A 52,974-nucleotide genomic window follows, 5' to 3' on the forward strand; every position below is an offset into this window, starting at 1 on the left:
GGACGACATCGGCCGAGATCGTCTCGGCCGCGCCGCCGGCGGCTGGCTCAACCGTCAGCGTCGCACTGTCGCCCTCGACGGTGACGCCCGTCACCTTGGTCGACAGCTTGAACTCGATGCCCTGCTTGCGGAAGATCTTATTGGCTTCCTTGCGGACATCGCCGTCGAAGCCCGGCAGGATCTGGTCGAGATACTCGACCACCGTCACCTTCGCGCCGAGCCGCCGCCACACCGACCCCAGTTCGAGCCCGATCACGCCGCCGCCGATCACGACGAGATGCGCGGGCACCATGGGAAGTTCGAGCGCACCGGTTGAATCGACCACGACTTTCTGGTCGATCGTCACGCCCGGCAACGGCGTCACCGACGATCCGGTCGCGATCACCACGTCCTTGGCGGTGACGGTCTGCTCGCCGACCTGGACGGTATGCGCATCGACGAACGCGCCGCGACCCTTCAGCCACGTCACCTTGTTCTTCTTGAACAGATATTCGATGCCGCCGGTGAGCTGCTTGACCGCATCGACCCGCTGCGCGTGCATCGTCGGCAGGTCAAGTTCGGGCGTCACCTTGATGCCGAGCTTGGCCATCGCGCCGTTCGCGGCGGCGTCGAAATATTCCGACGCATGCAGCATCGCCTTGGAGGGGATGCAGCCGACGTTGAGGCAGGTGCCGCCCAGCGTCTCGCGGCTCTCGACACACGCAGTGCGCAGACCCAGCTGCGCCGCGCGGATCGCCGCGACATAGCCGCCGGGGCCGGACCCGATCACCAGAACGTCATAGTCGAATTCAGCCATTTAACTTCTCCGTCGCCCCGGCGAAGGCCGGGGCCGGCCAATGGTGTTGCGCCACATCGCGCAGCGGCTCCGGCCCCAAAAGACATTTTGGCACCGGAGCGACGTCTATATAGTTACAGGTCGATCAGAATGCGCGTCGGGTCCTCGATCGCGTTCTTCAGCGCGACCAGGAAGGTCACCGCCTCGCGGCCGTCGATCAAGCGGTGATCGTAGCTGAGCGCGAGATACATCATCGGCCGCACGACGACCTGACCGTCGCGCACCACCGGACGTTCCTCGATGCGGTGCAGCCCGAGCACCGCCGCCTGCGGCGGGTTGATGATCGGGGTCGACATCAGCGAGCCGAACACGCCGCCGTTCGAGATGGTGAAGGTGCCGCCCTTCATCTCGTCCATCTTGAGCGTGCCGTCCTTCGCGCGCTTGCCGAAGTCGCCGATCGTCTTCTCGATCTGCGCGACCGACATCTGATCGGCATCGCGGATCACCGGCACGACGAGGCCGCCCGGACCCGACACCGCCACCGAGATGTCGGCGTAATCGTGATAGACGATCTCGTCGCCCTCGATCGACGCGTTGACGCTGGGGATGTCCTTCAGCGCCATCGTCGCGGCCTTGGTGAAGAAGCCCATGAAGCCCAGCCGGACGCCATGCTTCTTCTCGAACAGATCCTTGTACTTGGCGCGCGCCTCGATCACCGCCGTCATATCGACGTCGTTGAAGGTGGTGAGCATCGCCGCGGTGTTCTGCGCGTCCTTGAGGCGTTTGGCGATCGTCTGGCGCAGCCGCGTCATGCGGACGCGCTCTTCCTTGCGGCCGGTCGCGGCGGCGACCGAGGGCGCGACCGGCAGCGGCTCGGCGGCGGCAGGCGCGGCGGCCGGCTTGGCGGCGAGCACGTCGTCCTTGGTCAGGCGGCCATCCTTGCCCGTGCCCTTGAGGTTCGACGGATCGATCCCGGTCTCGAGCACGGCGCGGCGCACCGACGGCGAGAGCGCGGCGGGCGTGTCGCTCGGCTGCGCAGGCGCCTGCTGGCCGGCGGTCGCGGGTGCGGCGGCCGGCGCGGCGGCGGGCTTGGCGGCGGCGCCGTCACCCGCCTCGATCGTCGCGATCATCGCGCCGACCTCGACGGTATCGCCGACCTTGACCGCCCATTCCCCCATCACCCCGGCGACCGGCGCGGGCACTTCGACCGAGACCTTGTCGGTCTCGAGGCTGGCGATCGGCTCATCGGCCTTGACCGCCTCGCCCGGCTTCTTGAGCCATTCGCCCAGCGTCGCTTCGGTGATCGATTCGCCCAGAACGGGGACTTTGACTTCGGTTGCCATCGCTATCTTCCTCGTTCCCGGCTGCGGCCGGGGTCAGTTCGCGCACTGGGTCGCGTGCGCACATTCACCCATCGGCGGCCGCCCCGGCGAAGGGGCGGCCGGCCGCGTCAGTTCTTTCGCGCGCGGCGGATTTCACCGCGCACATTGTGGCCGAGCGCCTCGGCGACGAGCGCACCCTGCTCGACGAGATGGCGTTTCATCAGCCCGGTCGCGGGCGATGCCGCCGCCGCGCGACCGGCGTAGCGCGCCCGCTTGACCGGGCTGTCCGCCGCACCGAGACATGCCTCGATGAACGGCTCGACGAAGAACCACGCGCCGTTGTTCTTCGGCTCTTCCTGCGCCCACACCACCGTCTCGAGGTTGGGCATGGTCTTGAGCCGCGCGGTCAGCGCCTCGCTCGGGAACGGATAGAGCTGCTCGACCCGGACGATCGCGGTGTTCTTGTCCTCGGCGGCGTCACGCGCCTCGATCAGATCATAGGCGACCTTGCCGGTGCAGAGCACCAGCCGCGTCACATCGGCATCCGCCGGCGCCGAAGGATCGGAGAGCAGCCGCTTGAAGTGGCTGTCGCCGAGGAAGTCAGCCGTTTTCGACACCGCGAGCTTGTGGCGCAGCAGCGATTTGGGCGTGAACACGACCAGCGGCTTGCGGAACGGACGGTGCATCTGCCGGCGCAGCAGGTGGTAATAGTTCGCCGGCGTGGTGCAGTTCGCGATCTGGATATTGTCCTGGGCACAAAGCTGAAGGAAGCGCTCCATCCGCGCCGAGCTATGCTCCGGCCCCTGCCCTTCGTAGCCGTGCGGCAGCAGCATCACCAGGCCGTTGGCGCGAAGCCACTTGCTCTCGCCCGAAGCGATGAACTGGTCGATCATGATCTGCGCGCCATTGGCGAAATCGCCGAACTGCGCTTCCCAGATCACCAAAGTCTTCGGGTCGGCGAGCGCATAGCCATATTCGAAACCGAGCACGCCATATTCGCTCAAGGGGCTGTCGAGCACCTCGAAACGGCCGTGCGGGATGGTTTCGAGCGGGCGATATTTGTGCTCGTCGGTCTGGTCGGTCCACACCGCGTGCCGCTGGCTGAACGTGCCGCGCCCCGAGTCCTGCCCCGACAGACGCACGCCATAGCCCTCGGACAGCAACGAACCGAAGGCGAGCGCCTCGCCGGTCGCCCAGTCGAAATTCGCGCCGCTCTTGAACATCTCGCGCTTGGCGTCGAGCACGCGCGCGAGCGTCTTGTGGATCGTGATGTTCTCGGGGACCGTGGTGAGGGTGCGCCCGATCGAGTCGAACAATTTCTGTTCGATGCCGGTCTCGACGCTACGCCGCGCGGTCTCGGCATCGGCCGGCGCGTGCAGCCCGGACCAGCGTCCGGCGAACCAGTCCGCCTTGTTGGGCTTGTATGAGGCACCCGCCTCGAACTCGCCTTCGAGCAAGGTGGTGAATTCGCTGACCGTATTGTCGATCCAGGCGCGATCGACCACCTTCTGCGCGATCAGCTTCTCGCCGTAGATTTCGCTGACCGGCGGATGCTGGCGGATCTTGGCGTACATCAGCGGCTGGGTGAAGCCCGGCTCGTCGCCCTCGTTGTGGCCGAAGCGGCGGTAGCACCACATGTCGATCACCACGTCGCGGTGGAAGCGCTGGCGGAACTCTATCGCCATCTTGGTCGCGAAGGTCACCGCCTCGGGGTCGTCGCCGTTGACGTGGAAGATCGGCGCCTGCACGCCCTTCGCCACATCCGACGGATAGGGCGATGACCGCGCGAACTGCGGCGAGGTGGTGAAACCGACCTGGTTGTTGATGATGAAGTGGACGCAGCCGCCGGTGTTGTAGCCGCGAATCCCCGAGAAGCCGAGGCACTCCCAGACGATGCCCTGCCCCGCGAAGGCGGCGTCGCCGTGGATCAACACCGGCAGCGAGGCGGTGTGCGTCTCGAGATCGTTGGAGATCGTCTGAATCGCGCGCGTTTTACCCAGGACGACGGGATCTTCCGCCTCGAGGTGCGACGGGTTGGCGACCAGCGACATATGCACGCTGATCCCGTCGAACTCGCGGTCGGTCGAGGTGCCGAGATGGTATTTCACGTCGCCCGAACCGGCGACATCGTCGGGATTGTCCGAACCGCCGCCGAATTCGTGGAAGATCACGCGGAACGGCTTGGCCATCACGTTCGACAGCACGTTCAACCGGCCGCGATGCGCCATGCCGAACACGATCTCGCGCACGCCAAGCGCGCCGCCATATTTGATGACGCTTTCCAGCGCCGGGATCATGCTCTCGCCGCCGTCGAGGCCGAAGCGCTTTGTGCCGACGTACTTCTTGCCGCAGAAGCGCTCCCACTGCTCGGCTTCGATCACCTTGTTGAGGATCGCCTTCTTGCCGATCTCGGTGAATTCGATCGCCTTGTCCTGGCCCTCCATCCGCTCCTGGAGGAAGCGGCGCTCCTCGACATCGGCGATGTGCATATATTCAAGGCCGACATTGCCGCAGTAATTGGCGCGCAGCGTCGCGACGATGTCGCGGACGGTCGCCCATTCCATGCCGAGCGTACCGCCCATATAGACCTTGCGGTCAAGATCGGCGCCCGAGAAGCCGTGATACTCCGGCGTGAGGTCGGCGGGCAGTTCGCGCGAGGACAGGCCGAGCGGATCGAGCGTCGCGGCGAGGTGACCGCGCACGCGGTAGGTGCGGACCAGCAGCATCGCGCGGATCGAATCGGCGGCGGCGCGGACGATGTCGGCTTGCGAAGCGGGTGCGGCGGCCGGCGCGGCGGCGGGCTTGGCGCCACCCTTGGCGGGCTTGGGAGCCGCTTCCATCTGCGTCGGGTCGAGCGCCGCGGTGAGATCGTCGGTGCTGGTGAGCGGCCAGTTCGCACGCTCCCAGCTCGGGTTCTGCGCGATGCCGTCGAGACCGTCGAACAGGCCACGCCATGCCGGCTCGACGCTTTCGGGGGAGGTCTTGTAGCGCGTGTAGAGCGTCTCGATGAACGCCGGGCTCACCCCGGCTGCGATATCACCGAAATCCTGGCCTTCGTAGCCCATAGTCTTCGTCCTTCTTCCCCTCTCCCCTTGTGGGAGAGGGAGGGGCCCAAGCGAAGCTTGGGAGGGTGAGGGGGAACGGACGTACCGCCTATCCCCCTCATCCGGCCCTTCGGGCCACCTTCTCCCACAAGGGGAGAAGGGTTTAGGGTTAGCCCTTCAGCACCGCGACCAAAGTCTCGCCGAGCAGCGAGGGGCTGTCCGCCACCTTGATGCCGGCGGCTTCCATCGCCGCGATCTTGTCCTCGGCGCCGCCCTGGCCGCCCGAGACGATCGCACCGGCATGGCCCATGCGACGCCCGGGAGGCGCGGTGCGGCCCGCGATGAAGCCAGCCATCGGCTTCTTGCGGCCACGCTTGGCCTCGTCGCGCAGGAACTGCGCGGCTTCCTCTTCGGCCGAGCCGCCGATCTCGCCGATCATGATGATCGACTGCGTGGCGTCGTCGGCGAGGAACAGTTCGAGCACGTCGATGAAGTTCGTGCCGTTGACCGGATCGCCACCGATGCCGACCGCCGTGGTCTGGCCGAGACCCGCGTTGGTGGTCTGAAACACCGCCTCATAGGTAAGCGTGCCCGAGCGCGAAACAACGCCCACCGAGCCCTTGGAGAAGATGTTGCCCGGCATGATGCCGATCTTGCACTCGCCCGGCGTCAGCACGCCCGGGCAGTTCGGGCCGATCAGCCGCGACTTGGAGCCCGACAGCGCGCGCTTGACCTTGACCATGTCGAGCACCGGAATGCCTTCGGTGATCGCGACGATCAGCGGGATCTCGGCGTCGATCGCTTCGAGGATCGAGTCGGCCGCGAAGGGCGGCGGCACGTAGATCACCGACGCGTCGGCGCCGGTCTTGGTCTTGGCCTCGAGCACGGTGTCGAACACCGGCAGGTCGAGATGGGTGGTGCCGCCCTTGCCCGGCGTCACGCCGCCGACCATCTGCGTGCCATAGGCGAGCGCGGTCTGCGTGTGGAAGCTGCCGGTCTCACCGGTCATGCCCTGCGTGATGACCTTGGTATTCTTGTCGACGAGAATGCTCATGCGGCACTTTTCCCTGAAACGAGGACACGGCGCGGAGAGCTTCCGCGCCGCCGGAGGTCAATCAATTGAGCGAGGGGTCGATCGCCTTGCAGGCGACCAGCAGTTCCTTGACCGCATCGACCGAAACGTCGAGGTTGGCCTTGGCCTCGTCCGACAGCGCGATCTCGACGACCTGCTCGACGCCGCCCGCGCCGATCACGCAGGGCACGCCGACATAGAGGTTGTCGACGCCGTACTGGCCGGTCAGATGCACCGCCGCCGGCAGCACGCGCTTCTGATCGTAGAGGTAGCTCTCGGCCATCGCGATCGCGCTGGTCGCGGGCGCGTAGAAAGCCGAGCCGGTCTTGAGCAGCGCGACGATCTCGCCGCCGCCGCCGCGCGTGCGCTTGACGATCGCGTCGATCTTCTCCTGCGTCGAACGGCCCATCTTGATGAGATCGGGGATCGGGATGCCCGACACGGTCGAATATTCGATCACCGGCACCATCGTGTCGCCGTGGCCGCCGAGCACGAAGCTGGTGACGTCCTTGATCGAGACCTGGAACTCTTCGGCGAGGAACGCCGAGAAGCGCGACGAGTCGAGCACGCCGGCCATGCCGACCACCTTCTCGTGCGGCAGGCCGGAGAATTCGCGCAGCGCCCACACCATCGCGTCGAGCGGATTGGTGATGCAGATCACGAAGGCGTCCGGCGCATTGGCCTTGATGCCCTCGCCGACCGACTTCATCACCTTGAGGTTGATGCCGAGCAGATCGTCGCGGCTCATGCCCGGCTTGCGGGCGACGCCGGCGGTGACGATGATAACGTCCGCGCCCGCGATATCGGCATAATCGTTGGTGCCGATGATCTTGGCGTCGAAGCCTTCGACCGGCGCGCACTGGGTGAGATCGAGCGCCTTGCCCTGCGGAACGCCCTCGACCACGTCGAACAGGACGATATCACCAAGGGACTTCAGCGCGGCGAGATGGGCGAGCGTGCCGCCGATATTGCCTGCGCCGATGAGCGCGATCTTCTTGCGGGCCATTGTCATCCTTTCCGGATCGTTACGGGCCGCGCGCGCGGCCTTATGCCATCTGACGCGGCGCGGCTTAGGCCGGATTGCGCGCGAGGGCAACCGCTAAAGGATTCCCCGCGTAGCTTATTATTGCAATTCATTCGTAGGTGCATTAACAGAGTCGCCCTCAAGGACGTAGCGGCGCTCGCCGCTGCTCGGACTGACCCACACCACCATCACCCTGCCCGACGCGTCATCGATGAACCGCTCCGGCGTTTCGCGCCAGTCGCCATCCGCCGGCCGCTCGCGCGCCGCGCCATAGCGCGCGCGTTCGAACACCACCCCCGCCAGCACCGCCCCGGTCCAGATCACCGCCGGCCATTGCGTGGGCGCGAACGCGGCCACGACCAGCGCCACGGTGAACGCCACCATCGCCGCCACCGTCACGAACACGCGCAGCATCACTCGGGCGCCGGATCGAGGATGACGGCGGTGCCATACGCGACCACCTCGTTCATCGACTGCGCGATCTCGCCCGAGTCGAACCGCATCATCACGATGGCGTTGGCGCCCATCACCGTCGCGTTCTGCACCATCCGGTCGATCGCGTGACGGCGCGTATCTTCGATCAGCCGGGTATATTCGGGGATTTCCCCGCCGACGATCGAGCGCAGGCTCGCGGTGATGTTCCCGCCCAGTCCGCGACTGCGCACGACGACCCCGAACACAGGGCCGAGCGTTGCACGGACGGCATGGCCGGGGACGTTTTCGGTGGTGGCGACGAGCATGGCGATCCTCCTTCACGACGGCGTCATACGTTAGCCACGCCGATCGATCGCCGCACGCAAATTGACAGGCTGGACAATGTTTCCCAAATGTTCCGGACACTCAGGGACAGGAGTCGGCATGTCGAAGCGACGTCCGCCGTGGACGTCTTGTTCACGATCAACTGCCGACCAGAAAGTCTGAAGCTCCCAAACGCATGTAAAGGGATTAGCCGTGGCAAACGATGAGACGCAAAGCCTGCTCACTCAGATCGGCCACCTCCTCGCGGAAGACACCGAATATCCCTTGGACGGAACGCTGCTCTACGCCCAACTGGACCATAACATGGTGGCACCCTCGATCTTCAAGGATCGGGGCAACCACATCCTGTACCGTCGCCCCGACCTGGATCGTATCGGCGATGCGCTGCTGGATTTATGGGAAACACAAACATCCGAGCCACGATGGGCGGAGATCGAATACGTGATCCGCGGCGACACCTTCAACGCGACCTACACCTATCCAGACGAAATTCCGCCCGTCGGCCCCGACGAGGGCAGTCTGGACCGACGCGCCCGTATCGTGGCTCGGCATTTCGGCGACAAGCCGATCGTCTACCCACCTTGGGATGATGACGACGGCGTGCCGCAATACACGCCTTGAAGCATCGATCGTGATCGACTGCGGCGGGCGACCACAGCCGCCCGGCGCGCCTCAACTTCCCGCCGAGCCATGCCCCTGCGCGAGATAGTCGTCCGACTGCATCTCCTCGAGCCGGCTCACCGTGCGCTCGAACTCGAAGCGGCCGTCGCCTTTCTCGTATAGCCGATCCGGCTCGGCATCCGCCGCCGCGAGCAACTTGACCTTATGCTCGTACAAAGCGTCGATCAGCGCGACGAAGCGCGCCGCCTCGTTGCGGTTCTCCGGCCCCAGCTTGGGGATGCCGACGAGGATCACGGTATGATAGCGCCGCGCCACCGCAAGGTAATCCGCCGCGCCGCGCGCCTCGCCGCACAGCCGCTTGAACGAGAACACCGCGACGCCCTTGATGCTCTTGGGCACATGCAGCGTGCGCCCGCCCTCGACCGGTATGTCCTCGGCGGGCACGTGCGCGCGGTCCTCGACCGGAAAGTCGGTGAGGCGGAAGAAATCGCCCGACAGCAACGCGGTTGCCTTCGGGCCATTGGGCACCAGCCAGGTGTCGATCTTGCCGAGCCGGTCGCGCCGGTAATCCACCGGTCCGTTGAGCGTCAGCACGTCCATCCGCTGCTCGATCAGATCGATGAAGGGCAGGAAATGCTCGCGGTTGAGCCCGTTCTTGTAGAGGTCGCTCGGGCGCCGGTTGGAGGTGGTCACCACCGTCACGCCTTCGGCCAGCAATTGCGTGAACAGCCGCGACAGGATCATCGCGTCGGGGCTGTTGGTCACCATGATCTCGTCGAAGGCGAGCACGCGCGTCTCCTCGGCGATCGCGCGCGCGGCGGGCACGATCGGATCGCCGACTTCCTTCGCGCGCTCGGCGGCGATGCGACGATGCACTTCGAGCATGAATTCGGAAAAATGCACGCGGCGCTTGCGGCGGATCGCGAGGCTGTCGAAGAACAGGTCCATCAGCATCGACTTGCCGCGCCCGACCCCGCCCCAGATATAGAGGCCGCGCACCGGATCGGGCTTGCGCCCGAGCATCTTCCACAGCGTCGAACCGCGCTTGGGCACCGCCTCGAGCTCGGTCGCGAGCGAGTCGAGTCGCGCCGCCACCGCCGCCTGTTCGGCATCGACGCGCAACTCGCCCGAGGCAACGAGCGCGGTGTACCGCGCAAGAACGCCACTCATGCCGCGCGCCTTACAGGATGCGCTCGGCTTCCATCTTCTTGATCTCGGCGATCGCCTTGGCCGGGTTCAGCCCCTTGGGGCAGACGTTCGCGCAGTTCATGATCGTGTGGCAGCGATACAGGCGGAACGGATCTTCGAGCTGGTCGAGCCGTTCGCCGGTCATCTCGTCGCGGCTGTCGGCGAGCCAGCGATAGGCCTGCAACAGGATCGCCGGGCCGAGGAACTTGTCCGAATTCCACCAATAGCTCGGGCATGAGGTCGAGCAGCACGCGCACAGGATGCATTCGTAGAGCCCGTCGAGCTTCTCGCGGTCCTCGGGGCTCTGCAGCCGCTCCTTGCCGGGATTGGGCGTGACGGTCTGCAGCCAAGGCTTGATCGACGAATATTGCGCGTAGAAATGGGTGAAATCGGGAACGAGATCCTTGATGACGTCCATGTGCGGCAGCGGCGTGATGCGGATGTCGCCCTTGATGTCCTCGATCGCGGTGGTGCAGGCGAGGCCGTTCTTGCCGTCGAGGTTCATCGCGCACGATCCGCAGATGCCCTCGCGGCACGAGCGGCGGAAGGTCAACGACGAATCCTGTTCGGACTTCATCTTGATCAGCGCGTCGAGCACCATCGGGCCGCAGGTGTCGAGATCGATCTCGAACGTGTCGTAGCGCGGGTTCTCGCCGGTGTCGGGATCGTAGCGGTAGATCTTGAAGGTCTTGACGCGCTTCGCCTCCGCCGACGCCTTGTGGACCTTGCCGGTCGCCTTGGGCTTGCTGTTCGCGGGAAGGAAGAATTCGGCCATTGTGATCGGTGTCCCGTGGCTGGTGAGCGACGACGCGCTGGTCTTGCAATGCCGTTACACAAGCAAGCGCCGCCTCGCAAACATTCCGTCGCGCCCCGCTACGCCGACGCAACGCGAGACGTAAAATATTATACCGATTGGTAGATAATCTTGATCGAAATAGCAAACGCATGAAATTGCTTGCTCTTTCCATAAACGACCGTGTGGGGGCCGCCAAGATGCGGCTTGATCCGCAGCCGCGCCCTGCCATCTTTCGCCGCAGCACGGAAAAGACCCGCCATCCGGAGGGTCCGCACAGGGAGGTTCTCATGAGCACCAGATTCGAAGGCAAGAAGGCGATCGTCACCGGCGGCTCGCGCGGCATCGGCGCCGCCATCGCCAAGCGCCTCGCCGCGGAAGGCGCCGACGTCGCGATCACCTATGGCGGCAACCAGGAAGCGGCGAACGTCACCGTCGCCGCGATCACCGCCGCCGGGCGGCGCGGCCATGCCATCCAGGCGAACGCGGGCGATGCCGCCGCGCAGGCGGCCGCGATCGGGCAGGCAATCGACGCGCTCGGCGGGCTCGACATCCTCGTCCACAATGCCGGCGTGTTCGAGATGGCGCCGGTCGATCAAGCCGACAACGCCGCGTTCGATCGCATCTTCGCGGTCAATGTCAGCGGCGTGCAGGCCGGCACCGCCGCCGCCGTGCCGCGCATCAGCGATGGCGGGCGGATCATCATCATCGGCAGCATCAACGCGCATCATGCGATCGCACCCGGTCTGGCGCCCTATGGCGCGTCCAAGGCGGCGGTCGCGGGGCTGGCGCGCGGCTGGGCGCGCGACCTCGCCAGCCGGCGGATTCTCGTCAACGTGGTCCAGCCCGGCCCGGTCGATACCGACATGAACCCCGCCGATGGCGCGATGGCCGCGCAGTTCACCCAGATGATCCCACTCGGCCGCTATGGTCGCGCCGAGGAGATCGCGTCGGTCACCGCCTTCCTCGCCAGCGACGAGGCATCGTTCATCACCGGCGCGACGCTTGACGTCGACGGCGGCGTCTCGGCCTGACGAAACCGGGGGCATGCCGTGCGGGCATGCCCCACTGCGCTCAGGCGCTCGGACCCCAATCTATCGCCCGCGTGAGATACATCACGCTGGCGAGCCCGGCGAACAGCAGCAGCGATCCAATCAGCAGCGCATAGGCTTCGAGGCCGATCAACACATAGAGCACGCCGTACAGGGCGGCGAGCAAGGCGGCGATGAACCCGGCGCGCGTCCGGCTTCCCAGCACGGCGGCGGAATAGGTGGCCAGCAGCCCGATGATCGCCGTCGCCGCGACGACATAGGCGACGGCGAAGCCGGTCACCTCGGCGAATGCCAGCAGCATCACGAAAAACAGCACGAGACCCGCACCGATCAGGCCAAGCTCGATCGGCGACACGCGCGCGCCACCGATCAGATCGAACATCAGGAAGGCCGTGAAGGTGAAGCCGATGAACAGAAAGCCGTATTTCACCGCGCGGTTGACCTGATCGTACACGTTGACCGGCGTGACCAGATCGACTCGCGCCTGCATCACCGGCGCCGCATCCCCGGCCTGATCGGCGTCGGTCGCCACCGATGCCCGTCCGAGCGCGAGGTTGCCGACCCGCCAGGTCGCGGCGAAGCCCTTGGCGGACACGCGCGACTCGCCCGGCAACAAATCACCCTGGAAACTGGGGCTGGGCCACGACGAGCGGACCTTCCAGGCGGTATCGCCGCCCTGCGGGGCGAGCGCGATGCCGCCATTGCCGCGCACCTGATAGGCATACGCGACGCGCAGCGCTTGCGTACCGAGCGCGCTCGCGTCGACCGCGGCGAAAAAGCCCGAACCACCGGTTTCGCGCGGCCCCTTGCCCGGCTCCAGAGTCAACCGCTGCCCCTCGACCGTAACGGTGGGCGGCACACCGACCAGCCCGCCCGAATCGCGCACACCGAAACGCAGTTCGGCATGGTCGAGCGCAAGCGCCGCCCGCGCCACGCCGTAGCGGCCAAGATCGGCGGGCAGGCTGAAGCGCGCGCTGCCGCGATTGCGCGCCTCGTACACCACCATCTCGTAGATCGAACGTCGCCGCACCTGCGGGACGAGCGTCGAGTCGATCGCCTCGGCCGCCGGCGCCAGCAACAATGTGCGCCGGACACTGGCGGTCCTCGTCACGCGCTTGCCGCCTTCGTTCACCGTCTCCTGCGTCTGCGCGACATAGGGGATGGCGAGCACCGGGCCGGCGATCACCTGCGCGCCGCCCCACCCCTCGGCGATCGAATCGCGCGCGGTGCGGGACTGCGCCTGGCGGTCGTAGACGAGCAGATACACGGCGAAGAGTGGCACCGCGAGCATCGCCGCGATCAGCATCGCGAGCAACAGCGTGTTCGCCGGCGTGCGTGCCGGCTGGGCATCATCGTGCATGACAGATCTCCTGACAGGGGAGAGCCCGCGCTACGGTGCGTCTGGCGCCCCGTCCAAAGGGCTTCCCGTCCTCCGCGCATGCAGAGCCGGTGCAGACGCGCGCCACGGGCACGACCGAGGCCTCGGTTCCAGTGCTGGCCATGCCAGCTCACCATATTGCGTCGCAGCGCTTGCATCGGGGCGTGTGCCGACTAATACGGCGCGCATAGCCCGAAGAGGATCCGCCCTTGGCCAGCCAACGCCCCGCCGCCCGCCCGTTAAGCCCGCACCTCAGCATCTGGAGGTGGGGGCCGCACATGACGGTCTCGATTCTCCACCGCGTGACCGGCAGCGGCATGGCGACGGTCGGCACCCTGCTGCTCGTGTGGTGGCTCGCGGCGATCGCCGGCGGCCCGCAGAGCTATGCGGTGTTCCACATGGTCTTCGCCGAATTCGGCAAGGGCGTGCTCGGCTACATCTTCGGGATCGGGCTGACCCTGTCGTTCTTCCAGCACATGGCGAGCGGCATCCGCCACTTCATCCTCGATACCGGCGCGGGCTATGAACTGAACAGCGCCAAGCGCGCCGCCAACGCGACGTTCATCTTCTCGGTGCTCGCGACGATCGCGTTCTGGGCCTTTTTGTTGGGAGCGAAATGATGCGTGGCGGTACGGAACTCGGCCGCGTCCGCGGTCTCGGCAGCGCCAAGGCGGGCGCGCACCACTGGCTGACGCACCGGATCACGGCGGCCTCGAACCTGTTCCTGATGCTGTGGTTCGTCATCGCGGTCGCGCGGCTGCCGGGCTATGATTATGCGACCGTCCGCCCGTGGCTCGCCTCGGCCTGGGTCGCGGTGCCGATGATCCTGCTGATCGTCTCGGTGTTCTGGCATTTCCGGCTGGGGCTCCAGGTCGTGATCGAGGATTACGTCCACGCCGAGACTCGCGTCGCGCTGATGTTCGCGCTCAACTTCTTCGTGGTCGCGACGTCCGCGATCGCGATCTTCTCGATCCTCAAAGTGGCGTTCACCGCCGCCGCCGGAGTGCCCGCCTGATGTCTGACGCCTATAAGATCATCGACCACACCTACGACACCGTCGTGGTCGGCGCGGGCGGTTCGGGCCTGCGCGCGACGATGGGCAGCGCCGAAGCGGGCCTCCGCACCGCCTGCATCACCAAGGTGTTCCCGACGCGCAGCCATACGGTCGCCGCGCAGGGTGGCATCGCCGCGAGCCTGGGCAACAACACGCCCGACCATTGGACGTGGCATATGTACGATACCGTCAAGGGCTCCGACTGGCTCGGCGACCAGGACGCGATCGAGTACATGGTCCGCGAGGCGCCCGCCGCCGTTTATGAGCTCGAACATGCCGGCGTGCCGTTCAGCCGCAACGAGGACGGCACGATCTACCAACGCCCGTTCGGCGGACACATGCAGAACATGGGCGAAGGCCCGCCCGTGCAGCGCACCTGCGCCGCCGCCGACCGTACCGGCCACGCGATGCTCCACGCGCTCTACCAGCAGAGCCTCAAGTACGACGCCGATTTCTACATCGAATATTTCGCGCTCGATCTCATCATGGAGAAAGGTGCCGACGGCGTGCCGGTCTGCCGCGGCGTGATCGCGCTCTGCATGGAAACCGGCGCGATCCACCGCTTCCGCGCTCAGGCGGTGGTGCTCGCGACCGGCGGCTATGGCCGCTGCTATTTCTCCGCCACCTCCGCGCACACTTGCACCGGCGACGGCGGCGGCATGGTGCTGCGCGCCGGCCTGCCCTTGCAGGACCTCGAGTTCGTCCAGTTCCACCCGACCGGCATCTACGGCGCGGGCGTGCTCATCACCGAGGGCGCGCGCGGCGAAGGCGGCTATCTCACCAACTCCGAGGGCGAGCGTTTCATGGAACGCTACGCCCCCTCCGCCAAGGATCTCGCCTCGCGCGACGTCGTCTCGCGCTCGATGGCGCTGGAGATGCGCGAAGGCCGCGGCGTCGGCGAGCATAAGGACCATATCTTCCTGCACCTCGATCATATCGATCCCAAGGTGCTGGCCGAGCGGCTCCCCGGTATCACCGAGAGCGGGAAGATCTTCGCCGGCGTCGATCTCGCGCGCCAGCCGCTCCCCGTCACGCCGACGGTGCATTACAACATGGGCGGTATCCCGTGTAACTATCACGGTCAGGTCGTCACCAAGGTCGGCGACGATCCCGAGGTGGCGGTGCCCGGCCTGTTCGCGGTCGGCGAGGCGGCGTGCGTCTCGGTCCACGGCGCCAATCGGCTCGGGTCAAACTCGCTGATCGATCTCGTCGTGTTCGGCCGCGCGACCGGGCTGCACCTCAAGGAGACGCTCAAGCCCAACGCCACGCAGGCGCCGCTGCCGAAGGATTCGGCCGACCTCGCGCTCGCGCGGATCGATCGCTATCGCAACGCCAACGGCGGCTCGACGACGGCGGAAATCCGGCTCGACATGCAGCGCACCATGCAGAAGCACGCTGCGGTGTTCCGTGACAGCGCGCTGCTCAGCGAAGGCGTCGCCAAGATGCAGCAGGTCAACAAGCGCCTTCAGGACGTCCGCGTCACCGACCGCTCGCTGATCTGGAACACCGATCTGGTCGAGACGCTCGAACTCGACAACCTGATGAGCCAGGCGGTCGCCACGATCACCAGCGCCGAAGCCCGCAAGGAATCGCGCGGCGCGCACGCGCACGAGGATTTCCCCGAGCGCGACGATGCCAACTGGATGAAGCACACGATCAGTTGGTTCGACGGCTGGGGCGGCTCGGGCGGCAACGTCACGCTCGATTACCGCCCGGTCCACGATTACACGCTGACCGACGACGCCGAGTATATCAAGCCGAAGAAGCGCGTGTACTAAGGCGGCAGGCGGTGGAAACGCTCCGCTATCCCTATCGCCCCAAGACCTGGGTGATGGCGCTGGCGGGGCTATTTTTCGCCGTTTGTGCGGTGGTGTTGGGCTATACGGCGCGCGACAATGATCGCGGGCTGCTCATCGACGGGATCGTGTCGCTCAACGCGGGCCAAGCGTCGATCGTCTACTGGGTACTGTGCGCGCTCAGCATCGGCTTCGTCGCCGCCGGCCTGTTCGGTGTCGTTACCTCGCTGCGCGAGCCGCGCGAGGTGATGGTCGATCGCACCGGCGTCACCCTACCAGCGGGCCGCTGGTCGAGCGACACCGTGACGATCCCGTTCGCGAGCATCACCGATCTGCGCATCCAACAGGTTCATTCGCACAAATTTCTCATCATCCGCCACCGCGCGGGCAAACATTCGGTCATGCGCTCGATGATGCCGAGCAGCGCCGATTTCGAAGCGTTCGTGGAAGCCGTCATGGCCGGTCGCGCGCGCAGCCGCTGATCGCACCGCCCTAAGGGAGACCGATGATGCCGAACGCCGCCGAACCCGATTACGATCACCTGCTCCGCGCCAACCTCGAACGCGTGTTCAACGAGCGCGACGGTGAAGCGCGCGCGGCGGCGCTGGCCGAGCTGTTCGTCGAAGAGCCGGTGATGTACGAACCCGACGCGATCGTCGAAGGCCGCGCCGCGATCTCCGCCGTGGCGGGCGCGCTGCTCGAGCGGTTCGGGCCGGACTTCGTCTTCACGCCGGATGCCCCGGCGGTCGGGCATCACGGCCTCGGCACGCTGCGCTGGCACGCCGGCCCGAAGGACGGCCCGATCGCGGTGACGGGCGCGGATGTCGCGGAGTTTGTGGACGGCCGCATCGCACGGCTCTGGGTGCTGCTCAACCCGCCCGCCGCCTGATCACGCATGGTGCGAACGCGGCTCAGCGTCTGTCGGAAGAAGACGCGCTTCGGCTCGGAACGCGAAGCGCTGCAGGTCGCAGTGCGCGCCACCATCGCGCTACGCTGCTATCGCTGCGACCGGTGTTTTCAGTTCCATCTTACCAGCCGCACCAAGGGCAAACGGGCGGTGGCCGAAAATCGAGAATGAAGCGGCTGGCGTCCACGCGATCCGCCCAATCAAACCTCGAACATTTCGCGCAGAATCGTCAGCACCGCAGCAAGTGTTGGCGCGTCGATCTGCCCGAGCCGCTTTACCAGTCGCGCTTTATCAGGCGTAAGCATTTGGTCGGGCAGCAACAGCCCATCCTTTCCTTTGAAACGCACTGCGACACGGAAGGGGGCGACCCGGCTACCCGTCGTCATCGGCACCACTGTCGCAGTGCGAAGATGCGCGTTCATCTCGTCGGGCGAGACGATCAGGCACGGTCGCGTCTTCTGGATCTCGCTGCCGACGGTGGGATCGAGCGCCGCCAGCCAGACCTCGCCCCGTTTCACCGCCGAACTCACCATGTCAGGTCGGCGTCGCCCTCATTGCCGAAGCCATGCCAATCGCCATGATTCTCGTTGGCGATGCTGGCCGCGCCTTCCGCCCAGCCAGCCCGCTTAGCGGTTACGACCGGGGTTGCGATCAACCTGCCGTTCTCGACGCGCAAGTCCATCTCCGCACCGTTCGCGACGCCGATCTCGGCGAGCAAAGCGCGCGGTACGATCAGTCCGGTCGAATTTCCGATCTTTCTCAGCAATGCGCGCATGGCATCTCCCGGCGCCTAGATAGCGCAGCGGGAGTGTTGCCACAAGGTTATAACTTATTTGGCCATCGCCGCCGACGGATCGATCGGCACCACCGGGAGCAGCACCGAACTCGCACCGGTCGCGCCGTGCTCGATCGTCACGGTCGCGGCGCGGTAGTCGCCTGGCTCGGCAAGGAAGATGTTGGGTACGAACGTCTGCGGGTTGCGATCGTAGAGCGGGAACAGAGACGATTGGACCTGCACCATGATCTTGTGGCCGGGCAGGAACTCATGGTTCACGGCCGGCAGGCGGAACTTGTATTCCTGCACCTTGCCCGCCGGAATCGCGGTGGGCTTGGCGAAGCTGTCGCGGTAGCGGCCGCGGAAGATGTCGAGGCTGATCGGCAGTTGATAGCCGCCCATCTTGGGATCGCTCGCATTCTCGTCGGGGAACACGTCGATGATCTTCACCACGAAATCGCCGTCGGTGCCGGTCGTCTTGGCGAAGATGTCCGCCCACGGCACGCCCGACACGCGCACCGTCTGCGTCAGCGCGGGCGTCGTATAGGTCATCACGTCGGTGCGCCCATCGACCGAGCGCTGGTCGGAGACCAGCCAGTCGCCCCAGCGCCCGTCCTTGAAGTTGACCGGGCGCGGCAGGTGCGGCACCGGATTGGCCGGGTCCGACACATAGGAATCGCCGCCGCTCGCGGCCTTTTCGAAGCCCAGCCGCTTACCGGTCTGCAGATACAGCGGTGTGAGCGGGGTCGCGCAATCCTTGTCGCAGGATAGCGGCCAGCGCGAGAAACGGTCCCAATGGTTCTCAGCCGTGTTGTAGATTGCCGCCGGCGGCAGCGTCACCGCGGGTCCGTCCTTCAGATACTGGTTGAAGAACGGCAGCACCATGTCCTCGCGGTACTGCTGCGCGGTGTCGCCATTCCACTGGAAAGCGCCGAGGCTGCGCCCCTCGCGGTTGATCTGGCTGTGCCGCCACGGCCCCATCACGATGTAATTGCTGGCGCCCTTGCCGGCCTTGACGAGCGATTCGTAGCTGTGGATCGCACCCCACATATCCTCCTGATCCCACAGGCCCTGCTCCCACAGCGTCGGCACGTCCGACGGGCTCTGCGCGAGCAATGCGTCGAGCGCCTGGCCCTGCCAGAAGGCGTCATAGGCGGGATGCGCGACCATCCGTTGCCACGCCGGCAACTGGTCGTACCCCGACATCTTCGCCCAATCGCCCGCTGAGACATTGCGGAAATTCTCGTAATCGTCGTAGCCGCCGGAACGCGGCACCTTGCCCTCACCCTTGTAGCCGGTCTGCGAGCCGATCCAGCCGATGTTGGCGAGCCGGAACGCACCGTAATGGAACCAGTCGTCGCCCATCCAGCCGTCGATCATCGGGCTCTGCGGCGCGGCGACCTTGAGCGCAGGGTGCGGGTGGAGCAGCGCCATCACCACGGTGAAGCCCTCGTAGGACGAGCCGATCATGCCGACCTTGCCGTTCGATTGGGGCAGGTTCGCCTTGTTCACCAGCCAGTCGATCGTGTCATAGGCGTCGGTGGTGTGATCGACCTTGGTCGGGTTGAGCGCGCCGATCACCGGCCGCGTCACGACATACTGGCCTTCCGACCCGTATTTACCACGGATGTCCTGATAGACGCGGATATAGCCCGCCTTGACGAACATCTCGTCGGCGAGCGGCAGCGTCGAGAGTTCGCTCGGGCTGTCCATCCGGTTGGCGCGGCCCTTGGCGTTGTACGGGGTGCGGGTCAGCACGATCGGCGCGTTGGTGAGGCCCTTGGCATAGACGATGACGGTATAGAGCTTGGTGCCGTCGCGCATCGGGATCATCACCTCGCGCTTGACGTAATCGCGCGCCGCCTCGGGCTGGGTGAACTTGGCCGGAATGTCGCCGCCAGGGGCCGGCGGGCTCTTATCGCCGACCTGCGCGGCGGCGGGGCTGAGCGCGAGGGCGGTGGCAGCGAGCAGGAAGAGCTTGGCGCGCATAGATGAAGCAACCCTTTTTGTTTCGAATGTAACGGCGTAGAGCGCCGGGCCGCCATGTTTCAAGCGCGATCGCATTGACGGCGCGCGCGCCGCGCGCGACGATCACGCACACCCGATGGGATTTCCCGAATGCCCCTGCGTCCGTTCCGCGCGTTGCTGCTCTCGGCCCTGCTGCTCTCGGTCGCCGCCTCGGCGCAGCCGCCACGGCCCGCCAAGCCGCGCCCCCCGGCGGCCGCGCAGGAGGAGGACGACGCCTTCGCCGACTATGCGGCGGAGGGCTTCCAGCTCGAACATGGCCGCGAACCTGGTTGGCAGCTCGCCGAGCATCGCCGGCTCGACCGTGCGCTGACCGCGCTGCAGCCGCAGCGCACGGGCGTGGTCGACGCCTATGTGCTGGTGGCGGGGCTCGATAGCGATCCCGTCTTCGGGCGCGAGGCGCGCGAGGCCGCGCGCGTGCTCGCCCGGCGCTACGATGCCGCCGGGCGCACGATCGTCCTCGCCGGTCCCGACGGGCGCGGCGCGGACACGCTCGCGCGCGGCTCGCCCGACAATATCGCGGCGGCGCTCGCCCATATCGCCGAGACCATCGACAAGAGCGAGGACGTGCTGGTGCTCTACACCACCAGCCACGGCGCGCCCTATGGCATCGTCTATCAGGACGGCGACGCCGGGGTCGGCGCGGTCGCGCCCGCGCGGCTGGCAGCGATGCTCGCCACGCTCGGGTTGAAGCGCCGGCTGGTGATCGTCAGCGCCTGCTATTCCGGCGTATTCGTCCCCGCACTCGCCACGGCCGACGGCGTGGTGATGACCGCCGCGAGCGCGGACCGCTCCTCGTTCGGCTGCGAGGCGGACAGCGACTGGACCTTCTTCGGCGACGCGCTCATCAACCACGCGCTTCGCAAGAACCAGCCCTTCGCCGCCGCCGCGAAGGATGCGACGACGCTGATCGCGCGGTGGGAGGCGCAAGGCAAGCTGCGCGCCTCCAACCCCAGGCTCGCGATCGGCGCGCGCGCGCCGCGCTGGCTCGGCCCGCTCGAACGCCGCCTGCCCAGGCCGGCGAGCGCCCCGGTCGGTCGCCCCGCCACCAGCCTGTTCGCGCGCAAACCCGCCTGAACGCGCGCACGGGTCGGGAACTCTCGCGCGCCTCGGCGGTTTGCGCGCGCATGTCCATCACCCGCTATCCTTTGCTCGCCCGCCCGCACATCCGCCTGTCCGGCACGGTCGATCAGGTCATGTATGCGACCTTCCGCCAGATGCTGGACGCCTGTCCGAGCGAGGGGACGATCGTCATCGCGATGACCACGCTCGGCGGCGATCCCGAGGTCGCGCGCACGATGGCCGACGATATTCGGCTGCTCACCGAGCAGGACGGGCGCGAGATTCTGTTTCTCGGCAAGGTCGCGGTCTATTCGGCCGGCGCGACCTTCATGTCGGCCTTCCCGGTCGAGCGCCGCTTCCTCACCCGCCACACGCGGCTGATGATCCACGAGCGGCTGATCCAGAAGCAGCTCAACATCAACGGCCCGCTCAGGATGTGCGTCGCCTCGATCAAGGCCGCGCTCCACGAGATCGAACATTCGATCCTGATCGAAGAGGAAGGCTTCCGCGATCTCGTGCGCGGCAGCAGCGTCGATTTCGACACGCTGCGCGAAAAGGCGCCCGCCAACTGGTATATCGAGGCGGAGGAGGCGCGCGATCTCGGGCTGGTGCTCGACGTGGTTTGAGGGCTTGTTTGACGCGCTCGCGCGCGTAGCGGGGCCGGCGCGCTTCCGCGCGTTCCGACGAGGTTCCCCTGAGCCGGGCGTTGCTCTAGGAGGCCGCATGACCAACATCCTCCTCACCGGATCGTCGCGCGGGATCGGCGCCGCGATCGTCACCGTGCTCGACCTGCCCGGCGTCGCGCTGATCGGCCAGGCGACCCGCAGCGCCGACGCGAACACCATCGCCGCAGACTTCGCCGATCCCGCCGCGCCGCAGGCACTCTGGCAGGCCGCGCTCGACCGGTTCGATGGCCGGATCGACGTGCTCGTCAACAATGCCGGCGTGTTCGAGGCCAATCCGCTGGAAGGCGACGACTGGGTCTCTGGGTGGGAGCGTACGCTCCGCATCAACCTCACCGCCTCCGCCGAACTGTGCCGCCTCGCGGTGCTGCATTGGCAGGCGCGCGGCGTGGGCGGCCGGATCGTCAACGTCGCGAGCCGTGCCGCCTATCGCGGCGACAGCCCCGCGCACTGGCATTACGCGGCCTCCAAGGCGGGGATGGTCGCGATGACCAAGACGATCGCACGCGGCTATGCGCGCGAGGACATCCTCGCCTTCGCGGTCTGCCCCGGCTTCACGATGACCGGCATGGCCGAGGACTATCTCGCCAGCCGTGGCGGCGACAAACTCCTCGCCGACATCCCGCTCGGCCGCGTCGCCGACCCCGCCGAGGTCGCCACCACGGTCAAATTCCTCGCCCTCGAAGCGCCGCCGTCGATGACCGGCGCAGTGATCGACGTCAACGGGGCGAGCTATGTCCGCTGATCCCACCGAAAGCTGGAAGCTCACCCTCCCCTGCACCCGCGCGGAGGCCGAGGCGATCGACATGGGAGAAGGGCTGGAGGGGTTCGATCCCTCCCCCGTCATCATCACCAGCGAGGAGATCGAAGACGATCCGCTGAGTTGGCGGCTCGATGCCTATTTCAGCGGCAAGCCCGATGCAGCGGTCGTCGCGGCGGTGCGCGCGCTCGCGCCGAGTTCCGCCGATGTGACGGCCGAGACCGAACGCGTCCCCGACGAGGACTGGATCACGCTCAGCCAGGCGGGGATCGAGCCGGTTCACGCCGCGCGCTTCTACGTCCACACCAGCGCCAATAAGGGCGACGTGCCACCCGGCGCGCACGCCTTCCACATCGAGGCGAGCCGCGCGTTCGGCACCGGCCACCACCAGACCACCACCGGCTGCCTACTCGCGCTCGACGCGATGAAGGTGCAGGGGAAGCGTTTTCGCAACATCCTCGATCTCGGCACCGGCACCGGGCTGCTCGCCTTCGCCGCGCTGCATCTATGGCCGCGTGCCTATGCCACCGCTTCGGACATCGATGCGGCGGCGATCGCGATCACCGAGGAAAATGCCGCGGTGAACGGCATCGCGCTCGGCGAGGGACCGGGCGCGCTCGCGCTGGCGGCGGCACCGGGGCTCGAGCATCCGCTGCTGATCGACCGTGCGCCCTACGACCTGATCGTCGCCAACATCCTCGCCGGCCCGCTGATCGGCCTTGCCCCCACGATCGCGATGGCGCTCGCCGAGGGCGGGACGCTGGTGCTTGCCGGGCTGCTCGACTGGCAGGCCAAGCCGGTGACCCAAGCCTATCGCCGCCAGGGGCTGATGCCCGTCTCGGCCAAGGCGATCGGCGACTGGCCGACGCTCACCTTGCGCAAACGCACCCGCTACGGCGCCGCGCGTGTGACCCGGCTGGGGCCGGGCGGCGCCAACGATGCGCCCGGTTTCGGAAGCTGGTGAGGGGCTGACGCGCGAGGATCGCCCGCAGACGCGATCGCCGCGCCGGCCAGATAAGCGAGAAAGTCCCACGGATCGAACCCGGTCCCCAGCACGACGCGCGCGACGGTGCTTCGGGCAAGGCCAAGCCGCCCGACCAGATCATATGCCTGCCCAAGTTCGGCCGCACAGGCGATTGCGAACGCGGCGAGCACCGCGCCGGTACGCGGCAGCCGAGTGACAGTGCGAAGGGCGAGATAGACCAGCACCACCGCGAGCGCATCGCCGACATGCGGGCGGACGAAGCGGTCATGTACGAAGAGGACGATGGCCGCCTCGATCGTGAGGAACGCGAGTGTTGCGAACGCGTAGGGGAGGCGGAGGGTCATGACGGGGGGCATGGCGCCAAGTGATGCAGCGGTGGTGCAGGCGGTGTGGCGATACGGCATTGCCAGCGGGTAGATAAGCGGAGAGGTTTGTTCGCTCGTGAGTTCACTCCCCCACCTGGGCACGGATGACGAGCTACCCGCGCCCGAATGCCACGGGTAATTGTCGCGCCAGCGGCGATCCGCGACATTCAGCGGTTGCAGGATACCTGCATCCCAAGAATCGCAACGCGGCACGCCGGTCCTTCAGGCCGGCACCTTACCCCGCGCGTAATCCTGCGTCCCCAGCGTCAGCACGGTATCGCCCGGCACGATCTCGCCCACCGCGATATCCGCTTGCCCGCGGATTGCCTCGTACAACGGCGCGAAGTCGGTCTCGACCGTCACGCGCAGCAGCTCGTCGAAGCTCGGGATAACGAAGTAAGTCTGCTGGAAGTCGTCGATCCGATAGGCGCTGCGCATCACCCGCTCGAGATCAAAGCCGATCCGGTTGGGGCTGGCATCCTCCAGCGCGAAGCGGCTCTCGGCGAAGCTCGAAACGATGCCAGCGCCGTAGATGCGCAACCCCTCGGGCTCGGCGACCAGCCCGAACTCGACCGTGTACCAGTAGAGCCGCGCGAGATATTTGAGCGCGTCCATCCCATTGGCGCGCAAGCCCCCCTGTCCGTACGCCACCAAATACTCGGCGAACCGCGGATCGGCGAGCATCGGCACATGCCCGAACACGTCGTGGAAGACGTCGGGTTCCTGGAGGTAATCGAGCTGATCGCGGCGGCGGATGAAATTGCCCGCGACGAAGCGGCGGTTGGCCATATGCTCGAAGAACACGTCGTCGGGCACCAGCCCCGGCACCGCGACGACCTGCCAGCCGGTCAGCTTCATCAGCCGGTCGGACAGTTCCTTGAAATCGGGGATGCCGGGCTTGGAGAGGCGCAGCACGTCGAGTCCGCGCAGATACGCCTCGGACGCGCGGCCGGGCAGCAGCTTGGCCTGCCGCGCGAACAGCGTGTCCCACACCGCATGGTCTTCGGGCGTGTAATGCGCCCAGTTCTGCGGAACGGTCCAGTCGGCGGCGGCGCCCTCGGGGGGCTGGAGGTGCATTTCGTCGGTCACGACGATAGCGTATCACGCGCTTAGGTGGCGGGGAACATGCGTGCGGCGATTCTGGTTGCATTTGCTACGAAGTGGCATCGCGGCGTTGGTGCTGCTCATGCTCGGCTATGCCGCCGCCGGGCTGATCGGCGGCGCGATCCCCACCAACGCGGGCTGGCGCGAGCCTGCGGCGGGGGTACGAATCCAGGTGTCGAGCAACGGCGTCCACACCGGTTTCATCGTGCCCGTCGTGGCTGCGGGCGTGGACTGGCGGGGCATTCTCCGCCCCGAGGATCTCGCCGACCCGCGCTACGCGGAGTATCCGGCAATCGCAATCGGCTGGGGCGAGCGCGCCTTCTACCTCGAAACCCCGAGCTGGGCCGATGTGAAGCCGCTCACCGTCCTCGCTGCGGCGATCGGTTCGGAGCGCACGGTGGCGCACGTCGATCACCTTCCCTGGCCTGCGCCCGACGCCGACAGCCGCGTCGTCACGCTGCGCCCGGAAGAGTATCGCCGCCTCGCCGCCTTCATCCGCGCAAGCTTCGCCCCGCGCGGCTGGCACCGCACCGGCTACGGACGCAACGACGCCTTCTACGCCGCGCGCGGCCGCTACGACGCTCTGCGGACATGCAACACATGGACGGGCGACGCGTTGAGATATGCGGGCGTCCGCATCGGTGCGTGGACGCCGTTTCCGGTGACGGTGATGCAATGGTTCAAGACGTAGCGGCGCTTCCCCCTTCGAAATTCCTCTGGGCCGCCGAACTGCCGCGCGGAGTGTGGGGCCTAGCCGAACTGCTCGGTGCGCGCACCCGGCTCAAGAGCGCGCCGAAGGGTGACGGCCGCCCGGTGATGATTCTGCCCGGCCTCGTCAACACCGACCGTTCGAACCTGCTGCTGCAACGCTTCCTGCGCCGGCTCGGCTACCGCGTCGAAGGCTGGGGGCTCGGCCGCAATCTCGGCACCCGCGCGATCGGCCGCGAAGGCGAGGTGCTGATGCAGCGCATCGCCGCGCTTCACCGCCAAACGGGCGAACCGGTCACGCTGATCGGCATCAGCTTGGGCGGCATCATGGCCCGGATCGCGGCGCACCGCGCGCCGGGTTCGGTGCGCGAGGTCATCACGATCAGTTCCCCCTACGCCGGCTCGGCACGCGCGACCAACGTGTGGCGCTCGTTCGAGTTCTTCACCGGTGATCGCATCGATGACGATCACGTCCGCGCGCAGGCGACCCTCGCCGCGACGCCACTACCGGTCCCCGAAACCGCGATCTGGAGCCGCAGCGACGGCCTCGTCGCCGGCGAGATCTGCCACGCGGGGGAAACCCGCGCGATCGAGGTGCGCAGCAGCCACATCGGCGTGCAATGGCGTGCCGAGGTGATGCTCGCCGTGGCGGGCGTTCTCGCCGGGCGCTGATCGCCGAGGTTACGCCAGTTCGACGCCCTGCCCGGACGCCCACTCCGAGAGCGCGGCGCGCATGTCACGCGGCGGCGCGGCGAGCAGGCTGTCCATCTTCGCGATCAGCGCGGCATGGTCGAGCGAGCGCACCATCGCCTTGACCGGCCCTACCGCCGCCGGCGTGATCGAGAGGCGATCGATACCGAGGCCGATCAGCGCCATCGCCTCAAGCGTGCGCCCCCCCATTTCGCCGCAGACGCCGAGTTGCACCCCCGCCGCGCGGCACGGTTCGACGAGCCGCCGCAAGAAGCGAAGGATCGCCGCGCTGAGCCAATCGTAGCGCTCGGCGAGCTTGGGATTGGCGCGATCGGCGGCGAAGAGGAATTGCGTCAGATCATTGGTGCCGACCGAGAGAAAATCGAGCTTGGGCAGCAGCAGGTCGAGTTGCTCGGCGAGCGCGGGGACTTCGAGCATCGCGCCATAGCGGATCGCCTGCGGCATCATCTTGCCGCGCCGCACCAGCCAAGCGCGCTGCGCCTCGAACAAGGCGCGCGCCTCATCGAACTCCCACGGCTCGGACACCATCGGGAACATCACGTTGAGCGTGCGGCCACCCGCCGCCTCGAGCAGCGCGCGCGCCTGCGCCTTCATCAGCCCCGGCCGTTCGAGCGCCAGCCGCAACGCGCGCCAGCCCATCGCCGGGTTTTCCTCGTCCTCATCCTTGCTGAGATACGGCAGCGCCTTGTCGCCGCCGATATCGACGGTGCGGAAGATCACCGCGCGCTCGCCGGCACTCTCCAGCACATCGCGGTAGAGGCGTTGCTGGCGTTCGCGCGCGGGCAATGTCGAGGAGACGAGGAACTGGAACTCGGTGCGGAACAGCCCGATGCCGTCGGCGCCGGTCAGATCGAGCGCCGCGACGTCGTCGCGCAGACCCGCGTTGACCATGACCGTGACGCGGTGGCCGTCCTTGGTGATCGGCAGTTCGTTGCGCAGCGAGGCGAACGCGGCGCGGCGCTTCTGCCGCAATTCCTGCTTGGCCTCGAAGGCCTCTTCCATCGAGCTTGAAGGCCGGGCGAACACATGCCCCGCGGTCACGTCGAGGAGCAGGGCGTCGCCTTCGCTGATCAGGCGCCGCACGCCCTTGACCCGGCCGAGCACCGGCACACCCATGGCGCGGGCGACGATGGTGACGTGCGCGGTGAGCGAGCCTTCCTCCAGCACGACGCCCTTCAGACGGCGGCGGTCATATTCGAGCAGTTCGGCGGGGCCGAGATTGCGCGCGATCAGGATCGTGTCCTGGCGCAAGCCCATTTGCGCGGCGGTGCCGAGTTGACCCGAGACGATGCGGAGCAAGCGGTTCGAAAGATCCTCAAGGTCGTGCATCCGGTCCGCGAGCAACGGATCGTCGATCTGGCGCATGCGCATGCGGGTGCGCTGTTGGACGCGCTCGATCGCGGCCTCGGCGGTCAGGCCGCTGTCGATGGCTTCGTTGATGCGGCGCGCCCAGCCTTCGTCGTAGGCGAACATCTTGTAGGTTTCGAGCACTTCCTCATGTTCGCCGCCGATGCCGAACTCCGCCTCGCGCGCGATCCGCTCGATCTGCTCGCGCATCTTGTCGAAGGCGGCATAGACGCGGTGGCGCTCGGCCTCGACGTCCTCGGCGACGGTGTGTTCGACGACGATGCGCGGCTGATGATAGACCGCGAAGCCGCTCGCCATGCCATCGACCAGCTTGAGGCCCGAGATACGGATCGGCGCGGTCGGCTGGATTCGCGCCGCGCCGGCGCCAGCGCCATCGACCAGATCGGCATTGGCGATCAGTTCGGACAGTACCATCGCCACCGTCTGCAACGCTTCGATCTCGACATCGTCGTAGCGGTGCGGATCGGCATGCTGGACGCACAGCACGCCGACCGCGCGCTCGCGCCGGATGATCGGCACGCCCGCGAAGCTGTGATATTTGTCCTCGCCCGTCTCCGGCCGATAGGCGAAGTCGGGGTGCGACGCCGCCTCGTCGAGATTGAGCGTCTCGACATTGTTCGCGATCGTGCCGACCAGCCCCTCGCCCGGTGCGAGCTTGGTGACATGCACCGCCTCCTGCGCGAGCCCGCGCGTGGCGAACAATTCGAGCAGGCCGTCGCGCAGCAGATAGATCGAACAGACCTCGCTCGCCATCGCCTCGCCGACGATCTGGACGACCGAATTGAGCTTCGCCTGTGCGGGCGTGCGCGACGCCATCACATCATGGAGGCGGACCAGGATTTCGCGCGCGGAGGCAACGGCGGTGAGCATGCACGATCCGCTATCAGAATGCCGCAAGGCGATCCATCGTGCGGCGCACAACAAATGATTGCGGATGTGGGGGAATCATCCGTCGAACAGATCGTCCTGGTTGCCGGCCGGCGGGTTGAGACCGAGATGCTTCCACCCGCCGGCGTTGAGGCACCGCCCGCGCGCGGTGCGCGCGACAAGTCCAAGCTGGATCAAATAAGGTTCGATCACCTCCTCGATCGTGTCACGCGGCTCGCTCAGGCCCGCCGCCAGCGTCTCGACCCCGACCGGGCCGCCACGATAGATATCGGCGATCATCATCAGATAGCGCCGGTCCATCGCGTCGAGTCCGAGCGCATCGACTTCGAGCCGGTTGAGCGCGCTATCGGCGGCGCGCGCATCGACGCTGTCGCGCCCGGCGGCATGCGCGAAATCGCGCACGCGGCGCAGCAACCGCCCGGCGATGCGCGGGGTGCCGCGCGAGCGCCGCGCGACCTCGCGCGCGCCGTCGGGCGTGATGGCGAGGCCGAGCAACGCGGCGGCACGCGTGACGACGCGTTCCAGTTCATCGACGGTATAGAAGCTCAGCCGCACCGGGATGCCGAAGCGATCGCGCAGCGGCGTGGTGAGCAGCCCCTGCCGCGTCGTCGCGCCGACCAGGGTGAAGCGCGGAAGGTCGATCCGCACCGACCGCGCGGATGGCCCTTCCCCGATCATCAGATCGAGCGCGCGATCCTCCATCGCCGGATACAGCACCTCCTCGACGGCGGGCTGGAGGCGGTGAATCTCGTCGATGAACAACACGTCGCCATCTTCGAGATTGGTGAGCAAAGCGGCGAGATCGCCCGACTTGGCGATCACCGGGCCGGAGGTGGCGCGGAACCCCACCCCCATCTCGCGCGCGATGATCTGCGCGAGCGTCGTCTTGCCGAGCCCCGGCGGCCCGAAGAACAGCACATGATCGAGCGCGTCGCCGCGCGCGCGCGCCGCCGCGATGAAGACGCGCAGATTTTCGCGTGCCGCCTTCTGCCCGACGAAATCGTCGAGCGACTTGGGGCGCAGCGCGGCATCGACATCCTCGGGGCGGCGCGTGGGCGCGAGCAGGCGGTCGGGATCATCCATCCCGCGTTCCCTACCTGTTCACCACCGACCCTGTCGAGCGGTCAATATCCGGCGTCAGCCCTGCGTGCCCGCTCGCGCCGCTTGCGCGCGGGTGAGTACGTAGCGTGCCAGCGGATCGACATAGGGCAACGGAAGCGAGCGCTTCGCGCCGATCAGGCGACCGCAGACGGCACCCACCACGGTTCGCGCGTGCAGATCGAGCCGCCCTGTCGCGACGGCTTCGACGAAAGTGGGCTCTTTGTCGAGGTCGGCGATCAGCCGGTCGAAGAACGTGGCGGGATCGACCGCGCGCGACCGTCCGGCATCGCCGTATGTCGAGATCAGCAGGCGCGCCCATTGCTCGGGATCGTCGGGCGTGGCCGTGTTCAATTCGGTCTCGCGCTTCATCTGCTCGCGATAGGCATCGCGGGTGATGCGGTCGGGATGCTCGTCGCTCGGCAACAAGGGGCGCCAGCCCTTGTCGACGCTGCGAATGAGCGGCGTGCCGCACCGAACACAAACAGCGCGAAGATCAACGCCGTCATGCCACACGCGGCGCCGCGAGCGCCGGTGGCCGATGACAGCACAAAGCGGTTTCATCAGAATCGACATATCGTTGTTATACAAGGTTATATTACAAATGTTGCGTTACCAGAACGACTATTTGCGATTTGCTTTAATTTTTATGACAAAACAGCCGAGCCGAATGGCCTTGTCGCTCTCGTGACACAGGCGTAATGCGACCGCCCGGTCTCATGGAGCAGCCGCGGACCCTCGCGTCGCGGGCCGGCGGCTGACCATGAGGAGGACGCTGCCGCGCAGCGCCCCCGTCCGCACGGCACCGGCATAGCATGCGGCGCGCAGGAGTATGATGCAATGTCCGGAACTTTCAGAACTGCGGCGATCGGCCGGGGTGCGGTTTTCGCGTGCGCGCTGTTCGGCGCGGCGGCGGTCGCGACCCCGGCGCTCGCCGATCCGATCGACGTCATCACCAGCATCCGCGTGGCGAATCTTACGCCGCCGGCGACGCCGGCCGAACATGCCGCGCTGCGGCAGCGCATCGCGCGCGCGGCCGAGAGCGCCTGCGGCTCGGATGAGCGCAGCCTTGCCGAATATCGGTACGCGGTTCGCCAGTCGCCCTGCTTCCGCGAGAGCTACAGCACCGCGATGGAAGAACTGAACACGCGCTGGGGCACCGCCACGGCCGGCGGCGGACGCTGATCCGCGAGACCGCCCGCCGTGCGCGGCGGGCGGTCGACGCTATGAGCCCATCGCCTCGGCTTCTATTTCGCGGCCTTGCGCAGCGCGAGCCGGACGAGCGCGTCCAGCGTCGCGCCCGCGCCAAGCTCCTCCTCGGCAGCGGCGACCGCGCTCGCAGCCTCGGCCGGACGGAAGCCGAGGTTGAGCAGCGCCGATACCGCGTCCGCCCCCGCACCGACCGGCGCCGCAACCGCCGCCGCGCCGCCGAGCACGACGCCGCCGATCCGATCCTTCAATTCGCGCACGATCCGCTCGGCGAGCTTGGGGCCGACGCCATTGGCGCGCGCCACCATCGCCTTGTCCTGCGCGGCGATCGCGCGCGCGAGTTCGGATGGATCGAGCGCCGACAGGATCGCCAACGCGACGCGGGCGCCGACGCCTTGCACCCCGGTGAGCAAGCGAAACGCGTCGCGTTCGGCTGCGGTCGCGAAGCCGACGAGTCGCAGGAAATCCTCGCCGACCAGCATCTCGGTGTGGAGCATCACCGCTTCACCGACCGGTCCAATCGCGGAGAGCGTGCGCGTCGAGGCGCCGACCAGATAGCCGACCCCGCCGACATCGACGACGGCGTGGTCGAGCCCGGTCGAATCGAGCCGGCCTTTAAGGTGCGCGATCATGTCAGAGGTGCCCGCTGCATTGGGGTACATATGCGGAACGGCGCGACCGAGGAAAGCGAAAAGATCGGTTCGCGCGGGGGCGCCTAGAGACGCTTACGCTTTATCCGTATCCTGTTCCCCCGCGAAAAGCGGGGTCCAGAGCCACGCACAGAATGGCTCGCGGCTCTGGCCCCCCGCTTTCGCGGGGGAACGGATTATCTTTCCTCTGCGCGCCTCAACGCCCCGCCAAAGACCGCGCGCTGGCGAGGTGATGCGCGTGGCAGATCGCCACCGCGAGCGCGTCGGCGGCATCGGCGCCGTCTATCTTCACGCCGGGCAGCAGCCGCGCGACCATCGCGTGAACCTGCGTCTTTTCGGCCGCGCCGGTGCCGACCACCGCCTTCTTGACCAGCCGTGCGGCATATTCGCCGACGTCGATGCCGCCGCGCGCGACCGCGCAGATCACCACGCCGCGCGCCTGGCCGAGCTTGAGCGTCGATTGCGGATTGGCGTTGACGAACACTTCCTCGACGGCAGCCGCGTCGGGCGCGTGATCGAACATGAGGGCCGACAGCATCGTGTCAAGATGGGTGAGCCGGCGCGCGAGCGGCGCCGCGCTGTCGGTCTTGAGGCGTCCGTTGGCGAGGTGCGACAGGCGGTTGCCCTCGGCACGGATCAGCCCCCATCCAGTGGTGGCGAGCCCCGGATCGAGGCCGAGGATGATCGTCAAATCTCCCCTCCCGCTTGCGGGAGGGGTCGGGGGAGGGCCCGTCGGTATCGCATCGGCCGCATGAAGGAGGACAGGCCCTCCCCTAGCCCCTCCCGCAAGCGGGAGGGGAATGCGTTCACGCGAGCTTCTCCATCACCGCGTCGGAGACTTCGTAATTGCCCCAAACGGTCTGGACGTCGTCGTCGTCGTCGAGCGTGTCGATCAGCTTGAACAGCAGGGCCGCGTCTTCCTCGCCGACCTCGACCGTCGTCTGCGGCTTCCAGGCGAGCTTGGCGCCCTCGGGTTCGCCGAGCACGGGCGTGATCGCCTTGACGACCTCGTGCAGATCGCCCTGCGCGGTCCAGATCTCGTGACCGTCCTCGGACGAGGTGACGTCCTCGGCTCCCGCCTCGAGTGCGGCTTCGAACACCTTCTCCGCATCGCCGACCTCGGCCGGGTAGCTGATCAGCCCGACCCGGTCGAACGCGTGGCTGACCGAGCCCGACGCGCCGAGGTTGCCGCCGTTACGCGACACCGCGACGCGCACGTTAGTGGCGGTGCGGTTGCGGTTGTCGCTGAGCGCCTCGATGATGAGGCTGACGCCGCCGGGGCCGAAGCCCTCATAGCGGATTTCCTCGTAATTCTCGGCGTCACCCCGGCTCGCCTTGTCGATCGCGCGCTGGATATTGTCCTTGGGCATCGACTGCGCCTTGGCCGCGTTGACGGCGGCGCGCAGGCGCGGGTTCATGTCGGGATCAGGCAGGCCCATCTTCGCCGCGACGGTGATTTCGCGGCTGAGCTTCGAGAACATGCCCGAGCGCTTCTTATCCTGCGCACCCTTGCGGTGCATGATGTTCTTGAATTTGGAATGGCCTGCCATGCGTCGCGTCCAGTGTTTTCCGTTCGTGTCGAGTAGGGTTCGAGTGCAATCGAGAACCCGTATCGGGGCATATGTCCCTCGATACGCCATCTCGACAAGCTCGACGGCTACTCGGGACGAACGGTGTGGTCAAAAGGCGATTACGCCAGCCCAAGCGCCTGCTTGTACGTCTCGAGCAGCATCTCCGCCTCGTCGCGGTGATGCTTCTCCATCTTGCGCAGGCGGACGATGGTGCGAATCGTCTTCACGTCGAAGCCGGTCGATTTGGCCTCGCCGTACACGTCCTTGATGTCGTCGGCGATGCCCTTCTTCTCTTCCTCAAGGCGCTCGATACGCTCGATGAGAAGGCGAAGCTGGTCGGCGGCGATGGTCTCGCTCATGAATGGTTCCCCGAAGGTGTGAATGGCTGAAAGCGAGCGCCTTTAGGCGAGCCGCGCGCGCGCGTCACCCCCCGGACTCGCGTCAGGCGTTCTTCGCCACGCTCTCCTGCATGCGCGCGATCTGTTCGGGGGTGGCGGCGGTCTGGTGTTCCGCCTTCCACTGCGCATAGGGCATGCCATAGACCAGCGCGCGGCCGGCTTCCTTGTCGAGTTCGCCGCCGCTCGCCTCGGAAACCCAGTCGCCCAGGCAGTTGCGGCAGAAGCCCGCCAGCCCCATCAGATCGACGTTCTGCGCGTCGCTGCGGTGGCGCAGATGGTGGACCAACCGGCGGAACGCGGCGGCCGCAACCGTGTCGTCAAGGTCTTCGATCATCGTCATTGCTGTCTTTCCGTGGTTGATCGGCGGTAGATAGCGGCTAGAGGGACACGCGCAAACCGATGGGAACAGCCATGACGAAGACCATCCGCCCGCGTTCGCGCAAAGTCCGCATCCTCGCCACGCTCGGCCCGGCCAGCAGTAGCCCGGAGCAGATCGCCGCTCTGTACGAAGCGGGCGCCGACGCCTTCCGTATCAACATGAGCCACGGCGACCAGCAATCCAAGGTCGGCGTGATCGCGGCGATTCGCGAGCTGGAGACGATCTACCGCCGCCCGACCACGATCCTCGCCGATCTGCAGGGGCCGAAGCTGCGGGTCGGCAAGTTCGCCGACGGCCGCGTCGAACTGGTCAAGGGCGCGACCTTCGTTCTCGATCGTTCGGCCGAGCCGGGCGACGCCACCCGCGCCGAACTGCCGCACCGCGAGATCTTCGCCGCGATCGAACCGGGCGCGCGGCTGCTGCTCGACGACGGCAAGCTGGTGCTGCGCGTGACCGAGCATGATGCCGACCGAATCGTCACCGAAGTGGTGGTCGGCGGCTGGCTGTCGAACAACAAGGGCCTCAACGTCCCCGACGTGGTCGTGCCGATGGCGGCGCTGACCGAGAAGGACCGCAGCGACCTCGCGTTCGCGTGCGACCAGGGCGTCGACTGGATCGCGCTGTCGTTCGTGCAGCGCCCCGAGGATCTCGCCGAGGCGCGCAAGCTGATCGAGGGCCGCGCCGCGCTGCTCGCCAAGATCGAGAAGCCGAGCGCGATCGAGCGGCTCGAGGAGATCGTCGAGATGTGCGACGGCGTGATGGTCGCGCGCGGCGATCTCGGCGTCGAGTTGCCGCCCGAGACGGTGCCGCCGCTCCAGAAGCGCATCATCGAAGTGTCGCGCCGGCTCGGCCGCCCGGTGGTGGTGGCGACGCAGATGCTCGAATCGATGATTACCTCGCCTTCGCCGACGCGGGCCGAGGTATCCGACGTGGCGACCGCGATCTACGACGGCGCCGACGCGATCATGCTGTCGGCGGAGAGCGCGTCGGGCGCGTGGCCGATCGAATCGGTCGCGATGATGGACGCGATCGGCACCTCGGTCGAACGCGATCCCACGCACGGCGACCGCATCCACTTCACCGTCACCCGGCCCGACCCGACCACCGCCGACGCGCTGGCGGAGGCGGCGAAGAACATCGCCGAGACGGTGTCGGCGGTGGCGATCATCTGCTTCACCGCCTCGGGATCGACCGCGCGCCGGATCGCGCGCGAACGGCCGGGCGTGCCGCTGATGGTGCTGACGCCCAAGCCCGAGACGGCGCGGCGGTCGGGACTGTTGTGGGGCGCCTATCCGATCCTCACCAAGGACGTGACCTCGTTCGAGGAGATGGTCTCCAAGTCGAAGCGGATGGCGCTTCGCCATGGTCTCGCCAAGGCGGGCGACCGGGTCATCATCATGGCGGGCGTGCCGTTCGCCACGCCGGGATCGACCAACGTGCTGCACGTCGTGCGGATCGTCGGGGACGAACTGAACGGCTATTCGAGCTGATCCTCCCCGCTTGCGGGGAGGATCAAACGCCGCCGGGTTCGCTGCGTCCGGAGGGGATCTTCGCGCTGCGCGGCGCGAACAGGTGCCAGAGCAGCAGCACCGGCTCGACCATCGCCATGCCGACCAGCGTCCCCGCGAGCCGCTCCAGCCCCGGCGTAATGACCGCACCGGCGTAGCTGTCGGGGACGAGCGTCACCAGCACCGTGAGCGTGAACTGGGTGCCGGCATAGCGGTAGGCATGGTCGCCGTTCTCGATGTGGCGCCCGGCCGCCACGCCGAGCGCGGTACCCAGGATCAGCAGCGGCGCCGAACCCGCGCCCAGGAACAGGAACCCCGCGGAGAAAGCCGCTCCCGCCAGCCCGCCGATCAGCCGGTAGAACAGCCGCCAACTCACCGGCGCGAACCCACTCGTGCCGATCCCCGCCACCGGCACCAACATCACCGCCATCACCGTGATCGCGCCCGCCGACAGCGCGGGCACGTCGAACGAGGCCGAGACGATCACCAGCAGCGCGAGCGCGAGGCCGCCTTGCGCGGCGTGGCGCAGCGCCGGCCAGCTCCACCCGGCGATACCGGTCGCAGCGTTGCGCTCGGCCGGCCACAGCCGCCGCAGCGTCACCGCCGAAAGCAGGCTGACCGCCACGCAGGCCACGGTGCCCGCGACCGTTTCAAGGATGCGCGTCTGAACGAAGCGCACCAGCGGGATCGCGGGATCATGAAGCGCGTCGTACAGCACCATCGCGAACGTGAGGCCGACGAAAAGCCAGGCATAGGCGCGTTTCGCGGTGATCGCTTTGTACAGCGTCACCGTGCCGAGCGCGAAGATGCCGAGCGCGGCGAGCCACCAGTGCGGCGCGAGCAGCGGGATCGCCGTCAAGGCGAGCAGCCCGCCCGCGAGCGTGCCGACGACGCGCAACAGACCACGCTGGACCGTCTCGAGCACATGGCCGCGCATCACCATATAGCCGGCGAACGCCGCCCAGGAGACGTTGGTCGCGCCGATCGCGTGCACCGCGAGGATCGCCAGCAGCACCGAGGCGACGCATTCCGCCTCATCGATCGTGCGCACACCAATCCGGCGGCGCAGGGAAGCGAGAAAAGCGGCCATCTCCCCTACGCTACGCGGTGCGAGGCGGCGCTACCAGCGCGCGGGCTGTTCGCGCCACTCCCGTCATGCCAGCGCAAGCTGGCATCTCCCCGTTGCTCGCGCGGGACGAGAACCGCAGGAGACCCCAGCGTGCGCTGGGGTGACGCAAGGGGGCGGGGGTGGTGTAGGCGTAGCGGCTTATCTCGCTAGCTTTTCCGCCATCAGCGCCTTGAGATCGACCTGCGCGCGCGCGCCGTAGTGCGAGATGATCTCCGCCGCGCAGATCGCGCCGAGGCGAAGCGATTCGGCGACGCTCAGACCCTGTGCCTGGCCGTGGAGGAAGCCCGCCGCGAACAGGTCGCCCGCGCCGGTGGTGTCGACGACGCGCGCGACCGGCTCGGCGGCGACGCCGACGGTCTGGCCGCCCGAGACCGCGATCGCGCCGTGCGCGCCGCGCGTGACCACCAGCATCGGCACCTGCGCCGCCGCCGCCGCGACCGCCGCGTCGAAATCGTCGGTCTGCATCAGCGCGAGCAGTTCGGCCTCGTTGGCGAACATGATGTCGAGCAGATCCTTCGCCATCAGGTCGCGGAAATCGGCGCCGTGGCGGCCGATGCAGAACGTGTCGGACAAGGTGAAGGCGACCTTGCGGCCCGCCTTGCGCGCGATCTCGATCGCGGCGCGCATCGCGGCGCGCGGCTCCTCGGGATCCCACAGATAGCCTTCCAGATACAGGATCGCGCCAGCGGCGATCATCTCGCGGTCGAGCGCGGTCTCGGGCAGGAATTGCGACGCGCCGAGGAAGGTGTTCATCGTGCGCTGGCCATCGGGCGTGACGAAGATCAGGCAGCGTGCGGTGGTCGGCTCGCCCGCGCGGGTCGCGGTGGTGAAATCGATCCCGACCGAGCGGATGTCGTGCGCGAAGATCTGGCCAAGCTCGTCGTCGGCGACCTGGCCGATGAAGCCGCACTTGCCGCCGAGCGCGGCGATGCCGGCGACGGTGTTCGCCGCCGATCCGCCGCTCGCCTCGATCCCCGGCCCCATCTTGGCGTAAAGTGCATCGGCCTCCTCGGGCGAGAACACGAGCGCCATCGAACCCTTGTTCATGCCGGCCTCGACGATGAAGCTGTCGGTGGCCTGGGAAAGCACGTCGACGATGGCGTTGCCGATCGCGACTACGTCGTAAGTTGGGGCGCTCAAGGGATTCTCCGGGGAATTGGCTAAACCTGCCGCCTAGGGCGCCGCGTTCGCCCGCGCAACCGCGTTGACGCGGGCGCGATCCGCCCGCACGACGGGCGGATGATCCGCGCCTTCTTCCTTTCGATCGGCCAGTTCGGCGACCGTGCCTTTCTGATCGTGTTCGCCAAATCGCTCGCCCTCACCTTCGCGCTGTTCGCGGTGCTCGGCGGTGGCGCCTGGTTGTGGGCGCAAGACCTCGCCGCGACGCAAGGGGCGGACGGCTGGCTGTCGGCACTCGCCGGGTTCGCCGCCTTGCTCGCGGTGTTCGCGGCGGGCTGGCTGTTGTTCCGCGCGATCGCGATCGGCGTGATGATGGTATTCGTCGAGGAGATCGTCGTCGCCGTCGAGCGCAAACATTACCCCCAAGCGCTCGCCGAGGCGCGGCATGTCGGCGTGGGCCGCGCGGCGGTGATGGGGCTCGCCTCGGCGGCGCGCGCGATCATTCTCAATATCGTCGTTCTGCCGCTCTATATCGTGCTGCTGGTCACCGGCGTCGGCACGCTCGCGCTGTTCCTCGTCGTCAACGGTTGGCTGCTCGGGCGCGACCTCGCCGAGATGGTCGCGGCGCGGCACCTGCCCGCTGCGGCGATGCGTGGCTGGCGCGCGTCCACACGGCTCGAGCGGTTCACGCTGGGGGTTGCCGGGACCGGGCTGTTCATGGTTCCGATCCTCAACCTCGCGGCGCCGGTGCTCGGCGCGGCGATGGCGACGCATTTGTTCCACGGAAAGAAAGCATGACACGATTTCCCCCCAGAATCACGACGACCCTGCTCGCGGCGGCGGCGCTCGGCGGCTGCTCCGGCGGGGTCGTGCCCGCCGCGCGCCCGGCGACGTTCGCACCGGTGCCGGGCGGCGGCGGTGCTACGCTGGGGCGGGTGATCGGCCAGACCGGCGCCGCGCTGACCGCGATGTTCGGCGCGCCGGCCGCCGACGTGCGCGAAGGCGACGCGCGCAAGCTGCAATATGGCAATGCGACCTGCGTGCTCGACGCTTATCTCTACCCCAAGGGCAGAGGCGAGCCGGTGGTCACTTACGTCGATGCCCGCCAGACCGACGGCAGCCCGATCGACCGCGCGAGCTGCGTGGGCGCGCTGCAAATCGGCAGGCGCAAGTAATCAGGCGACGGCGTGGCCGGTCGGCGACCGGCCACCCGCGTCAGGATCAGCAGCCGTTACGATAGTTCTGCGCGCGATCGTGCTTCTGGTCGAGGCTCTTGCCGAGCAGGCCGCCACCGACCGCACCCAGCACGGTGCCGAGCGTGCCGCCACCGAGCACCGAGCCGAGCACCGCACCGCCCGCGCCGCCGGCGATCAGGCCCGTGGTGCCGCTGGAACGGCGGCAATCCTGGTAATAGCGGCGCTGATCGCCACGGTGATCGCGATAATAGCGGCCATCGTCATAGCTGCGCTGATATTGCGTCCGATCGTAATATCCATAACGTTGCGCCTGCGCGGGTGCCGCCACGGTCATCGGCATGATCGCAGCGGCGGCGAGGGCGGCTGCGGCGAACTTCTGCTTCATCATCGTACGTCTCCTTGCATGTGATGGAGACGTTCTAGCGACTCGCGACTGAAACGGTTCTGAACTGACCGTGCAACTACCGTTCAGTATTGTTAACGCGGTTGGCGACCGCTCAATGCGGGCGGAATTGGCGGAGATCGACGACGTTGCCGGCCTGCGCGATGCCCTCGATCCGGCGGACATCGGCTTCGAGGACGCCGAACAGAGTGACATTGCCGAGCACGCTCTCGCCCGTCTCGATCCGCACGCCTTCGACCGAGGTGCTGAGCGCGAGCGGGGCGAGCAGCCGGCGGGCCTCGACGCGCACGCCGCGATGCCGCAACACCGCGATCGTGCCGTTGCCCGCGACGATCGCCGCGGCGCCGTCGCCGCTAACGAGCGCGGCGCGGGCGATGAAGCCGGCGAGCCGCTCCTCGGCCATGCTCCGTGCCTTCTCCACGTCGTTGAGCCTAGCCTCCTCGCGGCGGAGCTTGCGCGCGTACCAGGCGAGCGCGACCAGCGCGGCCAGCGCGAGGGCGATCTGATACCAGCGCAGGCCGAGCAGGAAATCCATCAGGCCCCTTTCACGCCTTGCCCGACAGCGCCTCTAGCAGCGGGCGGAGACCGTTGAGATCATAGCCCGCCTCGCGACCCTTGGCGATCAGGACGTCGGGGTCACGCCCCTGTTTGGCCTGCGCGAGCGCCCACAGATTGCACGAGCGCGTACCCGAACGGCAGAACGCCAGCACCGGCCCGCCGGCCTCTTCCAGCGCCTGCACCATCGCATCGATCTGCGGGTGCGAGAAGCCGGCCTGCGTCACGGGAATCTCGGTATAGGCGAGTCCGGCCGCCTCGGCGGCGGCGCGCACCGCCGCGCCCTCGGGCTGGCCGGGATCCTCGCCGTCGGGACGGTTGTTGACGATCGCGACGAAGCCGGCGGCGGCGATATCCGCCACATCTTCGGGAGCGATCTGCGGAGCGACCGAAACCGAGTCGTCCATCTTACGTATCATGCGGCTAACCTTTCCTCTCGTTCACCCGCGTAACACCTCGAGAAAGGCGTCGCCATAGGTCTCCAGCTTGCGCGCGCCGATGCCGGTGATGTGCGCGAGCGCGGCGCGACTGGTGGGCCTGAGCGCCGCCATCTCGCGCAGCACCGAATCGTGGAAGATCACATAAGGCGGCACCTGCGCGGCCTGCGCGAGCTCACGCCGCTTCGCGCGCAGCGCCTCGAACAACGGATCGCCGGCCGGGTTCTCCGCCGCCGCGCCGCGTCGGCGGCGTTCACGCTTGGGCTGGACGAGCAGCGAGACCTTGGTCTCGCCTTTGAGGATGCCGCGCGCCTCGGGGCCGAATTCGAGCCCGCCGAAATCGTTGGTGCGCAGCGCGTCGCGCAGCAGCAGCGCACGCGACACCGGCTTGATGAGCGCCGCCTCCTCTGGACTCGAGGCGATGCCGAACACGCCGAGCGCCTCATGCCCGTTCATCAGGCTGCGCTCGGTCGACTGGCCGGTCAGGATGCTTTCGATATAGCCGACGCCAAAGCTCTGGCCCGTGCGAAACACGGCGGAGAGGAATTTCCTCGCCACCTCCGTCGCATCGATCGCGCCGGGCGGGTTGAGGCAGTTGTCGCAATTGCCGCAATTGTCGGGAGCCGGGTCGCCGAAATGGCGCAGCAGGATCTGGCGACGGCAGGTCGGCGTCTCGACCAGCGCGCCGAGCGCGGTGAGCCGCGCACGTTCGCCCGCCTGGCGGTGCGGCTCGACCTCACCGATGCGCTGCCGCGCCTTGGCGAAATCCTCGGCACCCCAGAACAGATGCGCGATCGAGGGGTCACCGTCGCGCCCGGCACGACCGGTCTCCTGATAATAGCCCTCGATCGACTTGGGCAGCCCGGCATGCGCGACGAAGCGCACGTCGGGCTTGTCGATGCCCATGCCGAACGCGACCGTCGCGACGATCACCATATCCTCGCTCGCGACGAAATCGGCCTGGTTGCGCGCGCGCACCGCGGGATCGAGCCCGGCGTGATAGGGCCGCACCTTCCGCCCGGTCGACGCGAGTCGCTCGGCGAGTTGCTCGACGCTCTTGCGAGTCTGCGCGTAGACGATGCCCGGCCCCGGCTGCTCGGCGACGATATCGGCGATCTGACGGGTGATATTGTCCTTGGGGCTGATGCGGTACTGGATGTTAGGCCGGTCGAACCCCGCCACGATCATGCCGTCGTGCGGAATGCCGAGCTGTTCGAGGATGTCGGCGCGGGTATGCGCGTCGGCGGTCGCGGTGAGCGCGAGCCGGGGCACGTGCGGGAACGCGTCGAGCATCGTTCGCAGCAGCCGGTAGTCGGGGCGGAAATCATGCCCCCATTCCGAGACGCAATGCGCCTCGTCGATCGCGAACAAGGCGAGCGGTGCCTGTCCGAGCAGATTGCGGAACGACTCGTTCGAGGCGCGTTCGGGCGCGACATACAGCAGGTCGAGCTCGCCGCGCCGGAAGCGCGCGATCGTCTCCATCTGGTCGGTATCGACCGAGGTGAGCGTCGCGGCGCGGATACCGATCGCGGTTGCCGCGCGGAGCTGGTCGTGCATCAGCGCGATCAGCGGAGAGACGACGACGCACGTGCCCTCGATCGCGACGGCGGGAAGCTGGTAGCACAGCGACTTTCCCGCGCCGGTCGGCATCACCGCGAGCGTGTTGGCGCCGCGCAGCACGCGCGTCACCACCTGTTCCTGCACGCCGCGGAACCCGGGGAAACCGAAGGTGGATTGAAGGATGGGGAGCGGATCGATCATACGTCGGCGAACCCCAACACGATCAGCAGCGCGCTGTCGATCTCCGCCAGTTCACTCGCGTTCAAACGACCAATCCTCCGGCTGATCTTGCTTCGATAGCTGGACACCGGGATATCGATCATCACTTGGCAGCGCAGTTCGAGCCCGTTGGTCGGGAGCGGCAGCAACACCGGACGGAACGGGGACTGCGCGTCAATCACCGAGGTGCAGCCGACCAGGATCACGCGGTCGGTTGGGTAACGATCAGACTGGACCGCAATGAAGGGCCGCGGCTTCCCGCCGAAGCCGCTCCCGGTGGCGGCAATCACGACGTCGCCGCGCAGAATCTCGTCTTCCATCTCAGGCCGGGTCGTCCTGGGGCCAATCGTGCATCGCCATCACGTCGGCGACTTCGTCCGGATTGTCAGCATACCATCGATTCAACGCCTCCGTGTCGCGCTTGGCGCGCGCGATGAACTCGGGCGAGGAGGTGTCGGGCACCCAGAACACCTTGGGACGCAGGCCCTTGGCGCGCATCGATTCGCGCCATCGTCGGGCGCGTTCGGCACCGGTCAGGGGGCGTTCGACGTTCATGGCGTGACGTTACGCGTAACGCCAGGTCGGTACAAGCGATCACGCGTCCCGTGACATCATGCCATCGGCCAGCAAGTCCAGCGTCGCCTCCACCGCGGCGCGGTGCAGCGTGCCGCCGTTGGCGTCGAGCAACAACGTGGCGAGGCCGTGGACCAGCCCCCAGGCGGCGAGCGTCGCCACCTCGGCGCGATCGGGCGCGATCCGCGCGACGCGGTTGGCGAGCACGGTGTAGGCCGTCTCTCCCTCGGGCACGCCACGGACCTTCTCGCGCGAGAACATCAGCCGGAACAATGCCGGGTGCGACAACGCGAAATCGACATAGGCGCGGCCTTGCGCGACCAGGGCGGCGCGCGAATCCGCCACATCATCGGCCGCCAGCAATCGCGCGCGCAACGCCGCGAAACCTTCGTCGGCGACGGCTGCGAGCAGGGCGGCGCGATCCGCGAAATGCCGGTACGGCGCCATTGCGGAAACGCCGGCGGCACGCGCCACCTCACGCAGACTGGGCGGGGCGTCGCCGGCTTCGAGCAAGCTCAAAGCGGATGAAACGAGCGACGCGCGCAGATCGCCATGATGATAGGTGGCAGCCATGTTTACATCGTACACTTTGCGAGCTATGTGTACGGCATATACATTGGAGCCGTCGCCATGCAAAATCCGGTGAAGCGTGAATCGATCGATCTGTCCGCCCTGCCCGATCTCGTCGTGGTGATGCTCGGCTTCCGCGTGCGCCGCTGGCGCGGCGTGCTGTCGATCTTACGGATCGGGCGCGGCCTATCGGCCATCCGGCAGCACAGGCCGGACGGGCTGCTCCACGACGAGCAATGCTTCTACTCGCTGACGCATGTCGGCATTCGCCAATATTGGCGCGATTACGAGAGCCTCGAACGCTTCACGCGCAGCGAGCCGCACGCCACCTGGTGGCGCGAGTTCCTGCGCGACAGCGGCGGGGCCGGCTTCTGGCACGAGGCGTATCGGATGCGCGGCGGGATGGAAGGCATCTATGTCGATATGCCCGCGCCCGTGGGCTTCGGGCATTTCGCGCCGCCGCGCGATCCGCGCGGGCCGTTCCTGTCGGCACGCGCGCGGATCGAGGCGGGGCATGTCGCGGCCTGATGCCGCCCTTCCGAATGCGGGCGGTTTATGCGACACGGCCTCATGCCTGACGTTACCGACAACCGCTCCGAACATGAGTTCGAAATCGTCGTCGACGGCCACCGTGCCGTGGCCGCCTATCAGATGGAGGATGACACGATCGTCTTCACACACACGATCGTGCCCGAAGCGATCGAAGGGCGCGGAGTCGGATCGCGGCTGATCCGCGCCGCGCTCGATTCGGCACGCGACCGCAAGCTCAAGGTCATTCCGCAATGCCCGTTCGTGGCCGCCTATATCGAGCGGCACCCGGAATATCGCGACCTGCTCTGAGGCATCGAAGTGTCGGCGACCGGTTCGTTCGGCGTTGCCCTGCCCGTCTCGCCTCGCTAGGGGCACGGGATGGAACCGCAGGTCGGCATCATCATGGGCAGCACCTCCGATTGGGAGACGATGCACCACGCCGCCGATCTGCTGCGCGAACTCGGCGTCGCGCATGAGACCAAGGTGGTGTCGGCCCACCGCACGCCGCAGCGCCTCTACGATTATGCGGCCGGCGCGGCGGACCGCGGCCTCAAGGTCATCATCGCCGGCGCCGGCGGCGCCGCCCATCTGCCGGGCATGACCGCCGCGATGACGCATTTGCCCGTGCTCGGCGTGCCGGTGCAATCCAAGGCGCTGAGCGGCCTCGACAGCCTCTATTCGATCGTCCAGATGCCGGCGGGCATACCGGTCGGCACGCTCGCGATCGGCAAGGCCGGTGCCAAGAACGCGGCGCTGCTCGCGGCCGCGATCCTCGCGCTTGGCGACGCAGCCTTGTCGGCGCGGCTCCAGGCATGGCGCGCCGCGCAGACCGACGGCGTAGCGACCGATCCGGCGTGATTTTCGGCAAGGTCCGTTCGTTCCGAGCGAAGCCGAAGGGGGCACATGCCGGTTCCTCGACGTCGCTCGGAACGAACGGATGTTGAAGCATAGGAACGCTGAAGTGGTGCGCGCATGACTCCCCTCCCCCCCGGCTCGACCATCGGCATCCTCGGCGGCGGGCAGCTCGGGCGAATGCTCGCCGCGGCTGCGGCGCAGCTCGGCTATCGCACCCATGTGCTCGCGCCCGACGCGGAGAGCGTCGCCGCGCAGACCGCGTCGAGCTTCACCCGTGCCGATTATCACAGCCGCATCGTGCTCGACGAGTTCGCCGCGATCACCGACGTCGTCACCTATGAGTTCGAGAACATCGCGCTCGATCCGATCGTGTATCTGGCGGCCAAAGTGCCGGTCCACCCCGCCCCCGCGGCGCTCGGCGTCGCGCAGGACCGTGCCGAGGAGAAGAGCTTCGTCGGAGAACTGGGCGGCCGCACCGCGCCGTGGGCGAAGGTCGAAAGCCTCGACGACCTGTACGCCGCCGTCGCCGCGATCGGCACGCCGGCGATCCTGAAGACGCTGCGACTCGGCTATGACGGCAAGGGTCAGGTCCGGCTCCATCGCGCCGACGAAGCGGAAGCGGCCTGGGCCGCGATCGGCGGCCGGCCGGCGATCCTCGAAGGCTTCGTGCCGTTCAGCCACGAATTCTCGATCATCCTGGCGCGGCGCGCGGACGGCGCGATGGTCAGCTATCCGCCGCCATGGAACGAGCATCGGCATGGCATCCTCGCCCGATCCTCGTTGCCCGCGCCCGCCGAAATCGCCGCGCAATGGGGCGAGGCCGCTGCACTGGCGGGGCGCGTGGCCGACCGGCTCGGCTATGTCGGCGTGCTCGCGTGCGAGTTTTTCGCCGGTGCCGACGGCCCGGTTTTCAACGAGATGGCCCCGCGCGTCCACAATTCTGGGCATTGGTCGATCGAGGGCGCGGTGACGTCGCAGTTCGAGAACCACATCCGCGCGATCTGCGGCCTGCCGCTGGGCGATACCGGCCTCACCGCACCGAGCGTGATGATGGACAATCTGATCGGCGCCGAGGCGAACGGCTGGGCCGAGATTCTCGCCGAACCCGACGCGCACCTCCACCTGTACGGCAAGGAGGTGCGGCCGGGGCGCAAGATGGGGCATGTGACCCGGATCGGGCGCGTCTAGGCGTCGCCCGCCGGCTCAGGCGTCCGCGAGCTCGGGGCGCGGGGGGTGCAGGCGAAGCCGCTCGACACGGCGGGTGTCGGCCTCGGTGATTTCGATCGTCCAGCCGCTCGGATGCGCGATGCAGGCGCCGACCTCGGGCACATGCCCGGCCAGCACCGCCGCGAGCCCGCCGATCGTATCGATATCGCCATCGACTTCGGCGAGGCGCGGATCGATCACTTCGCCGACATCCTCCAGTTCGGCGCGCGCGTCGGCCTCCCAGCCGCCGCCGTCGATCGGCACCAGGAGCGCGGCGGGCGCCTCGTCATGCTCGTCCTCGATGTCGCCGACGATCTCCTCGATCAGATCCTCGATCGTGACGAGACCCTCGGTGCCGAAATATTCGTCGAGCACGACGGCGAGATGGACGCGCTTGGTCCGCATGTCGGCGAGCAGATCGAGCGCGCCGCGCGACATCGGCACGTAGAGCGGCTCGCGCAGCAGCCCGGTGATCGTTTCAGGATGCGGCGCACCGGTCGCGAGGATGTTGAACACGTCCTTGATGTGGACCATGCCCGTGATCGTATCGAGCTTTTCCTTGTAGACCGGGATGCGGCTATGCCCCGCTTCCGCGAACAGCTTGACCAGATCGGCGAAGCTGGTGCGTTCCTCGACCGCGACGATGTCGGCGCGGGGAACGCCGATATCACCGGCGTCGCGTTCACCGAAGTGGAGCAGGTTGCGCACCATCTGCCGCTCGAGCGGAGAAAGATCGCCGGTGGCGTCGGGGGCGGGATCGCCCTCGTGCGCGTCGATCACCTCTTCGATCTGCGTGCGGAGCGAGTCGTCGCCCGCATCGCCGAAGATCAACGCCTTGAGATTCTTCCAGATGCCGCCGTCATGCTGGGCGGGGTCGCCGGCCTGCGCGCCGGTGCTGATGGTACTATGGCTCGTACCGGTACTGGGGCCGTCGGACATGGCGGTCGTTTCAGTCCTCTCGTATCAAATATGGGTCGGCGAGACCCAGTGAGGCCAGCGCATCGGTCTCGATCGCCTCCATCGCCTCGGCCTCATCCTCGACCATATGGTCGTATCCTAGCAGATGCAGCGTGCCATGCACGATCAAATGCGTCGCGTGATCGGCGAGCGGGATCCCGCGCTCCTCGGCTTCCGCCGCGCAGACACCGTAAGCGAGCACGATATCGCCGAGCAGCACCTCGCCGTCGTCGCTGTTCTGCCCGACCGTTTCGAGCAGATCGGGCTGCACCATCGGGAAGGACAGCACATTGGTCGGCTTGTCCTTCTGGCGATATTGCGCATTGAGGTGCCGGACCTCGGCATCGTCGGCGAGGCGGACGGACACTTCGAAGATGGCCGCGGTGGTGAGGATTTCGCCATTGGGCGTCCGCTCGATCGCGGCGGTCGCGGCGCGGAGCGCGAGCGCGTCCCAATCGTGGCTTGGCCACACGTCTTCGGTGGAGAGGGCGATTTCAAGCATCAGGCAAGATCCGTATGGGAGAAGTCGTCTCCCTTGTAGAGCAGGCGGGCACCGTTCGTCTTGGCGCAGGCATAAGCGAAGCAATCGCCCATGTTGAGTTGGGCCGGGTGGCCGGTGCCCTTGCCGTAAAGACGATGTGCTTCGACCGCGAATCGCTCCTCGGCGTCACCGATCACCGCGGGTTGGAAACCAAGATTTTCGAGCCACCCACGAAGCGCGTCGCTCGCTTCGACGATGTCGATCATGCGGATCCTTGAGATCGCCCTGACCGCTTCCCACGTTCCGGTCGCACAATACAATCTGTCCTCATACCGATCGAGCGTGTCCATCAACGTTTCGTAACCCTGTTCCTGCGTCATGATCGCGACAAGCGCCGAGGCATCGACAAAGAGCTTCAATCCTCGTCCTCATCGTTGAGGCTGTCGTAGAAGGCCTTGTCGGCCTCAAGACCGGTGCTTTCCAGCAACCCGGGATGTTCGGCCCATATCTGTTCGAGAACGTCCCGAACCGATGGTCGCGATATTTCACGATCGAGTTCCGCTTCGCGGGCGGTTGCCAGAGCGTGAACCAGCGCGGTTTTGGTCATGCCGGATCGTTTCGCGAGCCGTGTCACCAACGCGGCGGTTTTCGCATCCTTGATATAGAGCGACGCCATCTCAACCTCCGCAGGATATCCCGGATATAATTCGGGATATCCTACTTTCAAGCATCCACGCCCTCATAGGCCTCGACGATTCGGCCGACGATCGGATGCCGCACCACGTCGCTGGCGCCGAAGCGGCAGATCGATAGCCCCTCGACGCCCTCCAGCCGCCTGACCGCATCGTTGAGCCCGCTCGCGGCCATGCCGCCGGGCAGATCGGTCTGCTTGGGATCGCCGCACACCACCATGCGGCTGTTCTCGCCGAAGCGTGTGAGGAACATCTTCATCTGTGCCGGTGTGGTGTTCTGCGCCTCGTCGAGGATGATGAACGCATCCGCCAGCGTGCGCCCGCGCATGAACGCGATCGGCGCGATCTCGATCTCGCCGCTGGCGATACGCCGCTCGACCTGCTCGGCGGGCAGGCAGTCGTTGAGCGCGTCGTAGAGCGGACGCAGGTACGGATCGACCTTCTCCTTCATGTCGCCGGGCAGGAAGCCGAGCTTCTCGCCCGCCTCGACCGCGGGGCGCGACAGGATCAGCCGCTGGACGCTGCCGGTGATGAGCTGCGCCACCGCCTGCGCCACCGCGATATAGGTCTTGCCGGTACCGGCCGGCCCGAGCGCGAAGATGATATCGTGGTCGAGCAGCTCGCGCATGTAATGCGCCTGCGCGACGGTGCGCGGCACGATCGTCTTCTTGCGCGTGCGGATCATGATCTGCGGCGGGCCGCCGCGATCCTCGGCGCGGATGATGCCGCTGAGCGTCGGTTCCGCCGACATCGCGATCACCGCCTCGACCAGTCCGGCATCGACGACTTCGCCGCGCATGATGCGGTTGTAGAGCGCGTTCAGAACATCGCGCGCCGACGCGACCGCCTCGGCGGTACCCTCCAGCCCGACCTTGTTGCCGCGCGCGGTGATGTACACGCCGAGCCGGCTTTCGAGCAGCAACAGATTCTGGTCGAACTCTCCGAACAGTTGCGCCATCAATTGCGGGCGGTCGAACACGACTTCGGCGCGGCTGCGCTCGCCGGCTTGGGCGGGGACGGGCTTTCGACTCATGCGGTTCCTTCACTCAGGAGGGGGAGAGCGCGCCGACGCCAGCAGCCGGTGCGCGGGGCGCTTGGGGGCTGGCGGCGGAAGGGGCGGCTGGGCTGCATCCGCCGGGGAGTTTGGCAGATCGCGCGCGGATCGCACAGTGGGAAAGCGCGCGGCTGATCTCTGTCAGCGAGAATGGCGCCGTTACCGCCCGGCCGCCGCCGACAAATCGATGTTCACGGCATGCGTCTGGATCGGCGTCAGCAGGAAAATCGCGGCGCTGCCCAATCCGATCACACCGGCCATATACTTCTTGCGCCGCAGATCGCCGATGCCCCGCACGATGCAATAGGCCGCCGCGATCAGCGCGCCCACGCTCCACAGCGCGAACGCGAGCATCAGCGGCGGATCAGCACGATCGACAGCCCCGACAGGATGATCCGCAGCGCGCCCAGCCCGGCATAGAACCAGAGGCCGAACGGCGTGCGCCGCCAGCCGGCGCGCGCGTCCTCGGCGAGGAACATCTGGCTGTCGCTATGCGGCGACATCGAGCTTTGCACGCTGGAAGGCTTCATCCGCACCCTCACCCTGTTCTATCATTACGCCTGTTACCGAATTGGGGCCGGCGGCGACGATCGTGACGTCGACGAGATCGCCGATCGCGGCCTTGCCGACGACGTGAACCGATTGCAACCACGGGCTTTTACCGATGAACTGGCCGGGCAGCTTGCCCATGCGTTCCAGCAGGATGGTGCAGCGGCGGCCGACACTGGCGGCGTTGAACGCGGCCTGATCGCGGTTGAGAGCGGCTTGCAGGCGCTGGAGCCGCTCGTCCATCACCTCGGACGCGACCTGATCGGCCATGCCGGCGGCTGGCGTACCGGGGCGCGGCGAATATTTGAAGCTGAACGCCTGCGCATGGCCGACCGCATCGACCAGGCTCAGCGTGTCTGCGAAATCCGCCTCGGTCTCGCCGGGGAAGCCGACGATGAAATCGCCCGACAGCGCGATGTCGGGGCGCACCGCGCGGACCCGGTCGAGCAGACGCAGATAGGAATCGCGGGTATGGCTGCGGTTCATCGCCTTGAGAATGCGGTCGCTGCCCGATTGCACCGGCAGGTGGAGGAACGGCATCAGCTTCGCGATGTCGCGGTGCGCCTCGATCAAGCCTTGCGCCATGTCGTTGGGATGGCTGGTGGTGTACCGGATACGGTGCAATCCGGCGATGTCGGCGAGCGCGGCGATCAGATCGTGCAGACCGCGTCCGTCATCTTCCCACGCATTGACGTTCTGGCCGAGCAACGTGATCTCTTTCGCGCCCGCATCGACCAGCGCCTTCGCCTCGTCGACCACCTGCACCCAGCCGCGCGAGACCTCGGCGCCACGCGTATAGGGCACGACGCAATAGGTGCAGAATTTGTCGCAGCCTTCCTGCACCGTCAGAAACGCGCTCGGGCTAACGCGACGGCGCGGCGGCAGGTGGCCGAACTTGAGATCGACGGGCATGTCGGTATCGAGCGCGGACTCGCCGCGCGCGGCGCGCGCGACCAGGTCGGGCAGGTTGTGGTACGCCTGCGGGCCGACCACCACATCGACCTTCGCGCGCCGCACGATCTCCGCGCCTTCCGCCTGCGCGACGCAACCGGCGACCGCGATCACCGGATCGGTGCCATGTTTGCTGCGGGCTTCCTTGCGAATCCGGCCGATGTCCGAATACACCTTCTCGGTCGCCTTCTCGCGGATATGGCAGGTGTTGAGCACGACGAGATCGGCGGCATTGGCGTCGTCGGTCGCGGTGAGGCCCTGTTCGGCCATGATCTCGGCCATGCGATCACCGTCATAGACGTTCATCTGGCAGCCGAACGACTTGACGTGAAAGGTCTTGGGAGGGGATTTCATGATGGGCGCTTCATACTCGTCGCGGCGCCTACGCACAAATCATGGCAGCACGGGGGCTTGATCGGCCATCCGCGCCCAGGCGTCGTGGCCCGCGAAAACCGGGACGGGATGGCCGAGCAGGTCCGCCAACGCCGCCTCGATCCGCCGCCGGCTCTCCGCCGCGATCCCCTTGCGGCCGCGGAAGTCGCGCGGATGGAAGGGTTCGAGGAAATGCACCACGACCGGGAAGCTGCCGCGCCGGGCCAGCACGCGCGCGGCATTGTCCTTGCCGCTTTCGTCGCCGAGCCAGCCGATCTCCACGCCGACATCGCCGTAATCGATCACTACCGGCTGGACCATCACGCCCGGCGGGGGCGGTTCGAGCACCTTGAGCATCGAGGTCTTGAACGGCAGCAACGAGCGGCCGTCCTCGGTGGTGCCTTCGGGAAAGACCGTCACCGACCAATTCTCGGCAAGCGTCTCACGCAGCGCGTTGATCTGCCCCGCCACGCCGAGCCGGTTCTCGCGCTCGACGAAGACGGTGCGGTTGAGTGACGCGAGCCACCCCACCACCGGCGCGTCGCGGATCTCGGCCTTGGCGACGAAGGCCGTGCCGCTCGCCCCGGCGATCGCCGGGATGTCGATCCAACTGACGTGATTCGAGATGTAGAACACGTCGCGCTTGAGCGGCACGCCGGCAACGCGAACACGCGCGCCGCTCACCCGCCCCGCCCCGGCGAGGAAAATGCGGGGCCACGGCGAAGACAGCCGCAGCAGCCGCCAGAGATAGTGCAGCGGCACCATCACCAGCGCGAGAGCGATCAGCATCAAGATGCGTCGCCACAACCGGACCTTGCCGGCCATGTTCAGCGGGACGGGCCGCCCGGCGGCGGCGGCGAGGCGCTCCCGGCTCAGCAGGGGTGACCTCAGGCCTTGCGGTCGATCGCGACGCCGTACAATTCCATGCGGTGATCGACGAGGCGGAAGCCGAGCCGCTCGGCGATCGCCTTCTGCAACTGTTCGAGTTCGGGATCGACGAATTCGAGCACCTTGCCGGTCTCCACGTCGATCAGATGGTCGTGATGCGCCTCGGGCGCGGGCTCGTAGCGCGAGCGGCCGTCACCGAAATCGTGCCGGTCGAGAATGCCCGCCTCCTCGAACAGCCGCACGGTGCGATAGACGGTGGCGATCGAGATGCCGGGGTCGATCGCCGACGCGCGCTCATAGACGCGCTCCACGTCGGGATGGTCGTCGGCTTCCGAAAGAACGCGGGCGATGACGCGCCGCTGTTCGGTGATGCGAAGGCCCTTTTCGTTGCACAGGGCTTCGATGTCGATTTTGCGGGGCATGCCCGCGTTCTAAGCGCTTCGCGGCCACGGATAAAGGGGGCGCGTCGGATTCTTCCCGCACGCGAAAAGGGCGGCGCCGGCACAGGCCGGCCGCCGCCCGTTCGGATCAGCGCGTCGCGGTCTTGCGGCGCTTGGTGCCCAGACCGATCTTCTTGGCGAGCGAGCGGCGCTGTTCGGCGTAGCTCGGTGCGACCATCGGATAGTCGGCGGGAAGATTCCACTTGGCGCGATATTGCTCGGGGGTCATCTGATAATGCGTCATCAGATGCCGCTTGAGCATCTTGAGCTTCTTACCGTCCTCAAGGCAGACGACATAGTCGGGCTTGATCGAAGAGCGCACCGAAACCGCAGGCTCCTGCTTTACTTCGGGGGCCGGCGCCGGTCCACCGAGACCGGACAACGCGCCATGAACATTGGCGATGAGAACCGGAAGATCCGAGACCGCGACGCTATTGTTGCTGACGTGGGCGGCGACAATATCCGCCGTGAGGGTTACAAGCGTTTCCTGAAGTTCCAACTGCGTATCCATTGATGACCTTTCGACCCTTGTCTGAGCCACTGTTATCGCGGCCGTGATTTTTTCTATTCGCGCTAAAGGCCGTCAGCGCAAGCAACAATTTCGTCACGTATCGGCCGTTTCAGGCTAATTCGAGACGAAATGTAAAAGCATCAAAGGCCTGGCCATCAGAACCGCGATAGTAACGGCGGCGTTCGCCGACCTTCTCGAAGCCCGAACCGGCATACAGCCGGATCGCGGCATTACCGTCACGTACTTCAAGATGCAGACTTTTCGCGCCGCGACCGACACTTTCGGCGACGACCGAGCGCAACAACGCCGATCCGACGCCGCGCCGCCGCAAGCCGGGCACCGTCGCGAGCAGCAACAGTTCGACCTCGTCGACGATGATTCGGGACAGGGCGAAACCGGCGGGTTCGTCGTCGATCGACGCGATCGTCAGCCAGACGCCGGGCATCGAAAGGATGCCGAGGCATTGGTTACGGGTCCAAGCTTCGCCGAAGCGGGGATCGAACGCCGCCTGCATGATCGAATCGACAGTGCCGAGATCGGCGGCGGCACCGGCGCGCAGATCGATCCGGGTCAGCATCGTGCTCATGCCGCGATCGGCTTCGCGTCGGGCGCGCGGCCGTATAGCGGGACGGCGGCGAGCGTAGTGAAGGCGGCGGGCAGCAACGGCGCGTCGGCGGCGCGGGGCAGCGCATCG

The 52,974-nt window shown here is 67.1% G+C and carries 67 protein-coding genes (2 of these 67 running past the window's edge); 21 read left to right on the forward strand and 46 right to left on the reverse strand.

Annotated features, from left to right (window positions below; translation table 11 throughout):
* From lpdA to PX554_RS02165, 7 genes are all read right to left on the reverse strand, one after another.
* Positions 1–796: the 5' portion of a dihydrolipoyl dehydrogenase gene (gene lpdA, locus PX554_RS02135; RefSeq protein WP_275498552.1), read on the reverse strand. The gene continues 596 nt to the left of window position 1, outside the view; 796 of the gene's 1,392 nt are visible here — the first part of the coding sequence; its start codon is at positions 794–796; the stop codon falls past the left edge of the window.
* A gap of 113 nt (positions 797–909) precedes the next feature.
* A complete protein-coding gene (gene odhB / locus PX554_RS02140; protein WP_275498554.1) occupies positions 910–2,118 on the reverse strand; it encodes a 2-oxoglutarate dehydrogenase complex dihydrolipoyllysine-residue succinyltransferase in 1,209 nt (402 codons plus the stop codon).
* A gap of 107 nt (positions 2,119–2,225) precedes the next feature.
* Positions 2,226–5,162: a 2-oxoglutarate dehydrogenase E1 component gene (locus PX554_RS02145; RefSeq protein ID WP_275498555.1), complete on the reverse strand. Its 2,937-nt coding sequence runs from the start codon at positions 5,160–5,162 to the stop codon at positions 2,226–2,228.
* A 148-nt stretch (positions 5,163–5,310) separates the two neighbouring features.
* Complete coding sequence (gene sucD / locus PX554_RS02150) at positions 5,311–6,195, reverse strand: succinate--CoA ligase subunit alpha (protein ID WP_093225133.1); 885 nt, start codon at positions 6,193–6,195, stop codon at positions 5,311–5,313.
* Positions 6,196–6,256: 61 nt separating this feature from the next.
* Positions 6,257–7,219: a malate dehydrogenase gene (gene mdh, locus PX554_RS02155; protein WP_093225131.1), complete on the reverse strand. Its 963-nt coding sequence runs from the start codon at positions 7,217–7,219 to the stop codon at positions 6,257–6,259.
* A gap of 117 nt (positions 7,220–7,336) precedes the next feature.
* The gene (locus PX554_RS02160; RefSeq protein WP_275498558.1) at positions 7,337–7,651 is read right to left on the reverse strand and encodes a hypothetical protein; all 315 of its coding nucleotides are present in this window, start codon (positions 7,649–7,651) and stop codon (positions 7,337–7,339) included.
* The gene (locus PX554_RS02165; protein ID WP_275498560.1) at positions 7,651–7,977 is read right to left on the reverse strand and encodes a YbjQ family protein; all 327 of its coding nucleotides are present in this window, start codon (positions 7,975–7,977) and stop codon (positions 7,651–7,653) included. The genes PX554_RS02160 and PX554_RS02165 overlap by 1 nt, the downstream gene beginning before the upstream one ends.
* 211 nt (positions 7,978–8,188) lie before the next feature.
* Here PX554_RS02165 and PX554_RS02170 point away from each other — a divergent pair, with 211 nt between their 5' ends.
* Positions 8,189–8,617, forward strand: a complete 429-nt coding sequence (locus PX554_RS02170; RefSeq protein WP_275498562.1) for a hypothetical protein — start codon at positions 8,189–8,191, stop codon at positions 8,615–8,617.
* Positions 8,618–8,668: 51 nt separating this feature from the next.
* Here the strand turns inward: PX554_RS02170 and zapE are convergent, their stop codons facing one another.
* The 3 genes from zapE to PX554_RS02185 all read right to left on the reverse strand — a co-directional run bounded on the left by zapE (position 8,669) and on the right by PX554_RS02185 (position 10,861).
* A complete protein-coding gene (gene zapE / locus PX554_RS02175) occupies positions 8,669–9,787 on the reverse strand; it encodes a cell division protein ZapE (protein ID WP_275498564.1) in 1,119 nt (372 codons plus the stop codon).
* A gap of 10 nt (positions 9,788–9,797) precedes the next feature.
* Complete coding sequence (locus PX554_RS02180) at positions 9,798–10,580, reverse strand: succinate dehydrogenase iron-sulfur subunit (RefSeq protein WP_093223676.1); 783 nt, start codon at positions 10,578–10,580, stop codon at positions 9,798–9,800.
* A gap of 128 nt (positions 10,581–10,708) precedes the next feature.
* Positions 10,709–10,861 (reverse strand): hypothetical protein, encoded by a 153-nt coding sequence (locus PX554_RS02185; protein ID WP_176787122.1) that lies wholly within the window; start codon positions 10,859–10,861, stop codon positions 10,709–10,711.
* Positions 10,862–10,888: 27 nt separating this feature from the next.
* Between PX554_RS02185 and PX554_RS02190 the strand changes: the two genes are divergently transcribed.
* Positions 10,889–11,632 carry an SDR family NAD(P)-dependent oxidoreductase gene (locus PX554_RS02190; RefSeq protein WP_093223675.1) on the forward strand — a complete coding sequence of 248 codons (744 nt, stop codon included), beginning with the start codon at positions 10,889–10,891 and terminating at the stop codon, positions 11,630–11,632.
* A gap of 40 nt (positions 11,633–11,672) precedes the next feature.
* Here the strand turns inward: PX554_RS02190 and creD are convergent, their stop codons facing one another.
* Positions 11,673–13,010, reverse strand: coding sequence for a cell envelope integrity protein CreD (gene creD / locus PX554_RS02195; protein ID WP_275498570.1), 1,338 nt, complete (start codon positions 13,008–13,010; stop codon positions 11,673–11,675).
* A gap of 227 nt (positions 13,011–13,237) precedes the next feature.
* Here creD and sdhC point away from each other — a divergent pair, with 227 nt between their 5' ends.
* Genes sdhC through PX554_RS02220 form a run of 5 tightly spaced genes read left to right on the forward strand, consistent with a single transcriptional unit; the run spans position 13,238 to position 16,767 of the window.
* Entirely contained in the window at positions 13,238–13,648 is a 411-nt protein-coding gene (gene sdhC, locus PX554_RS02200) for a succinate dehydrogenase, cytochrome b556 subunit (RefSeq protein ID WP_093223672.1), read from the forward strand.
* Positions 13,648–14,043 carry a succinate dehydrogenase, hydrophobic membrane anchor protein gene (gene sdhD / locus PX554_RS02205; RefSeq protein ID WP_093223794.1) on the forward strand — a complete coding sequence of 132 codons (396 nt, stop codon included), beginning with the start codon at positions 13,648–13,650 and terminating at the stop codon, positions 14,041–14,043. Before sdhC ends, sdhD begins: the two co-directional genes overlap by 1 nt.
* Entirely contained in the window at positions 14,043–15,860 is a 1,818-nt protein-coding gene (sdhA, locus tag PX554_RS02210; RefSeq protein ID WP_275498575.1) for a succinate dehydrogenase flavoprotein subunit, read from the forward strand. Before sdhD ends, sdhA begins: the two co-directional genes overlap by 1 nt.
* Before the next feature lie 11 nt (positions 15,861–15,871).
* Entirely contained in the window at positions 15,872–16,360 is a 489-nt protein-coding gene (locus PX554_RS02215; RefSeq protein WP_275498577.1) for a hypothetical protein, read from the forward strand.
* Between the two features lie 26 nt (positions 16,361–16,386).
* Positions 16,387–16,767 (forward strand): nuclear transport factor 2 family protein, encoded by a 381-nt coding sequence (locus PX554_RS02220; RefSeq protein WP_093223793.1) that lies wholly within the window; start codon positions 16,387–16,389, stop codon positions 16,765–16,767.
* 218 nt (positions 16,768–16,985) lie between these two features.
* Here PX554_RS02220 and PX554_RS02230 read toward each other — a convergent pair whose 3' ends face one another.
* The 3 genes from PX554_RS02230 to PX554_RS02240 are packed head-to-tail and all read right to left on the reverse strand — an operon-like array spanning position 16,986 to position 19,549.
* Complete coding sequence (locus tag PX554_RS02230) at positions 16,986–17,318, reverse strand: type II toxin-antitoxin system PemK/MazF family toxin (RefSeq protein WP_093223666.1); 333 nt, start codon at positions 17,316–17,318, stop codon at positions 16,986–16,988.
* Positions 17,312–17,560: an AbrB/MazE/SpoVT family DNA-binding domain-containing protein gene (locus tag PX554_RS02235; RefSeq protein WP_093223664.1), complete on the reverse strand. Its 249-nt coding sequence runs from the start codon at positions 17,558–17,560 to the stop codon at positions 17,312–17,314. Before PX554_RS02235 ends, PX554_RS02230 begins: the two co-directional genes overlap by 7 nt.
* A 54-nt stretch (positions 17,561–17,614) precedes the next feature.
* A complete protein-coding gene (locus tag PX554_RS02240; RefSeq protein WP_093223663.1) occupies positions 17,615–19,549 on the reverse strand; it encodes a CocE/NonD family hydrolase in 1,935 nt (644 codons plus the stop codon).
* A 129-nt stretch (positions 19,550–19,678) separates the two neighbouring features.
* On the opposite strand from PX554_RS02240, the gene PX554_RS02245 reads away from it, so the two are divergent.
* From PX554_RS02245 to PX554_RS02260, 4 genes are all read left to right on the forward strand, one after another.
* Positions 19,679–20,662 carry a C13 family peptidase gene (locus PX554_RS02245; RefSeq protein ID WP_093223661.1) on the forward strand — a complete coding sequence of 328 codons (984 nt, stop codon included), beginning with the start codon at positions 19,679–19,681 and terminating at the stop codon, positions 20,660–20,662.
* Between the two features lie 50 nt (positions 20,663–20,712).
* Positions 20,713–21,273, forward strand: coding sequence for an ATP-dependent Clp protease proteolytic subunit (locus PX554_RS02250; RefSeq protein ID WP_093223660.1), 561 nt, complete (start codon positions 20,713–20,715; stop codon positions 21,271–21,273).
* A gap of 97 nt (positions 21,274–21,370) precedes the next feature.
* Positions 21,371–22,075, forward strand: coding sequence for an SDR family NAD(P)-dependent oxidoreductase (locus PX554_RS02255; protein ID WP_275498584.1), 705 nt, complete (start codon positions 21,371–21,373; stop codon positions 22,073–22,075).
* Positions 22,065–23,054 carry a 50S ribosomal protein L11 methyltransferase gene (locus PX554_RS02260; RefSeq protein ID WP_275498586.1) on the forward strand — a complete coding sequence of 330 codons (990 nt, stop codon included), beginning with the start codon at positions 22,065–22,067 and terminating at the stop codon, positions 23,052–23,054. The genes PX554_RS02255 and PX554_RS02260 overlap by 11 nt, the downstream gene beginning before the upstream one ends.
* Here the strand turns inward: PX554_RS02260 and PX554_RS02265 are convergent.
* Positions 22,982–23,419: a ribosomal maturation YjgA family protein gene (locus PX554_RS02265; RefSeq protein ID WP_093223655.1), complete on the reverse strand. Its 438-nt coding sequence runs from the start codon at positions 23,417–23,419 to the stop codon at positions 22,982–22,984. The two genes, PX554_RS02260 and PX554_RS02265, sit on opposite strands and share 73 nt — an antisense overlap.
* 243 nt (positions 23,420–23,662) lie before the next feature.
* Positions 23,663–24,517 carry a phenylalanine 4-monooxygenase gene (gene phhA / locus PX554_RS02270; RefSeq protein ID WP_093223791.1) on the reverse strand — a complete coding sequence of 285 codons (855 nt, stop codon included), beginning with the start codon at positions 24,515–24,517 and terminating at the stop codon, positions 23,663–23,665.
* Between the two features lie 109 nt (positions 24,518–24,626).
* Between phhA and PX554_RS02275 the strand changes: the two genes are divergently transcribed.
* Both PX554_RS02275 and PX554_RS02280 read left to right on the forward strand, forming a co-directional pair.
* Positions 24,627–25,235, forward strand: coding sequence for a TIGR02117 family protein (locus PX554_RS02275; protein WP_275498956.1), 609 nt, complete (start codon positions 24,627–24,629; stop codon positions 25,233–25,235).
* Positions 25,220–25,924 (forward strand): esterase/lipase family protein, encoded by a 705-nt coding sequence (locus tag PX554_RS02280; RefSeq protein WP_275498592.1) that lies wholly within the window; start codon positions 25,220–25,222, stop codon positions 25,922–25,924. Before PX554_RS02275 ends, PX554_RS02280 begins: the two co-directional genes overlap by 16 nt.
* A gap of 9 nt (positions 25,925–25,933) precedes the next feature.
* Here the strand turns inward: PX554_RS02280 and ptsP are convergent, their stop codons facing one another.
* From ptsP to PX554_RS02295, 3 genes are all read right to left on the reverse strand, one after another.
* Entirely contained in the window at positions 25,934–28,201 is a 2,268-nt protein-coding gene (gene ptsP, locus PX554_RS02285) for a phosphoenolpyruvate--protein phosphotransferase (protein WP_275498594.1), read from the reverse strand.
* A 75-nt stretch (positions 28,202–28,276) separates the two neighbouring features.
* Positions 28,277–29,302 (reverse strand): Holliday junction branch migration DNA helicase RuvB, encoded by a 1,026-nt coding sequence (ruvB, locus tag PX554_RS02290; RefSeq protein WP_093223651.1) that lies wholly within the window; start codon positions 29,300–29,302, stop codon positions 28,277–28,279.
* A 54-nt stretch (positions 29,303–29,356) separates the two neighbouring features.
* On the reverse strand, positions 29,357–29,743 hold the full coding sequence (locus PX554_RS02295; RefSeq protein WP_275498597.1) for a hypothetical protein: 387 nt from the start codon (positions 29,741–29,743) through the stop codon (positions 29,357–29,359).
* Between the two features lie 414 nt (positions 29,744–30,157).
* Between PX554_RS02295 and PX554_RS02300 the strand changes: the two genes are divergently transcribed.
* Positions 30,158–30,502 (forward strand): UrcA family protein, encoded by a 345-nt coding sequence (locus tag PX554_RS02300; protein WP_275498599.1) that lies wholly within the window; start codon positions 30,158–30,160, stop codon positions 30,500–30,502.
* Between the two features lie 62 nt (positions 30,503–30,564).
* Here PX554_RS02300 and ruvA read toward each other — a convergent pair whose 3' ends face one another.
* The 5 genes from ruvA to PX554_RS02325 form a co-directional block, all read right to left on the reverse strand.
* A complete protein-coding gene (gene ruvA / locus PX554_RS02305; RefSeq protein ID WP_275498601.1) occupies positions 30,565–31,158 on the reverse strand; it encodes a Holliday junction branch migration protein RuvA in 594 nt (197 codons plus the stop codon).
* A 214-nt stretch (positions 31,159–31,372) separates the two neighbouring features.
* Complete coding sequence (gene ruvC, locus PX554_RS02310; RefSeq protein WP_256326179.1) at positions 31,373–31,867, reverse strand: crossover junction endodeoxyribonuclease RuvC; 495 nt, start codon at positions 31,865–31,867, stop codon at positions 31,373–31,375.
* A gap of 115 nt (positions 31,868–31,982) precedes the next feature.
* Positions 31,983–32,726, reverse strand: a complete 744-nt coding sequence (locus PX554_RS02315; RefSeq protein ID WP_093223644.1) for a YebC/PmpR family DNA-binding transcriptional regulator — start codon at positions 32,724–32,726, stop codon at positions 31,983–31,985.
* 140 nt (positions 32,727–32,866) lie between these two features.
* Positions 32,867–33,106 (reverse strand): DUF2312 domain-containing protein, encoded by a 240-nt coding sequence (locus PX554_RS02320; RefSeq protein ID WP_010160912.1) that lies wholly within the window; start codon positions 33,104–33,106, stop codon positions 32,867–32,869.
* Positions 33,107–33,188: 82 nt separating this feature from the next.
* Positions 33,189–33,485 (reverse strand): DUF1244 domain-containing protein, encoded by a 297-nt coding sequence (locus PX554_RS02325; protein ID WP_275498609.1) that lies wholly within the window; start codon positions 33,483–33,485, stop codon positions 33,189–33,191.
* A 71-nt stretch (positions 33,486–33,556) separates the two neighbouring features.
* Between PX554_RS02325 and pyk the strand changes: the two genes are divergently transcribed.
* Positions 33,557–35,014 (forward strand): pyruvate kinase, encoded by a 1,458-nt coding sequence (gene pyk, locus PX554_RS02330; RefSeq protein ID WP_275498611.1) that lies wholly within the window; start codon positions 33,557–33,559, stop codon positions 35,012–35,014.
* Positions 35,015–35,036: 22 nt separating this feature from the next.
* Here pyk and PX554_RS02335 read toward each other — a convergent pair whose 3' ends face one another.
* A complete protein-coding gene (locus PX554_RS02335) occupies positions 35,037–36,083 on the reverse strand; it encodes an FUSC family protein (protein WP_275498612.1) in 1,047 nt (348 codons plus the stop codon).
* A 216-nt stretch (positions 36,084–36,299) separates the two neighbouring features.
* Positions 36,300–37,301 (reverse strand): adenosine kinase, encoded by a 1,002-nt coding sequence (locus PX554_RS02340; RefSeq protein ID WP_275498614.1) that lies wholly within the window; start codon positions 37,299–37,301, stop codon positions 36,300–36,302.
* Between the two features lie 99 nt (positions 37,302–37,400).
* On the opposite strand from PX554_RS02340, the gene PX554_RS02345 reads away from it, so the two are divergent.
* Entirely contained in the window at positions 37,401–38,078 is a 678-nt protein-coding gene (locus PX554_RS02345; RefSeq protein ID WP_093223638.1) for an EI24 domain-containing protein, read from the forward strand.
* Positions 38,075–38,455, forward strand: coding sequence for a hypothetical protein (locus PX554_RS02350; protein WP_093223637.1), 381 nt, complete (start codon positions 38,075–38,077; stop codon positions 38,453–38,455). The genes PX554_RS02345 and PX554_RS02350 overlap by 4 nt, the downstream gene beginning before the upstream one ends.
* Before the next feature lie 46 nt (positions 38,456–38,501).
* Here the strand turns inward: PX554_RS02350 and PX554_RS02355 are convergent, their stop codons facing one another.
* The 7 genes from PX554_RS02355 to PX554_RS02385 form a co-directional block, all read right to left on the reverse strand.
* Complete coding sequence (locus PX554_RS02355; protein ID WP_338061557.1) at positions 38,502–38,864, reverse strand: hypothetical protein; 363 nt, start codon at positions 38,862–38,864, stop codon at positions 38,502–38,504.
* Positions 38,865–38,973: 109 nt separating this feature from the next.
* Positions 38,974–39,414 carry a hypothetical protein gene (locus PX554_RS02360; RefSeq protein ID WP_275498617.1) on the reverse strand — a complete coding sequence of 147 codons (441 nt, stop codon included), beginning with the start codon at positions 39,412–39,414 and terminating at the stop codon, positions 38,974–38,976.
* A gap of 10 nt (positions 39,415–39,424) precedes the next feature.
* The gene (locus PX554_RS02365; protein WP_275498619.1) at positions 39,425–39,853 is read right to left on the reverse strand and encodes a TIGR01244 family sulfur transferase; all 429 of its coding nucleotides are present in this window, start codon (positions 39,851–39,853) and stop codon (positions 39,425–39,427) included.
* A 21-nt stretch (positions 39,854–39,874) separates the two neighbouring features.
* The gene (gene recQ, locus PX554_RS02370; protein ID WP_275498621.1) at positions 39,875–41,632 is read right to left on the reverse strand and encodes a DNA helicase RecQ; all 1,758 of its coding nucleotides are present in this window, start codon (positions 41,630–41,632) and stop codon (positions 39,875–39,877) included.
* Entirely contained in the window at positions 41,629–41,970 is a 342-nt protein-coding gene (locus tag PX554_RS02375; protein ID WP_275498623.1) for a type II toxin-antitoxin system PemK/MazF family toxin, read from the reverse strand. The genes recQ and PX554_RS02375 overlap by 4 nt, the downstream gene beginning before the upstream one ends.
* A gap of 1 nt (position 41,971) precedes the next feature.
* The gene (locus PX554_RS02380) at positions 41,972–42,205 is read right to left on the reverse strand and encodes an antitoxin MazE-like protein (protein WP_093223628.1); all 234 of its coding nucleotides are present in this window, start codon (positions 42,203–42,205) and stop codon (positions 41,972–41,974) included.
* A gap of 39 nt (positions 42,206–42,244) precedes the next feature.
* Positions 42,245–42,796 (reverse strand): TetR/AcrR family transcriptional regulator, encoded by a 552-nt coding sequence (locus PX554_RS02385; protein WP_275498626.1) that lies wholly within the window; start codon positions 42,794–42,796, stop codon positions 42,245–42,247.
* A 57-nt stretch (positions 42,797–42,853) separates the two neighbouring features.
* Here PX554_RS02385 and PX554_RS02390 point away from each other — a divergent pair, with 57 nt between their 5' ends.
* From PX554_RS02390 to PX554_RS02405, 4 genes are all read left to right on the forward strand, one after another.
* Entirely contained in the window at positions 42,854–43,321 is a 468-nt protein-coding gene (locus PX554_RS02390) for a monooxygenase family protein (protein WP_275498628.1), read from the forward strand.
* Between the two features lie 42 nt (positions 43,322–43,363).
* Positions 43,364–43,633, forward strand: coding sequence for a GNAT family N-acetyltransferase (locus tag PX554_RS02395; protein ID WP_275498629.1), 270 nt, complete (start codon positions 43,364–43,366; stop codon positions 43,631–43,633).
* Between the two features lie 69 nt (positions 43,634–43,702).
* Positions 43,703–44,182 carry a 5-(carboxyamino)imidazole ribonucleotide mutase gene (gene purE / locus PX554_RS02400; RefSeq protein ID WP_275498631.1) on the forward strand — a complete coding sequence of 160 codons (480 nt, stop codon included), beginning with the start codon at positions 43,703–43,705 and terminating at the stop codon, positions 44,180–44,182.
* Positions 44,183–44,296: 114 nt separating this feature from the next.
* Positions 44,297–45,367 (forward strand): 5-(carboxyamino)imidazole ribonucleotide synthase, encoded by a 1,071-nt coding sequence (locus PX554_RS02405; RefSeq protein WP_275498633.1) that lies wholly within the window; start codon positions 44,297–44,299, stop codon positions 45,365–45,367.
* A 15-nt stretch (positions 45,368–45,382) separates the two neighbouring features.
* Here PX554_RS02405 and PX554_RS02410 read toward each other — a convergent pair whose 3' ends face one another.
* From PX554_RS02410 to tsaB, 13 genes are all read right to left on the reverse strand, one after another.
* Positions 45,383–46,324 carry a hemolysin family protein gene (locus tag PX554_RS02410; protein ID WP_093223620.1) on the reverse strand — a complete coding sequence of 314 codons (942 nt, stop codon included), beginning with the start codon at positions 46,322–46,324 and terminating at the stop codon, positions 45,383–45,385.
* 10 nt (positions 46,325–46,334) lie between these two features.
* Complete coding sequence (gene ybeY / locus PX554_RS02415) at positions 46,335–46,844, reverse strand: rRNA maturation RNase YbeY (RefSeq protein ID WP_093223618.1); 510 nt, start codon at positions 46,842–46,844, stop codon at positions 46,335–46,337.
* Entirely contained in the window at positions 46,844–47,242 is a 399-nt protein-coding gene (locus tag PX554_RS02420) for a type II toxin-antitoxin system VapC family toxin (protein ID WP_093223617.1), read from the reverse strand. The genes ybeY and PX554_RS02420 overlap by 1 nt, the downstream gene beginning before the upstream one ends.
* Positions 47,239–47,499 carry a type II toxin-antitoxin system VapB family antitoxin gene (locus tag PX554_RS02425; protein ID WP_093223615.1) on the reverse strand — a complete coding sequence of 87 codons (261 nt, stop codon included), beginning with the start codon at positions 47,497–47,499 and terminating at the stop codon, positions 47,239–47,241. Before PX554_RS02425 ends, PX554_RS02420 begins: the two co-directional genes overlap by 4 nt.
* Positions 47,500–47,546: 47 nt before the next feature.
* Positions 47,547–48,548, reverse strand: coding sequence for a PhoH family protein (locus PX554_RS02430; RefSeq protein ID WP_093223613.1), 1,002 nt, complete (start codon positions 48,546–48,548; stop codon positions 47,547–47,549).
* 180 nt (positions 48,549–48,728) lie between these two features.
* Positions 48,729–48,923: a hypothetical protein gene (locus tag PX554_RS02435; protein WP_093223612.1), complete on the reverse strand. Its 195-nt coding sequence runs from the start codon at positions 48,921–48,923 to the stop codon at positions 48,729–48,731.
* Positions 48,923–49,072, reverse strand: a complete 150-nt coding sequence (locus PX554_RS02440; RefSeq protein WP_176787120.1) for a hypothetical protein — start codon at positions 49,070–49,072, stop codon at positions 48,923–48,925. Before PX554_RS02440 ends, PX554_RS02435 begins: the two co-directional genes overlap by 1 nt.
* The gene (gene miaB, locus PX554_RS02445) at positions 49,059–50,423 is read right to left on the reverse strand and encodes a tRNA (N6-isopentenyl adenosine(37)-C2)-methylthiotransferase MiaB (protein WP_093223610.1); all 1,365 of its coding nucleotides are present in this window, start codon (positions 50,421–50,423) and stop codon (positions 49,059–49,061) included. The genes PX554_RS02440 and miaB overlap by 14 nt, the downstream gene beginning before the upstream one ends.
* 39 nt (positions 50,424–50,462) lie before the next feature.
* Positions 50,463–51,230 (reverse strand): lysophospholipid acyltransferase family protein, encoded by a 768-nt coding sequence (locus tag PX554_RS02450; protein WP_371128273.1) that lies wholly within the window; start codon positions 51,228–51,230, stop codon positions 50,463–50,465.
* A gap of 98 nt (positions 51,231–51,328) precedes the next feature.
* On the reverse strand, positions 51,329–51,751 hold the full coding sequence (locus PX554_RS02455) for a Fur family transcriptional regulator (RefSeq protein ID WP_093223607.1): 423 nt from the start codon (positions 51,749–51,751) through the stop codon (positions 51,329–51,331).
* Between the two features lie 106 nt (positions 51,752–51,857).
* Positions 51,858–52,280: a Ros/MucR family transcriptional regulator gene (locus tag PX554_RS02460; protein WP_275498639.1), complete on the reverse strand. Its 423-nt coding sequence runs from the start codon at positions 52,278–52,280 to the stop codon at positions 51,858–51,860.
* A gap of 109 nt (positions 52,281–52,389) precedes the next feature.
* A complete protein-coding gene (locus PX554_RS02465; RefSeq protein WP_275498640.1) occupies positions 52,390–52,866 on the reverse strand; it encodes a GNAT family N-acetyltransferase in 477 nt (158 codons plus the stop codon).
* Positions 52,863–52,974, reverse strand: partial view of a tRNA (adenosine(37)-N6)-threonylcarbamoyltransferase complex dimerization subunit type 1 TsaB gene (gene tsaB / locus PX554_RS02470; RefSeq protein ID WP_275498643.1) — the 3' portion only. Its footprint extends 506 nt past the window's final position; only the last 112 of its 618 coding nucleotides appear in the window; its start codon lies off the right edge, out of view; it ends in the stop codon at positions 52,863–52,865. Before tsaB ends, PX554_RS02465 begins: the two co-directional genes overlap by 4 nt.

Source organism: Sphingomonas pollutisoli, from assembly GCF_029167165.1.
In the GTDB taxonomy this organism is placed as follows: domain Bacteria; phylum Pseudomonadota; class Alphaproteobacteria; order Sphingomonadales; family Sphingomonadaceae; genus Sphingomonas; species Sphingomonas pollutisoli.

What these genes read in the sequence shown, in the direction of transcription:
- odhB (WP_275498554.1), bottom strand. Translation starts at nt 2,118, where the DNA reads ATGGCAACCGAAGTCAAAGTCCCCGTTCTGGGCGAATCGATCACCGAA.
- PX554_RS02145 (WP_275498555.1), bottom strand. Translation starts at nt 5,162, where the DNA reads ATGGGCTACGAAGGCCAGGATTTCGGTGATATCGCAGCCGGGGTGAGC.
- sucD (WP_093225133.1), bottom strand. Translation starts at nt 6,195, where the DNA reads ATGAGCATTCTCGTCGACAAGAATACCAAGGTCATCACGCAGGGCATG.
- mdh (WP_093225131.1), bottom strand. Translation starts at nt 7,219, where the DNA reads ATGGCCCGCAAGAAGATCGCGCTCATCGGCGCAGGCAATATCGGCGGC.
- PX554_RS02160 (WP_275498558.1), bottom strand. Translation starts at nt 7,651, where the DNA reads ATGCTGCGCGTGTTCGTGACGGTGGCGGCGATGGTGGCGTTCACCGTG.
- PX554_RS02165 (WP_275498560.1), bottom strand. Translation starts at nt 7,977, where the DNA reads ATGCTCGTCGCCACCACCGAAAACGTCCCCGGCCATGCCGTCCGTGCA.
- zapE (WP_275498564.1), bottom strand. Translation starts at nt 9,787, where the DNA reads ATGAGTGGCGTTCTTGCGCGGTACACCGCGCTCGTTGCCTCGGGCGAG.
- PX554_RS02180 (WP_093223676.1), bottom strand. Translation starts at nt 10,580, where the DNA reads ATGGCCGAATTCTTCCTTCCCGCGAACAGCAAGCCCAAGGCGACCGGC.
- PX554_RS02185 (WP_176787122.1), bottom strand. Translation starts at nt 10,861, where the DNA reads ATGGCGGGTCTTTTCCGTGCTGCGGCGAAAGATGGCAGGGCGCGGCTG.
- PX554_RS02190 (WP_093223675.1), top strand. Translation starts at nt 10,889, where the DNA reads ATGAGCACCAGATTCGAAGGCAAGAAGGCGATCGTCACCGGCGGCTCG.
- creD (WP_275498570.1), bottom strand. Translation starts at nt 13,010, where the DNA reads ATGCACGATGATGCCCAGCCGGCACGCACGCCGGCGAACACGCTGTTG.
- sdhD (WP_093223794.1), top strand. Translation starts at nt 13,648, where the DNA reads ATGCGTGGCGGTACGGAACTCGGCCGCGTCCGCGGTCTCGGCAGCGCC.
- sdhA (WP_275498575.1), top strand. Translation starts at nt 14,043, where the DNA reads ATGTCTGACGCCTATAAGATCATCGACCACACCTACGACACCGTCGTG.
- PX554_RS02220 (WP_093223793.1), top strand. Translation starts at nt 16,387, where the DNA reads ATGCCGAACGCCGCCGAACCCGATTACGATCACCTGCTCCGCGCCAAC.
- PX554_RS02230 (WP_093223666.1), bottom strand. Translation starts at nt 17,318, where the DNA reads ATGGTGAGTTCGGCGGTGAAACGGGGCGAGGTCTGGCTGGCGGCGCTC.
- PX554_RS02235 (WP_093223664.1), bottom strand. Translation starts at nt 17,560, where the DNA reads ATGCGCGCATTGCTGAGAAAGATCGGAAATTCGACCGGACTGATCGTA.
- PX554_RS02240 (WP_093223663.1), bottom strand. Translation starts at nt 19,549, where the DNA reads ATGCGCGCCAAGCTCTTCCTGCTCGCTGCCACCGCCCTCGCGCTCAGC.
- PX554_RS02245 (WP_093223661.1), top strand. Translation starts at nt 19,679, where the DNA reads ATGCCCCTGCGTCCGTTCCGCGCGTTGCTGCTCTCGGCCCTGCTGCTC.
- PX554_RS02250 (WP_093223660.1), top strand. Translation starts at nt 20,713, where the DNA reads ATGTCCATCACCCGCTATCCTTTGCTCGCCCGCCCGCACATCCGCCTG.
- PX554_RS02255 (WP_275498584.1), top strand. Translation starts at nt 21,371, where the DNA reads ATGACCAACATCCTCCTCACCGGATCGTCGCGCGGGATCGGCGCCGCG.
- PX554_RS02260 (WP_275498586.1), top strand. Translation starts at nt 22,065, where the DNA reads ATGTCCGCTGATCCCACCGAAAGCTGGAAGCTCACCCTCCCCTGCACC.
- PX554_RS02265 (WP_093223655.1), bottom strand. Translation starts at nt 23,419, where the DNA reads ATGACCCTCCGCCTCCCCTACGCGTTCGCAACACTCGCGTTCCTCACG.
- phhA (WP_093223791.1), bottom strand. Translation starts at nt 24,517, where the DNA reads ATGCACCTCCAGCCCCCCGAGGGCGCCGCCGCCGACTGGACCGTTCCG.
- PX554_RS02275 (WP_275498956.1), top strand. Translation starts at nt 24,627, where the DNA reads ATGCTCGGCTATGCCGCCGCCGGGCTGATCGGCGGCGCGATCCCCACC.
- PX554_RS02280 (WP_275498592.1), top strand. Translation starts at nt 25,220, where the DNA reads ATGGTTCAAGACGTAGCGGCGCTTCCCCCTTCGAAATTCCTCTGGGCC.
- ptsP (WP_275498594.1), bottom strand. Translation starts at nt 28,201, where the DNA reads ATGCTCACCGCCGTTGCCTCCGCGCGCGAAATCCTGGTCCGCCTCCAT.
- ruvB (WP_093223651.1), bottom strand. Translation starts at nt 29,302, where the DNA reads ATGGATGATCCCGACCGCCTGCTCGCGCCCACGCGCCGCCCCGAGGAT.
- PX554_RS02300 (WP_275498599.1), top strand. Translation starts at nt 30,158, where the DNA reads ATGTCCGGAACTTTCAGAACTGCGGCGATCGGCCGGGGTGCGGTTTTC.
- ruvA (WP_275498601.1), bottom strand. Translation starts at nt 31,158, where the DNA reads ATGATCGCGCACCTTAAAGGCCGGCTCGATTCGACCGGGCTCGACCAC.
- PX554_RS02315 (WP_093223644.1), bottom strand. Translation starts at nt 32,726, where the DNA reads ATGGCAGGCCATTCCAAATTCAAGAACATCATGCACCGCAAGGGTGCG.
- PX554_RS02320 (WP_010160912.1), bottom strand. Translation starts at nt 33,106, where the DNA reads ATGAGCGAGACCATCGCCGCCGACCAGCTTCGCCTTCTCATCGAGCGT.
- PX554_RS02325 (WP_275498609.1), bottom strand. Translation starts at nt 33,485, where the DNA reads ATGACGATGATCGAAGACCTTGACGACACGGTTGCGGCCGCCGCGTTC.
- pyk (WP_275498611.1), top strand. Translation starts at nt 33,557, where the DNA reads ATGACGAAGACCATCCGCCCGCGTTCGCGCAAAGTCCGCATCCTCGCC.
- PX554_RS02345 (WP_093223638.1), top strand. Translation starts at nt 37,401, where the DNA reads ATGATCCGCGCCTTCTTCCTTTCGATCGGCCAGTTCGGCGACCGTGCC.
- PX554_RS02350 (WP_093223637.1), top strand. Translation starts at nt 38,075, where the DNA reads ATGACACGATTTCCCCCCAGAATCACGACGACCCTGCTCGCGGCGGCG.
- PX554_RS02355 (WP_338061557.1), bottom strand. Translation starts at nt 38,864, where the DNA reads ATGATGAAGCAGAAGTTCGCCGCAGCCGCCCTCGCCGCCGCTGCGATC.
- PX554_RS02360 (WP_275498617.1), bottom strand. Translation starts at nt 39,414, where the DNA reads ATGGATTTCCTGCTCGGCCTGCGCTGGTATCAGATCGCCCTCGCGCTG.
- PX554_RS02365 (WP_275498619.1), bottom strand. Translation starts at nt 39,853, where the DNA reads ATGATACGTAAGATGGACGACTCGGTTTCGGTCGCTCCGCAGATCGCT.
- recQ (WP_275498621.1), bottom strand. Translation starts at nt 41,632, where the DNA reads ATGATCGATCCGCTCCCCATCCTTCAATCCACCTTCGGTTTCCCCGGG.
- PX554_RS02375 (WP_275498623.1), bottom strand. Translation starts at nt 41,970, where the DNA reads ATGGAAGACGAGATTCTGCGCGGCGACGTCGTGATTGCCGCCACCGGG.
- PX554_RS02380 (WP_093223628.1), bottom strand. Translation starts at nt 42,205, where the DNA reads ATGAACGTCGAACGCCCCCTGACCGGTGCCGAACGCGCCCGACGATGG.
- PX554_RS02385 (WP_275498626.1), bottom strand. Translation starts at nt 42,796, where the DNA reads ATGGCTGCCACCTATCATCATGGCGATCTGCGCGCGTCGCTCGTTTCA.
- PX554_RS02390 (WP_275498628.1), top strand. Translation starts at nt 42,854, where the DNA reads ATGCAAAATCCGGTGAAGCGTGAATCGATCGATCTGTCCGCCCTGCCC.
- PX554_RS02395 (WP_275498629.1), top strand. Translation starts at nt 43,364, where the DNA reads ATGCCTGACGTTACCGACAACCGCTCCGAACATGAGTTCGAAATCGTC.
- purE (WP_275498631.1), top strand. Translation starts at nt 43,703, where the DNA reads ATGGAACCGCAGGTCGGCATCATCATGGGCAGCACCTCCGATTGGGAG.
- PX554_RS02405 (WP_275498633.1), top strand. Translation starts at nt 44,297, where the DNA reads ATGACTCCCCTCCCCCCCGGCTCGACCATCGGCATCCTCGGCGGCGGG.
- PX554_RS02410 (WP_093223620.1), bottom strand. Translation starts at nt 46,324, where the DNA reads ATGTCCGACGGCCCCAGTACCGGTACGAGCCATAGTACCATCAGCACC.
- ybeY (WP_093223618.1), bottom strand. Translation starts at nt 46,844, where the DNA reads ATGCTTGAAATCGCCCTCTCCACCGAAGACGTGTGGCCAAGCCACGAT.
- PX554_RS02425 (WP_093223615.1), bottom strand. Translation starts at nt 47,499, where the DNA reads ATGGCGTCGCTCTATATCAAGGATGCGAAAACCGCCGCGTTGGTGACA.
- PX554_RS02430 (WP_093223613.1), bottom strand. Translation starts at nt 48,548, where the DNA reads ATGAGTCGAAAGCCCGTCCCCGCCCAAGCCGGCGAGCGCAGCCGCGCC.
- PX554_RS02435 (WP_093223612.1), bottom strand. Translation starts at nt 48,923, where the DNA reads ATGCTCGCGTTCGCGCTGTGGAGCGTGGGCGCGCTGATCGCGGCGGCC.
- PX554_RS02440 (WP_176787120.1), bottom strand. Translation starts at nt 49,072, where the DNA reads ATGTCGCCGCATAGCGACAGCCAGATGTTCCTCGCCGAGGACGCGCGC.
- miaB (WP_093223610.1), bottom strand. Translation starts at nt 50,423, where the DNA reads ATGAAATCCCCTCCCAAGACCTTTCACGTCAAGTCGTTCGGCTGCCAG.
- PX554_RS02450 (WP_371128273.1), bottom strand. Translation starts at nt 51,230, where the DNA reads ATGCTGATCGCTCTCGCGCTGGTGATGGTGCCGCTGCACTATCTCTGG.
- PX554_RS02455 (WP_093223607.1), bottom strand. Translation starts at nt 51,751, where the DNA reads ATGCCCCGCAAAATCGACATCGAAGCCCTGTGCAACGAAAAGGGCCTT.
- PX554_RS02460 (WP_275498639.1), bottom strand. Translation starts at nt 52,280, where the DNA reads ATGGATACGCAGTTGGAACTTCAGGAAACGCTTGTAACCCTCACGGCG.
- PX554_RS02465 (WP_275498640.1), bottom strand. Translation starts at nt 52,866, where the DNA reads ATGAGCACGATGCTGACCCGGATCGATCTGCGCGCCGGTGCCGCCGCC.